Source organism: Thioalkalivibrio sp. ALD1 (assembly GCF_000381245.1).
Classification (GTDB): domain Bacteria; phylum Pseudomonadota; class Gammaproteobacteria; order Ectothiorhodospirales; family Ectothiorhodospiraceae; genus Thioalkalivibrio.
Genome location: NZ_KB906242.1, coordinates 517,077 through 567,188, shown reverse-complemented (window position 1 = coordinate 567,188; position 50,112 = coordinate 517,077). Strand labels below are relative to the sequence as shown.

Genomic DNA, 50,112 nt, shown 5'->3' with positions numbered 1-50,112 from the left:
TTGTGCAGAATGACTGCACGGCAGTCACCGCGCCTTGTTCCCACGCAAAAGCGACTCGAGCGCGGACGCGCGATTAAATCAGCGTCTCCCTAGTCTGGCGGGGCGACAGGTGCAATGGGCGCGGCCTCGCCCCGCCAGTCGAACAGGGTGTGCAGAATCGGTTCGATCGCAGGGGGATACTCCGTGAGGGGGCCGGGCACCAGCAGGCCGCGGTGCGAGGCCTCCAGTACCAGTGGCTCGGGATGCCCTTCGAGGGCCAGTGATTCCACTGGAACGACCCCATCGCCCAAGCCCTCGCTGGTTTCCTCCCACCAGTCCTCGATGTGCTTGGGCAGGTTCTCGATGCCGAATTGTTCACTAAGGGCCGTGAGGCTGGCTTCCATCGCCGGGGTAGGCTCGGGCACGACGCCACCGATGATCTTCACCGGGATGGCCTCGGGCCAGGGGCGTTCATTCAGGTCTGTGAGGAACTGACTGTCGGGCCTGAGATCGATCTTGGCCGCGCCGGTCCCGTCGCGAAGCCCGGCGAATAGCGAAAAGCGCTGTTCGCGGATATCCACAAGCCACTCCCGGACCTCGAGCCAGACCCGCAGGCGCGCCCAGTCGGAGCCCTGATTGGGAGTGGCGACCAGGATTACGCCAGCGATGGGGGGACCTTCGACTCGGGGATCCCCGTCCACCGGGTGTCGCCAGCGGGTAACGAAGTCGCGGATCACCAGCCCGCCCATGCTGTGGCCGATCAGTACAACGGGCTGGTTGCGATCCAGTGTCTCCCAGTACTCGGCCAACAGGTCGGCGCTGTGGTCTACCGCCTGGTCGTTGGGATAACGAAACTCCCAGCCATTGATGCCGACGGAATCGAGCGCGGGTACCAGCGTGTCCCAGATATTTCCGGGTTCGTCGAGACCGTGCAGCATGATGATCTCCGGCTCGGCGTCGTCATCGAACACCGAGGATCGGGGGATAAAGCCGCGCAGCTCGTCGGGGAGTGCCATGATCTCGGGAAACCACTCGTGCAGGCGATCCTGTACCTCGACGCGAAGCTCGCGTTCCTGCTCGGGATGCTGCTCCGTCCAGGCCACCCAGGCGACGAACGCGAGGAGCGGCAAGCCAATGACGAGGGCGGCTGCGTACAGCCGCTTGCGCAGGAGTGTTCGGCGGCGCGGAGTGCGGTTCATGTCCGATTACGATTGAGCATGCGCAAATGAATCGCAAGTCCGGACGGACGCGGGATTCGGTGAATGGGGCCCGGGATGGGCGCGTGGTGGTGTGTATCATGTGGTGCACCCGTCGTCAGGAATTCCTTCATGCGTTATTCACCGCCCTTGCTGTTGCTGTGGCTTCCGTTTTTCCTCTCCGCCTGTGCTGGTCTGGATGTCCGTGACTTCGGACTCAACGGCGAGGGGAGTGGTGGCGACCGTGCAGAAGAGGCGATTCGCGAGGCCCTTCAGGTGAGTACGGAACGTACCGTCGAACGTACGGGGCAAGAAGACGGCTACTGGGGCAATCAGGCGATTCGGATCGGCCTGCCGCAGGAGCTGCAGCAGGCCGGGGATGCGCTGCGCCGCGCCGGGCTGGGCAGCCAGGTCGATGATCTTGAGCGGCGCATGAACCGTGCCGCAGAGGCCGCCGCGCGGGAAGCAACCCCGGTGTTCGTGAGCGCGATCCGGAAGATGCGGCCTACCGACGTTCAGGCCGTGCTGCGCGGCGATGACGATGCCGCGACCCAATATCTGCGCGGCGCGTCAGAATCCGAGCTGCGCGAGCGTTACGAGCCCGTCGTGCGCGAGCACATGGAGGGGGCCGGGGTGTATCGCGTGTACCAGCCGCTGCGCGACACGGCGCGCCGCATCCCCGGGCTCGCGGATTTCGATGTCGACCTGGACCGCTATGTGACGGATCACGCGCTGGATGGCCTGTTCACCATTCTTGCGGACGAGGAACGCCGGATCCGCGAGGACCCGGCGGCGCGTACGACGCAACTCCTGCGCGACTATTTCGGCTCCCGCTAAGTCCGACACCTGACGTTTCCGGCCGAGGCTGTGGGAGAAGCATCCCACGAGCCTGGGTGTCATGTGCTGTGCCTATCAATCCGTTAGAAACACAATACTTCCGGCGCATTTCGGGACGGGTGTAGCGTGAGATGGAACGGACAAGGCAATGACGAGTCCCTTGAAATAGAGATTTGGACCGAGTCCAGATTTCCAGGGGCGGAAGAGGCCTTGTTCACCATTTGATGGAAGGAGAACGCTATGGGTGCCAATGATCTGAATAGGGAAGGAAAATGCCCGGTAATGCACGGGGCTCAGACCCGGCTTGGCGGTCGCGGTACCACGGTCGAGCAGTGGTGGCCGAGCCAGCTGAACTTGAAGATCCTGCACCAGCACACCCCTGAGTCCAGTCCGCTGGACGAAGGCTTCGATTACCGCAAGGAATTCCAGAAGCTCGACCTGCAGGCGGTGAAACAGGATCTCTACGCCCTGATGACGGACTCGCAGGACTGGTGGCCAGCGGACTACGGTCATTATGGCGGTCTCCTGATCCGCATGGCTTGGCACAGCGCAGGGACCTATCGCACGGGCGATGGTCGTGGCGGCGCCTCCACCGGCAACCAGCGCTTTGCGCCAGTGGACAGCTGGCCGGACAACGCCAACCTCGACAAGGCCCGGCGATTGCTGTGGCCGATCAAGCAGAAGTACGGCAACCAGATTTCCTGGGCGGATCTCATCATCCTGGCGGGTAACTGCGCGCTGGAGCACATGGGCCTGAAGACCTTCGGCTTTGCGGGTGGTCGCGAGGACATTTATGCCCCGGAAGAGGATATCTACTGGGGTGCCGAGAAGGAGTGGCTGGACGACAAGCGCTACAGCGGCGACCGGGATCTGGAAAACCCGCTGGCAGCCGTGCAGATGGGCCTGATCTACGTGAATCCGGAAGGTCCGAACGGTGAACCCGATCCGGTCAAGGCCGCACGCGACATCCGCGAAACCTTTGCGCGCATGGCGATGGACGACTACGAGACCGTGGCGCTCATTGCCGGCGGACATACCTTTGGCAAGGTGCATGGCGCGGGCGATCCGTCCCACATGGGACCGGAGCCGCAGGCGGCTCCACTGGAGCAAATGGGGCTTGGCTGGAAAAGCAGCTACGGCACCGGCAAGGGCGACGACACGATCACCGGTGGCCCGGAAGGTGCGTGGACGGCGAATCCCACGCAGTGGGACAACGGCTACCTCGACATGCTGTTCGGCTACGAGTGGGAGCTGACCAAGAGCCCTGCCGGCGCCTACCAGTGGAAACCGAAGGATGTGGCCGACAAGGACCTGGTGACCAGGGCGCATGACCCGTCGACCAAGGAAACGACGATGATGCTGACGACCGATCTGTCGCTGAAGGTCGATCCGGATTACGAGAGTATCGCGCGCCACTTCCACCAGAACCCGGCCGAACTGGCAGAGGCGTTCTCGCGCGCCTGGTTCAAGCTGGTCCACCGCGATCTGGGACCGAAGGCCCGTTATCTCGGGCCCGAGGTCCCGGAAGAGGACCTGATCTGGCAGGACCCGGTGCCAGCGGTCGATCACGAATTGATCGACGAGGAGGACGTGAAGGCCCTGAAGGAAAAGATCCTCGCGACCGGCCAGAAGCCAGCCGACCTGATCAAGGTGGCCTGGGGCGCTGCATCGACCTTCCGCGATTCCGACAAGCGCGGCGGTGCCAATGGCGCGCGCATCCGGCTGGCGCCACAGAAGGACTGGGAGTCGAACGAGCCACCGACACTGGCCCGGGTCCTTGATGCACTCAAGGGGGTTCAGCAGGACTTCAACGCCGCTCAGTCCGGCAACAAGAAGGTGTCGCTGGCGGACCTTATCGTGCTGGCCGGGACGGCTGCAGTTGAGCGGGCGGCACAGCAGGCGGGACATGCGGTGGAAATCCGGTTTCGCCCAGGCCGTACCGATGCCACCGAAGAGCAAACCGACGTCGAGGCGTTCGAGGTGCTGGAGCCCGAGGCGGATGCCTTCCGCAACTACATGAAGAAGCGCTTCACCGTGCCGGCCGAGGAGATGATGCTCGATCGTGCCCAGCTGCTGAAACTGAGTGCGCCGGAGATGACGGTGCTGCTGGGGGGTATGCGCGTGCTGGACACCAATGTGGGCGGGTCACGCCACGGTGTGTTCACCGATCGTCCCGGCGTGCTCACGAATGACTTCTTCGTGAATCTGCTGGATATGGATACCGAATGGGAACGCACCTCCGAGGAGGCCGAGGAGTTCATCGGGCGTGACCGCAAGACCGGTGAACAGAAGTGGATCGGCACGCGTGTCGATCTGATCTTCGGGTCCAACTCGCAGCTGCGTGCGATTGCCGAGGTCTATGCCCAGGAGGGCGCACAGCAGAAGTTCGTGAACGACTTCGTCCGGGCCTGGGACAAGGTCATGAACGCGGACCGCTTCGACCTCAACTAGAGCAACAGGATTGACGTACGCGCTCGAGTTGGCAAGCCCCGGGGTAATCCTGCTCCGGGGCAGTTTTCGTCCCCGCCGAAACGGGTCAGCGCGATACGGGTCGAGGTGATTCATGTGTCGAACTGACCCGCTTTTGGAGGCGATTCGGGGACACGCGAGCCGGTGAGATTGTGCCAATAGGGGATGATGACGCGCAATGCGGGTTGTTCGGGAGGGTTGGCATGAGGTCTGCATCATCCCGGTCGTGACCGTCCGCGCAAGGTGGCGGATGGTCAGCAAGCAAACCGATCTTATGAACAGGAGGCGCAAGATGGGACACAACACAGCCACGGCCTGTTCGATCACCCTGGCCCTGGGACTCGCGTTCGGTGGTGCCTCCACGGTAGTCGCCGATGACAAGGACGTTTTCGAGAAGGAATGGACGGATGACCCCGAATTGTCCGCCGAGGACGTTAGCGAAAGCGATCTGGAAAGCTTTCTGGCCGCTGCGGATGCCTCTCAGGACATCCGCTCCGAATATGCGGACGATATCGCCGAGGCGGAGGGCGAGGACGCCCAGGAGCTGCGCGACGAGGCGAATGACGAAATGGTGTCCGCGATCGAGGACGAAGGCCTGACGGTCGAGGAGTACCGCAGCATCGCCTATCTGATCGATAACGACAGCGATCTCGGGGAGCAGTTCGCCGAAGTGGCCAAGGACTCGTAGTTCGCAGGAGCTTCGGCTCGTGTTCTACGCCTGCAACCCCGCTGACTTACTCGGTCGGCGGGGTTTTTCCGTTGGGGCGGAAGGAGGCAGGTGGCCGCAGGTCCTGGTCCGCCGTACTGGCTAGCAGCAGGGCAGGGACCTCATCGGACCTCAACGGACGAGCAAAGTAGAAACCCTGCATGAGGTCAAAATCGAGGTCGTGACCGAGTTCGACCTGCTTCTGGGTCTCGACGCCCTCGGCGACCATCTTCAACCCGAGCGAGCTGGCCAGCAGCACGATCCCACGTGCGAGATCCTCGGCCGAGGGGTCGTGGTCGAGTCTGGAAACAAGCTGACGGTCGAGCTTGAGTGTGTCGATCGGGAAACGGTTGAGATAGGCCAGCGATGAATATCCCGTGCCGAAGTCGTCGATGGCAAGTTGCACCCCCAGATGATTCAGGGCCTCGAGGGCGGGTTCGGCGTCTTCCAGCGCGAGCACGGTCTCGGTAAGTTCGATGGTCAGCAGTTCGGGCGGCAGGTGGTGTCGCTTGAGTGCGGATGCAACGTCGTATGCCAACTCGGGGCGAATCAGGTCCCGAGCGGACAGGTTGATTGCGGTATACCAGGGCTCCTGGCCCTGCGCCTCGGCCAGGGTCTTCCAGTCCTCGGTTTGCCTGCAGGCCTCGGCGATCACCAACTTGCCGATATCGTGTATCAGGGACGAGCCCTCGGCTACATCGAGAAAGTCCACCGGCGTGAGTTCCCCGTGCACCGGATGTTGCCAGCGGATCAGTGCTTCGACGCCTACGAAGCGGCGCTGGCGGCTTGAATAGATTGGCTGGTAGCGGAGAAAGAATTCGTTGTGCCTGAGGCCTCGTCGAATATCGAACTCCTGACGCATGCGCCGCAGTTCCTCGGTGACGGGGGTCAACGCGGGAATGACGAGCCAGGCCATCAATTGCCCGATGCCGACGAAAAAGGCGGTGCGCGTGAGCCAGCGTTCGGTCTCCTGTGCGGTGCCCGCCGCAACATCTACGTAGGTCAGCGGGCCGGCCAGTATGCCGGCTGTTAGTGCGACGATCAGCGCGGCCCCAGGTCCGAAACGTGCAGCGGCGATTAATATGGGTACGTAATAGAGGTGTGGTACGAGGTTGTCGGCCCCACCGGCCAGATAGGTCACCGACCAGGAGACCAGCAGTCCCAGGATGACGATCAGCGTAGCGGAGAGGAATGACATCCCGACCCAGGAGCGGAGTGTGGACCGTGCCAGGTAGTCGGAATACCTTGTCCCGCCTGTCGGGAAGAGTGTCGAATCGGGCCTGGACATCGCGCCTTCCTTGAGGGTCCGCCCCGGCTCATCCATGGCGCATTGCCTGCCCCGGTGGCTTCGGGAAGTCGAAAAACTATGTTGACTAACGTAACGCTCGGACGTGCTGGGAGTTTAGTACTTCGCCGCATGACCTGCTGGCGATGTCTTTTTGTGCTGGTATCGCTGTCGGAACGGGTGGGGGTGGCCCGATGTGGTCGATGAACGAGAGCCGGAAATGATGTTCTCGGGCGTTGCGTCATACAAGCGATTGCCTGCACCGGTACTGTGACGCGTTTGGCTATTCCGGCACGAAGCGGATCTCCCCATACCAGGCCTCGATAGTGCTCTCGGTGTCATCGCAGTCCGTCATGATGGCGATGGCGTCGATGCTGTCGACCGCGCGATCATGCAACCGTTGGAAATCCTCGCGAACATTGCGCCGCTGGGAGAACCATTGCCCGGTTTCGGCGGGCGGGCCGGAACGCACCGCGAGCATGCGGGCCTGGCTGGCGTAGGCATTCGGCCAGTCGGCACCTTCCGGTTTTTCGCTGGCCCAGACGTAGTTGATCGCGCGTGTGCGCCACCGTAGCAGTCCACCGTCCTTCACCACGTACACGCGCGCCGGATAGTCGTCACCGGCACGCGTGGTTTCGTCAATGCCGGTGAACGTCTTGTCCACGCGCCAACTCCACTCGAGGATGGGAGTCCGCTCGAGATCGATCGTCTTTTTCAGGTAGAGACCGGACGCACTGTTGTCGCAACTCGCGTGGACGGCATGGCGCCCGTCAATTTCGACGGACTTGTATTGCGTTTCACCTTCGAAGGCCCTGGTCTCCCAGTTCAGGATGTCGGCTGGGCTGAAAATTGGTTCCGACGCAAGGGCAAGGCCAGGGAACCAGACGAGAGCGGCGGCAAACAGTAACCGTGGGCGCTGTTTGTCAGTCGATGGGCGACGGAATGGAGTGCTGTTGGCCATGGGCCACCCGGTGCGGCGTCATGAATCTACAAGGGTAGGTGACGCACCTGCCGATCGGAAGGCGTGCACGGGTATCGGTTCACATCCATCAGCCGCTAACAGGGCCTGGATATGGCTCCGCTTCGAAAATGCCCGAAGCGCATGGCTGCGGCCTCGGGCGGGAAAGGGTGTTACTCGTGAACCACGATGCGTTGGCTTGTGGGGTGGAGGTCCACGCGGGACTTGGACTCCGCGCAGGCCTCTGCGACCTGCTCCAGACCAGGCATGTCGTTCTGTCGGGCCAGGTGGCGCAGCAGTTCGCCGCCCTGGCAGTCCATTAGTGCCTCGCCGTCTTGGCGACAGCGGAATGTCGTGTCGTCGACGGACCAGTCCATGTCGTCCGGCATGTTCAGCACTACGGGTTCTTTTTTCAGAACCTGCATTTTCGCCTGTGTCGCGTGTTGTCCGTTATCCCAGTTGACTGCGGGTACGTTGTCGTAATGGTGCATGGGGTGTCCTCCTGTTGCCTTCCTTGTGGATTCGGAAGAGAAGCTTCATCCCTGAGCACTACGCCCCCACGTTAGGAAATATCCCCCGGGGGTCGTCAAATACCTGGATGCCGCCTGTTGCCCATGATCTGTGCATTGAACGCGGCGCGCCGAGACCCTATAAGAAAGCAATATGCACAGTTAGAGGTGCGAACGATGAAACTGTCCTCAAGCCGGGACATCAGGCCCGTTTCATTTCGACACTGGGTCCTGGTCGCAGCGCTCACACTGCTGGCTGGCTGCGCGACCACCTTTCCGGAGCCGGATCCAGGAAAGCCGTTTGCCGATGGGCTGACCGCGGAGGAGCTCTTTGCCCGGACGATGGCGGCGCATGGCGGGGATCTTCGCGCGTATGCCGGTGACCTGAACCAGTCCACGGACGGGGAGTGGGGCCGGATGGTGCAGCGCGTACAACCACTGGTGGCGGATGGCGGCTACCGTGGGCAGGGCGAGGAGCGCTATCGCCCCGCGGATCAGCTCTACGCGGTCCATTACACGGGGCCTGAGGGTACCAAGACCGTGGTGCGGCAGGGTCGTGATATTCGCTTGTACTACGACGGCGAGCGCAGCGACGACGAGGACCGGATTCGCGCGACCGCGATGACGACCGATGCCGGCAAGCTGTTCCACTACGGGCCGACCTTTGTAAAACACCGCGCTGAGTCCATCACGCGGTTGGAGGATCGCCGCGAGGATGGTGTCGAGTACCGCCGCTTGTTGGCGACCATACAGCCGGGGTTTGGCAAGGCGGATGAGGATCAGGTAGTGATGTGGATCCATCCTGAAACGGACCTTCTGTACCGGGTGCACATCACCCTCACGGGATTCGAGCCGACGCGGAATGCGCATGTCGACACCACTTTCCTGGAGTACGAGGAGGTCGGCCCGTACACGCTCCCGTCGCGTTTCGAGGAACGCGTGCTCGGGCCGATTCGCCTGTTTGTACACGAATGGTGGGTCACCGGCCGTGATCGCGATCGCGGGTGGACCGACGACGATGTGCGGGGACCCGAATTCGCCGGGGCGGCTGCACACCCCGCAGGGGAGTAGGCGCTAGCCTGTTGGTAATTACTGGAGCAGCCGCAGGAAGTTTTGTGGGAGTGCGTTGGCCTGGGTCAGCACGGCGATGCCGGCCTGCTGCAGGATCTGGGCGCGCACCAGCCGTGTAACCTCCGCCGCATAATCGGCATCACGTATGCGGCTGCGGGCCGCCGCAAGGTTGTCACTGGTCGTGCCGAGATTGTTGATGGTCGACTCGAAGCGGTTCTGGATGGCCCCGAACTGGCTGCGCCTTGCGTTGACCGCATCCAGCGCAGCATCCAGGCGCGAAAGGGCGTCGCTCGCCCCCTGGCGCGAGGACAGGTCGATGCTGTCCAGACTCCCCGCGGGCGCGGTCGTCGCCGGCAGCCGGAGGGTAGTGAGCGCGGCTTCGCCGGAGAGGGTCAGGGACTCGCGGGCGATCAGGTTCAGTCGGCCGTCGTCGGTCAGGACCGCCCGTGCGGTGGATCCCAGGGCGCGATCAATCGCCGTTGCCAGTTCCTGTGGGCTTCGATAGGTCCCTGAGGGAACGTGGACTGGGTCACGTGCGCCAACGGTGATGGAGAAGTCCTGGTCCACAGTCAAAGACCCGTTAGCGAAAGCGGTGTCCAGCCTTTCCGAATAGGCGCTGGATACGGCACCGATAAAGCGGGTGCGCATGCTGTCGCCCAGGTCTATGGACAGGGTTTGTCCGGCATTGGCCCCAATCTGAAACTGCGCGGTGCCCATAGAGCCGTCCAGAAGGCGCCGACCGTTGAAGGTCGTCTGGGTGGCGATCCGGTCATTCTCGGCCAGGAGTCGGCGCGCTTCGCGGTCAATGGCGCTGCGGTCGGAAACCGACAGAGTGGCGTTGGCGGCCTGTACCGACAACTGGCGTACGCGTTGCAGATTCGCGGTCATGGAGCCGAGCGCGCCTTCGGCGGTCTGGGCCAGGGAGATGCCGTCCTGCGCATTGCGCATGGCCTGATTCAGGCCGCGTATCTGGGTCGTGAAGCGTTCGGAAATGGCGAGCCCGGCCGCGTCGTCACGGGCGGAGTTGATGCGCAGCCCCGAAGACAGGCGCTGGAAGGCCGTTTGCAGGGCCGCCTGAGACTGACGCAGGTGGCGCTGGGCATTGAGCGACAGGAGATTGGTGGAAACACTCAACACCTGGGCCATGTTGTGGAGTCTCGCTCGCCGCAAGGGCGATCCGGCAACGGGCCGGATTCCGCAGCCGAACTCTCCCGGCTACAGCAGGTTAACGGCCTGTGTTGAACGAACTTGAATCCAGGCAAGCGCTGGTCCATCCGCGGGGGCGCGGCGCAAACGTGCACATTGGCCCGTGTTTCCTTAGGCTGCGTCGATTGGACTGCATTGGGAGAGGGCCATGGCGGATACACAACCCGGTCGCCGACATTCACCCTTCTGGCGGACGCTGCTCGCGATCCTGCTTGGGGTCGGCCTGGGGATCGTCTGGCTTTATGTGACGGTCTTGCTGGGTCTCGGCGGTGGAATCGATTTTATGCCCGTGGCACTGGCGCGGGCCTTTGAATGGTTAACGCCTGTGTTGCTGTTGGGCGGTGTCATCGTGCTGGCGCTGGGGTGGTCACGGCGTCTGGCTGCGGCGCTATTCGGAGTGGCGGGGTTGTTGTTGCTGGTGGCGCTGGCCTTCGAGGGAGCTCGCGTGATGATGCAGGATCCCGAAGCGCTGAGCTACGAACACCAGATGGCGCAGACTGCCCGCGAGGGGGCCCGACAGGTGATCGAATGCGACAACGGCGAGATGCTCCTGGTGCGCGAGGACCGCGTGACGTCCGAGGAGATCGCGGTGCTTCAGATTCAGCGTATTCGTGCTGATGGGCGTCTGGACACGGAATTGCTGGCGAGCACCGGGGTCGGGTATACGCCCACTATCAGCGAGGGTATGCGGCCCTACCTGGATGGCTCGGTCGAGTGTAATGAAGGCGGTTTTTCGAGCGCCGGGGAGGTCCTCGGGCACCTCGAGGCATTCATTCAGGAGCACGAGCCGAGGCACTCCAGTGCCGTGGTGCCGGTGGCGCCGGAGTAGCGGTACCGGCATTGGGCTGGTGCACCTGGCAGGTCCAGTAGATGCCGTGAAACTCCAGCATGGCGGCCTCTCCCTTGGTCCAGAAGACGATCTGCTCGTCGGGGTTGGCATAGCGTGCCCCGGAGGCGACTTCGGTCGCCTGCAGCACGGCCCTGGAGCGCCCAAAACGCAACGCGGCCTCGCTGCCGCTGAACGTCGCCGTCAGGTTGGGACCGCGGTCACAGGTGTAGGGCACATCACGTGCCTGTTCGGCGGTTGGGGGCAGGGTGCCGCAGGCGGTCAATGCCAGTGTCGCGCCAATGACAATCCAGGTTCGCACGCGCCGGTTCTCCCGCGGTTCGACGTCGCTTTCCATCATACGCACAGGTGGATGCTCCGCGCGAAGCAAACACTCGGGTTCCGGGTTCGCGACGCCAATATGCGTACAATCAGGGTTTCCCCACACGACAGGTGATTGCGTTTTGTTTCCTCGGTGGTTTCTGATCGCTTACCTGCTGTTTGTCTGCGTCCTGGTGCCGGTCTACGCGGTCCACTACGGGTGGCTCAATTTCCTCTGGCTGTCCAACTTTGCGCTGATTGCCGGGTGTGTCGCGGCCTGGTTCGAGAGTCGGCGGCTGGCCAGCATGCTGGCCGTGGGGGTGGTGCTGCTGGAGATGGGCTGGGTAATCGACTTCCTGCTGGGTCTTGTGCTGTTGGGCAACCCGCCCTTTGACTTCGTGGCCTACATGTTCGAGCCGGACTATCCGCTTTATCTGCGGCTGCTTTCGCTGTACCACTTGCCACTGCCGTTCGTACTGTTGTGGATGGTCTGGCGCCTGGGATATGACCCGCTGGCGGGGCGGTTGTGGATCGTGGTTGGCTGGGGCGTATTGGTGTTGTCGTACCTGCTGTCGACCCCCGAGGCGAACGTCAACTGGGCGCTGGGCCCCTGGGCTCGTCCCCAGGACGTCGTGCACCCGCTGGTATGGCTCGGCGTTCTGATGGCCGCCTGCGCACTGGTCTGGTGGGTGAGCCATCGTGTCCTGTGGTGGGGCGCGAAGCGCTTCGGCCGCGTCGTTGAGGATGCCCGTTGAGGGTGGGTGGGCATGATCTGACGCTTCACGCGTCGGACCCCATCAGTTCACACTCTTCCGCGAGATCCGGCTGGGGAATTGGGCGAACATGATGCTTTTCTGGGTAGCCCTGGTGCCGTTTGTGGTTCTCTTTGTCTGGCTGGTGCCATTGCGGCGGCCGGCCTACGAGGCGGCCCCACTGGCCTATCTGGCGACGTTGATTATTGCCTTGTGGGTCTGGCAGATGCCGGGCGAGGTACTCGGCGCGAGCCTGCTGGATGCCGGTGTGGTGTTCATCGAGGTCATGCTGATCGTGGCGGTGGCGCTGCTCGTGCTGAACGTGATGATCGCTACGGGTCACATGGATGCGATCCAGTCGGTCATCGCAAGCGTGTCGCGCGACCAGCGGGTGCTGGCGATGCTTCTGGGATGGGGCCTGGTCGGCTTCGTCGAGGGGATTGCCGGGTTCGGGACCCCGGCCGTGCTGGCGGCGCCGCTACTCGTCTATTTTGGGATGAAGCCCCTCAAGGCGGTGGCGATTGCCCTGATCGGGAACAGTACGGCCGTGCCGTTTGGCGCGGCCGGTACCCCGGTCGTGATCGGCTTCGCAGGGCTGGGTCTGGATGACGCGGTCGTGCAGGAAGCAGTCGTGCGCACGGCGGTCATTCTGGCGGTGCTGGCAGTGTTCATCACGACCTTCATGATCTGGGTCGCCACCCTGGGGGAGGAGAAGGGGCGCTTTCGCGAATTCGTCCCGTTTGCGGTGTTCTCCGCTCTTGCATTCGGTATCCCGTACGTACTGGTGGCGTGGTTGATCGGGCCGGAACTGCCCTCGATCGTGGGCGGCGTTGTGGCGATGGTCGTCATCGCGCTGGCCGCGCACAAAGGGTTTCTGCTGCCGGAAGGACAACGCCGTACCGAGTCCGAGTCCGCCCCGGTCAAACGCGTGCTCGCTGCTTTTGTGCCATTCGCCGTAATGTCGGTGGCCCTGATCGCCTCGCGCACGGTGATGCCCTTGCGAGAGGCACTGCAATCCGTTCGCTGGTCGCTGGGCGAGTTTCGGGGGGTGGAGCTGGGGCAGAGCCTGGCGCCTTTGTACACGCCGTATTTCTATTTTGCCCTGGCGCTGGTGACCGCCCTGATCCTGTTTCGCGTCGGGCGGGTCACACTGGGGGAGGCCGTGGTGTCCACCGGGCGCAAGCTGCGGGCGGCCGCGATCGTATTGATGTTCATCATCGGACTGACTCAGATCCTGCTGATGTCGGAGCTCAACGGGGCGGACCTGCCCTCGATGCCGCAGGTGCTGGGGCAAGGGCTGGCCGAGTGGCTGGGCGGTACGTTTGTGCTCTTCAGTGGATTCCTGGGAGCGCTGGGGTCGTTCATGACCGGTAGCGCGACGGTCTCCAACCTTCTCTTTGCGCGTCTTCAGGCCGATACGGCGCAGGTAGTCGCGTTGTCGTTGCCTTCGATCCTCGCCCTGCAGTTGATCGGGGCCGGGGTGGGCAACATGATCTCGTTGCACAACATCGCCATGGCGGCTGCGGCCTGCGGACTGAAGGCACGTGAAGGACAGGTGGTGCGGGAGACGATTGTCCCGGTCGTTGTGGTGTGTCTCGGGGCCGGCCTGTTGGCGTTCGTCTGGTAGACCCGGCCCCGAGCATCATTCGCCGGATTGTGGCTAGGGAGACGCTGATGTAATCGCACGTCCGCGCTCGAGTCGCTTTTGCGTGCGAACAAGGCGCGGTGACTGCCGTGCAGTCATTCTGCACAAGGGAACCGCAACGCCGTTCCCGCGCCCGTTTTTGATCAACAACGGGCGGCCGATCCCCTGCTTTCAATGGCTTGTGGGGTTGGTGCCCCCTGTTCCCCGATCCTGCGTTGCGCCGCTTGCGGGTAGAACCACTACCCGCTGCACGACGCGCCTTGTCTCGGAAAACAGGGGGCACCAACGCGGACGTGCGATTACATCAGCGTCTCCCTAGAAGTTGTAGCCAAGCCCCACGGTGTAGGCAAAGGCGCCATCGCGGAAGGCCTCTTCCGCGTCGCTCGAACGCCGGAAGAACCACTGATACTCCACCCGGCCCAGTACGTAGGTGTTTTCCAGAACGTAGTACTTCAGTCCACCCTCCAGACCGGCAAAGCCGCTGTCACGAACGCCATCGCCATAGATCACGCCCAGGCTGCCCCCACCGAACGGGCGCAGCCGGCCGTCCCGCGTTTGCAGGTTGGCGTATCCGCGGGTTGATCCGTTCCAGAAGTCATCGCGCAGCCTCTCGCCTTCGATGTTGGCGTAGTTGACGCTCTGGCGAATCCCCAGAATGAAGTGATCGCGCAGATACCATCCCATCTCGCCGGAGATGCCGAAGCTCGTATTGTCGAACTTGCGGTCACTGCTGCCGGTGCCGGACAGCGAGAATTCGCGGTCGCCCTGGGAAGGACCGAAATTGGCTGCGGACCCTTGCTGTGCCTGTGCGGCCAGGGGAAGGGCTCCGGCCAGACAAAGTGTCAGCGCCAGTAGTTTTTTCATGATGCAGGGCCTCGTTGTAGGACCCCGGTCCAGGACGGATCGGGGTCATGTTCCAGGGTTGGTGCCGGCGATGCCGACCCCAACCCCTGAGGCCAGATTGCACGTGCGGGAGAGGGCGGTTCTGTACGGTGGCGTACACAGAACGTGCCTATTGTTTACCGCAAACCGAAGAAGCTCAGTATGACCAGCACAATCACAATGAAGCCCACGATCCAGATGATGTTGTTCAGCATGAGATAAGGCCTGATTCCGGGAATGGAGATCCGGAAGCTACATCGGGAGGGGGCGAGTGTCTGTGCGTGGGCGCACAGACCACGTCCGGAGGGCCTGCCTATACTCGAAATAAGGTCGGCAATGCCGCCGATCACCACTATGGGAGAACCAAGCATGAACTGGGATATCGTCAAAGGTAACTGGAAGCAGTTCAAGGGCAAGGTCAAGGCACGTTGGGGAAAGCTGACTGACGACGAGCTTGAAACGGTGGCAGGTAAGCGCGAAGAACTGGCAGGGCATATTCAGGAACGGTACGGCGTCACAAAAGATGAGGCGGAACAACAGATCAAGGAGTTCGAAAAGAAGCTGGATCGGGAGAAGCACTGAACAGCCAGGGAGCGCCAGCGCCGGGCGCGCCTCCTTCAATAATGCTGCGTGGTAGCGGGCTCATCGAGGAGACGGCTGTACTCGCGGGCAATCACCCGATAGCACTCGCAGCTGCGTGCCTCAAGTCCCGGGCGATCCAAGATGATGAGACGCCCGCGGTGGTAGGTGATCAGGCCGGCCTTTTGCAGTCTGCCCGCGGCCTCGGTGACGCCTTCGCGCCGAACACCCAGCATGTTCGCGATGAGTTCATGAGTCATGGTGAGCTCTCGACGCGGGGCCCGGTCATCACTTAGCAACAGCCATCGGCAGAGCTGCCGCTCCACCGAATGGTGGCGGTTACAGGCGGAGGTCTGCGCCATTTGTGTAAACAGCGCCTGTGTGTAGTGCAGCATCAGGCGCTGCAGTTCGCCCCCTTGCGAAAAGACCTCTTTTACGATGGTGCTGCGAATGCGGTAGGCATGGCCTGGCATGCGCACTGTGGCCCGGGTAGGAGTCGTATAGCCGCCCATCAGCAGCGAAATTCCGACCAGTCCCTCACGGCCTGCCACCGCGATCTCGCCACACTTGCCGTCTTCCATCACGCACATGAGAGCGACAATGGCCTCGGTGGGGAAGTAGACGTAATGGGTTTCCTCGGCGGATTCGTACAGGCTGGCCCCTTGCGGCAACAGCGCCGACTTCAGATGAGGGCGCAGGTAGTCGTATTCGCTGTCGGGCAGGGCCGCGAGCAGTCCATTGTCGAGGGGCGATAGCCCGATCGGTCGGGGTAGGGGCACCGGCAGGTCCGTTTGTTTTCCGGGGGAAGTGGAAAGTCCGAAAGATTCGGATAATGAATGACTTCAGCATAGCCGCTCGAGCAATGCCGAACCCCCGGGGTGGCGACTGAAATCTTCCAGACGCGGGCACTATTTTGCTGTTAAGCCGATTGGCTCAGCCGCGCCCGATCGTGGCGACCGGCGGGCCCGATGCAGTGTGAAAACTAATCCCGAGGGAGAAAGCCCCCTCGGGACTGGACGCAGGGTCCTGTCTAGTCGCGCTCGTACTCGGGCGCCTCCTTGAGCGTGTCTTCATCCATGTCAATGTAGAGCTTGACCTCGTCGTTCTCGGTCGACCGATCGATACGGTCCCAGGCGATGGCCACGTCCTTCTCTCCCATGCCGAGGACGCCTCCCGTACCGATCACAACGGCGACGATCCGGCCGTCCTGGTCGATGACCAGGTCGTTGATCTCGCCGATTTCTTCATCGCTGTCTCGACTATGAACCTTCTTGTCCATCAGGTCGGAGGCATGCAGTCCCTGCGCGGGCATCCGGTCGATATGGGGCGCATCGTTGCGATCGTTGGCAGCCTGTTCCTCCATCGCATTGCCGTCATTGGTGTCCATCTCGTGCTCGGCCGCCATCGCGTTGCCGATGCCAAAGGCGAGCACGGGAATCATCGCAGTGGCAAGTTTCAGTGATGTGAATCGGTTCATGGCTTGACTCCTCAGAAGTATCCGGCCTCAGGCCGGGGGTTTTGATGTCACGCCGACCGCAAGGGCATGCAGGCCCCACGATTCAGGCGTATCGCTGATACTGGGAGGGGCGACAACAGGCGTCTGTACGCTGAACCACAAACACGGTGCGAGGATCCTTGTGTATCGGCGCGGAGATCGCCGGGGTTCGTGTGTCGCGAGCCTTTTCTATACTGCTGCGCTCTGTACACATTTTTTTCGGAATGCAGTGCTAGTCTCAGGATAAAGACCGGCACTCTATTGCCCGGCGATCCAAGGGGCGCCGATGACGCTTGTCCAGATCAGTGGCCTTCGCAGCCAATGGCCTCGGCTGGGTCTGGGTGCGCTGTTGTTGCTGTTATCTTCGGGGCCTGACTTCGCGGCACCGGATCCACAGGACGCAGCGTCTCTAAACCAGCATTGCCTCGTGCAGGACGCGCAGATGATCCGACGGGGTTCTGGATCACCAGAGCGGAAAGAACGAGCGCTTGCGGATTGGCTTCCACCCGACGAGGCGACCGGGGTATCCCGCCGCCAGTCCGGTACCAAGAACATGGGGCTCGGCGGATCGAACAAGAAGGCTTGGAACCGGCCTCAAGGCGTGGTCTACAAGGGGAGCGGTGATCCGGACGACAAGTGGTGGTACCGCATTGCGATGATCGCGGTGGGTACGTTGCTGCTGGTCAGCCTGCTTCTGGCTCACTACATGCGTCTGAACCGTCGCTTGCGCCACGAGGCCACCCTGCGCCAGGAAGTGGAGGCGGTGCTGCGAAAACAGCAGGACGAGCTCGTGCGGCTGGCCAATACGGATCCGTTGACCGGCGTCTGGAATCGTTTGAAGTTCGAGAGTGAGGCGAGCCACGAGATCGCACGTGCCGAGCGTTACGACCTGCCGCTGTCACTCATTTTTCTGGATCTGGACTATTTCAAGAACGTCAACGATCGCTACGGGCACGCGACGGGCGATGCCACCCTGCGCGAGATGTGCGAACGCATCAGGGGCAGCCTTCGGGAGTCGGACCTGCTATGCCGCTGGGGTGGCGAGGAGTTCCTGGTTCTGGCGCCACACGCGGATCTGGACCGGGCGGTATTGCTGGCGGAGAAGCTGCGACAGGCCGTTGAGGCTAGGCCTGGCATGCACGGTCAGCCGATGTCGATTAGTCTCGGCGTTGTGTCGCGAGAAAGCGGGGATTCCCTGGAAGACCTTGTTCGCAAGGCCGATGTGGCCCTATACCGAGCGAAATCCCGCGGTCGAAATCGTGTGGAGACCTATCGTCCCGGAGAGCCCCCTGAAGCCGTGCCCTGAATCAGGTGGCGGCAAGCGGCTCGATGCGCAGTTCCACCCGCCGGTTCAGGGCCTGCCCCTGTAACGTATCGTTGTCGGCAATTGGGCGATCCGGGCCGTAGCCGATGGCAATGATGCGAGTTTCCGCCACACCCTGGTCGTGCAGGTGACGCCCGACCGAGAGGGCTCGTTGCTCCGACAGGTGCTGATTGAATTCGCGTGCGCCGGTGGAATCCGTATGTCCGGCGATCGTGATTAGACTGGCGTCGTACTCGTCCAGTACCCGCCCCAGAATACCGAGGATCGGAGCCATGTCCGGGTGGATCTCCGCACTGTTGGTCTCGAAGGCCTGGCTGCCCGGAAACGTCAGGGTGATGGCGCGGTCCGCGCGGTCAAGGTCGACATCCCGACCCGCCAGTTCCTGGCGCAAGCGGGCGGTCAGGACATCCATGTAGAAACCGACGCGGTCCAGGGCCACGGACTCATGACCGTCGTCGAGCAGTTTCTGGCGGCGTTCCACAATGGCCTGATCGTCGGATGCAAGGTAGACCACGTTACGGCTGTATCCGTCCGAATTGTCCCCGGTGCTGCCATTGTGCGCTTCCGCCGCTCGTTCAGGGAGCGGTTCGGCCGCGGGCTCGCTGGCCGTCGTACCGGTTTCGCGGGCCGGCATCAAGCCGCAGCCGGTCAGCAGCACCACAGCCATGGTGGCGAGGATGTTGCGGTGGAGGTTCTCGCTCACTTCGATTCCCCGGATTGCTGGCACCAATTGCGAAATGCATCCGCCGTGAGGGGTCGGCTGAAACGATACCCCTGTCCAAATCCGACACCCTGCTGGCGCAGCCACTCGACCTGATGACCGGACTCGATGCCCTCCGCGACGATATTCAGCTTGAGCGAGCGGGCCATTACGATGATATGACTAATGATGTTGCTGGTCACCGCTTCATGGCCGATCGCATCGGCGAAGGTCTTGTCGATCTTGAGTGTATCCAGTTCGAAGCTTTCTAGATACGAGAGGCTGGAGTACCCGGTGCCAAAGTCGTCAATGGCGATGCGATGGCCGCGAGTGCGCAGTGCCTTGATCCGCTGGCGTACGTCGTCCGTATTAAGCAGGGACCGTTCCGTGATCTCCAGCTTGATGGCGCAGGCGGGGACCCTGGCGTTCTCCAGTTCGCGCTCAAGCGCCTCGCTGAAGCGGGTGGAGGCCAGGTCCTGCCCGGTGATGTTCAGGTTGACCGGGCAATCCGGGCGGTCGCGAAGCTGGGGCCCCAGTTCGCGGAGAACGCAGCGCAGGATAGCGAGTGTGAGATCCGTTCCCTGCTCGGTTTCCTCCGCCAGTGATACGAACACATCCGGACCAATGGTTTCATGGTTCTCGCGGCGCCAGCGGGCAAGGGCTTCGGCGCCCTGACAAGCGCCAGTCTCCAGATCGACAATGGGTTGAAACACCACCTGCAGCTGGTCGTGGGCGATGGCCTCGCGAAGTTCCGAGGCCAGGCTGAGCTGGTGGCGGAAGTACCGCAGGATCAGAAAAAGCCACAAGCCCACCAGTGTCAGTCCCAGAGAACCGACTCCGGCTAGTGTCGGCAGATACCGCTGCCAGAACTGGGCCATCGGCTGCACGGCGATGATATCGATTGGGAAGAGTGTTCCCAATGACGTTCGGCTCACGACTCGCTGCTCAGCGCGATCCACGGTCAGGCCGGGTTCAAAGGCGTGGTAGTTCGGGAGGACTGCCCCGGAGGGGTGCGCAACCATGGGCATGGATTCGACCCAAAGTCCGACTTTCTGATCCTCCAGCAAGCCCGGGGTCAGCAGCAGGCGTGGGTCGATCGCGACGTCGTATTGGCCGTATCGCATCAGGAACAGCTCTACCCCGCCCACTTTGGTGGAGGGCCCGGGCCACCAGGCCACGACTCCGCTGTCATAAATGCGACTGGCCTGGGGTGGGGTCAATGCATCGCCCTGTACAAAGCCGGCGCCACACTCGCGCTCCACAGCGCGCCAGTACCCGACGGCACGGATGTAGGGCCGTGACATTGCGGCATTCTGGAGCTTGTTCAGGTGCTCCGTGGAGCAGGGTGTCGCTTCGATCGTGTTGAGTTTGTCCAGCAGATCGCGTGTGTCGATGATGGCACGCTCGGTCTGCTCGCCCAGGCGCTGTGACAGCTCATCCAGGCGCTGTTCTTCCGCGACCACGGACCCTTGCCATAGGTACCAGCCGAGGAGGAGGAGCGGGATCAACAGCCCCAGAACCGTAACACCGAAAACGGCAAACAGCACTTTGTCGCGCCGTGAGGCCATGGCGTGCCGCCCTCCGAGGAGCTCGAATAGCCGGGATTTCAGGAGTGTAGCACGGGGTTATTGCACCCTTGCGGGAATTACGTGGAACGTGGTGGCAGGCCCGTATTTCGGGAGACCGATGATGGACACAAGAACCGTTGACCAAACAACCTCGGGGCAATCCCTGAGCCAACACGACGGGATATCGGCTGCTTGTGATTGCTGCTCCTGCGAGGCGGAACCCTACTGGTGGGGTGTCGCTGCGGAAATGGGGATCGATCCGCAGTCGGAGAAGCCGAACCGGGCGGCAATGGCCGCCCGGCCGGGAGGTGATTACTCCACTTCTACGGAGCCCTCGGCACCACCTTCGGCACCGGCTTCTGCGCCGCCACCGTCGTCGCCTTCGGCTTCGCCGCCAGCTTCGGCCCCGGCACCTGCATCGGCACCAACGCCGCCACGGGCATCGCCGTCCTGACGGACATCACCGCTGGCGCCGGCATCGCCGCTCGCGCCGGCACCACCCTCGGCACCCGGGGCCTGGCCTTCGGCCGCTGCACCGCCGGCGGTCCCGCCGCTGGCTTCGCCGCCCATTTCGGAGCCGCCGGCGGCTCCACCGCTGGCTTCGGCACCGGTCTCGGCGGCACCTTCGGCAGCCGGCCCCAGGTTTTGCGCCTGTGCGGTGGCGAGGCCACCCAGTGCGAACATCGAGGCGAGGGCAAAGGCAATTGCAGTCTTGCGATAGCTATACATCAGTACAACCTCCTGTTTCGAATTTAGGAACGGTACTTCCGTGCCTCGCGACCGACCCGCCATCGGCTCGTGTCGGTCTGCGTATGTCAGGTTTTAGCTTTCAGATCCGGGTGGGCGAAAGGGGAGGTGGGGCAAGGTGGGACGACACTCACATGAGGAGGTGGAGGAATCGAATCTCCATCACTCTAATGGAGCGCACTCAGTCGTCAGTGCTGGATTCGCAATGACCGGTGGAGCCCGCGCGGCAGACGCGCCCGTCGGTCCATATCGCGCGGCCCAGCTGGACGCCACTGAGCTGCGCTCCCGCCAGATCGGCCCCGCTGAGGTCGGCGTGACGCAGGTCCGCACCCTCGAGTCTTGCGCCCTGCAGGCGGGCACCGCGCAGATCCGCTCCAGTTAGCAGGGCACGGGACAGATCGGCCCCCTCCAGGCGAGCCCGATCGAGGCTTGCGTAGCGCAAATCGGCCTCGGTCATTTGCGCGCGCTCCAGACGGGCCGCGCTCAGGCGAGTGTCATAGAGGCTGGCACGGGTCAGGTCGGCGCCGCGCAGTGGCGCGCCAGCCTTGTTGCAGTAGTTCCAGTTCACCGAGGGGCCGGGCGGAGCCGCACAATCCCGTGCCGGCGTGGCCTCCTGTTGAAGGGCGAACCACACCAGAAGCCCCGCAGCCAGACCCAGCGCCAGCCCAGAAACGATCCAGGGGCGAGGGCCCCGGATCCATCTCTGCCATGGAAAGGGCGTCCGATCGAGCAGATCGGCCCATAGTTGGCGATGGCTCTGGGTTTCCAGGTTTTCGGGGCAGCGACGATCGCCCCGGCGCTGCTCGCGGAAAATGGGTTCGGAGGCACGAGATCGTCGTTCCCGCAGGCGCTCGTCCTCGCGCAGCCGGGCCCGTTCCAGCCGCTCTTTTCCTCCTGGGGCATCGGCCATACGGACTTCTTCGGGGATCAGGTGGGGGCGTTCTGCAATCTGCACCCAGAATTGCCGGTCCTGGCTGATCTCGTCCTGCACGGTCAGGCGCCCGAGGATCAGGAAGCGTCCGATCTGGCGCGCGGGATACGGTCCACAGACACCTTCCGGACGGCGCAGGAACCACTGTTCGTAGCGTCCCGAGCCGGGTGATGCGGGATTGCGCGTAGCCTCGTTGGCCGTGCCCGGTGTATCGGAAGGGGACGGTGTCACCGGTCGGGTCCCCGATCATCCGAGCGTGAATCGCCTGGCTGCCAGTCCCTCAGGTGCTGGCGCAGTTCTGCCGCGCTGGGTTGGGCTGCATCCAGGATCAGATGGATACGGTTGAAATGGAGCAGTTGCGCACCGCCGGTATCGGGCGCGAGATAAAGATCCGGTTGTTCACGTCGGATCATCTCGCGGATCAGTGACTTCTGCATGATGCTGAAGGTCTTGAACAGGAGGTCGGTCAGCCCGGGCAGCGGTTGCTCGGCGCTGTTCCAGGCGCCGGACACATCCACCGCGATGACGATGTCGACCTTGTCCCGGAGCAGGTCGTAGGGCAACGGGTTGGAGGCCCCGCCGTCGATTAGCAGGCGGCCGTCATCCGATGGTACGGGTTCGAACAGGCCGGGTACCGCCATGCTCGCCGCAATGGCCGGAAAGAGCTCGCCGTCCTGGAGGGTGACGGTCTGGCTGGTCCAGTAGTCGGTCGCCACCACGGTCAACGGGATGCGCAGGTCGTCGAAGGTGCGGATGGGGGTGTGCGCAGCGAGAAAGCGCAGAAAGGTATCGGCGTCCAGCAGGGCGTTGCGTCCGAGGCGCAGGGGAATCAATTCGAACAGCTCGAGCTCCGACCGTGCCAGACGCGACAGGGCATCCATCTCCGAGCCGGCAAAGTCGTCAAAGATGTCGAGGATCTCCTCGGCGCTGAGGCCGGCGGCATACAGACCTCCAATAACTGCGCCGATACTGGTACCCGCAACGTGGTCCGGTTGCAGGCCGAGGTCGTCGAAGGCCTGCAGTATCGCGATATGCGCCAGACCGCCCGCACCTCCGGAGCCCAGAGCCAGGCCGATGGTGGGGCCGCCATCGGCGGCAGGCTCGGAATCGTCCGCGGTGGCGGGCATTGCGAGCAATGCCACCAGCACGGCCATCAGCAGGCTCGCCCCTGAGCGGGCCCACTGGATTCGGTGCAGGAGGGATTTGATCACGGCCACGCGGATGCTCCGGCAGGTACTGTCCGCAGTATAGCGGTCGGTTTTCCACGCCAGGGCTTGCTACCCTGAATCTCCAGCCCATCACCCGCATGGCCGATGAACGCGCAACCAACCCCCACTCTCGGCGTTTCGCAGTGTCTGCTGGGTGAGCCCGTGCGCTACGACGGGGGGCATCGGCGAGAAGCCTTTCTGGTTGAACGGCTGGCTGGCCATGTGGCCTGGGTTCCGGTTTGTCCGGAGGCGGTGCTTGGGATCCCGCGTGAGCCTATGCATCTGGTTCGCGAAAACGGCGTTCTCGCGCTGCGTGGAAACGCGTCGGGAACGGACTGCTCGGAACCTGTGCACTGGTTTGTCCAGCAGCGCGTCACGACGCTCGCGAATGCCGGGCTCGACGGCTACGTACTCAAGGCACGGTCGCCCAGTTGCGGGCTGCAGGTGCAGGTGGCCAACGAGACAAATCCCTCTGCGGGATTGTTCGCTGGCGAGCTGGTCGAGGCCCTGCCGGATCTACCGCTGATCGAGGAAGATGCGCTGGCCGCGCACAACACCCGCGAGGCTTTTCTCGAACGCGTGTTTGCCCATGCGCGGGTCCGCGCACTATTTGCCACGCCGTGGACCCCGGCGGATCTGGTGCGTTTTCATACGCGGGAAAAGATGCTCCTGCTCAGCCATGATCGTGCCGGCTATGACCAACTGGGGCGCTTTGTCGCGCAAGCGGCTACGCAGCCACAGGAGGACGTGGCAAGGCGTTACAGGCGGCGGTTTATGGGGGTGCTGGCCAAGCCCGCTTCGGTCGGCCAACATGTGAACGTGCTTCAGCATATGGCTGGGCACTTTCGCGATCGCCTGGATCCATCCCGCCTGACGGCGCTGCATGAGGCGATCGATGCCTGCCGGCAAGGCGAGCACCTGGTGCGAGACCTGTACGCACAGATTCGTGCCATGGCTCGGGAACTCGATATACGGTGGGTGGGCGAGCAGAGCATTCTGACCCCGTTTCCCCAGGAACTCCTGACCGAAGAGCTTCATGACTGACGTTGCCACGATCCCGATCATTGTCCGGCTGGCCCCGGAGATCCACCTGAAGTCCCCCAGTACCCGGAGGCACTTCACGCGCGTCCTGAGGCGCAACCTGAAACGTGCACTGATCGGGATTCCGCATGATCTGCGTACCCATCAGGGCCGTCTGGTCCTCTATACTCCGGAACCGGAGGCGGCGCAGTCAGTTATTCGAAAGACATTCGGGATCAGTACCTTTTCGCCGGTAGATGTAGTTCTGCATGAAGTGTCGGTCGATCGGCTTTGCGAGGTCGTGGCCGATCGATTTACCGAAACGGTGCGCGGACGCCGGTACGCGGTACGCTGCAAGCGCCACGGTCGCAAGAACATCTCGGCCAGCGATGTCGAGCGCCGAGTGGGCGCGGTGCTGGATGGACCTGGTCGTGTGGATCTCGACCACCCTGAGGTCGTCGTCCGCATCGATCTGGACCGTGACCAGGCCTGGATCTATTCGAAGCGCGAGCCGGGTGGGGGTGGATTGCCGCTGGGCGTGCAGGGACGTGCCATGGTCCTGATCTCGGGCGGGTTCGATTCCGCGGTGGCGGCCTGGTACATCATGCGCCGCGGGACGGCTGTCGATTTTGTGTTTTGCAATCTCGGTGGGGCCGTGCACGAGGAGATGGTGCTCGCGGTCTGTCGCCGCCTGGTCAGTGCCTGGGGCGCGGGCATTCGTCCGAGGATGTTCAGTGTAGACTTTTCGGGGGTGGTCGAGGACCTGCGAGCGCAAATCCCCGGCGATGCCTGGCAGATCGTGCTGAAGCGGCTGATGTATCGGGCGGCCCTTCCCATCGCCCACGAGCGCGGCGCGGAGGCGCTGGTCACGGGTGAGGCGCTTAGTCAGGTGTCTTCCCAGACGCTGTCGAATCTGCAAACGATCGATGCGGTGGCGGATCTCCCGGTGTTGCGGCCACTGATCGGCTTCGACAAGACGGAAATCATGAATCGCGCTCGCGCAATCGGCACATTCGAGTTGTGCGAAAAGGTCCCCGAGTTCTGCGCGATTGCGAACGAGCGGCCCATGGTGACCAGCAAGCGAGCACACATCGAGGGTATGGAACGTGCGCTCAGTGACGACTGCCTGAAGCGTGCCGTTTCCGAGGCACGGGTGCATGACCTCGGTGCGCCAGAGCGACCGGAGCAGGACCGCACAAGCCCGCTGCTGGTCGACCGGATTCCGGAGGCAACGGAGGTCATTGATTGCCAGCCGCCGGAGTTCTATCGGGACTGGCATGTTCCGGGTGCGGTCAATCATCCAGCGGACGAGTTCGCAACGAGCTTTGTGCATCTGCCGCGCGACCGTTCGTATGTGCTGTACTGCTTTCGCGGTACTCAGTCCGCGATACTGGCCGAACGCATGCGCGCCGCAGGCTACGATGCTCGGGCGTTCGCGGGTGATGTGGCCAGGCTTCGCCGGCTGTGGGGCCAGCAGCCCGTGACCGAGGCGGATGCCTGAGAGCGCTCGTCAGCCGTCTTTTGGAGTGACGAGGACGCGTCCGCGGACCTGGCCGGCCAGCAGCGCATCCGCGCGCTGCGAGAGCTGTGACAGACCAACCTCTTCCGCCAGGCAGCGCTCCAGTACCTCCGTTGTCAGCAGGTTGCCGATGCGCTGCCAGACCCGTTCGCGGTCGTTCGCCGGATATTGCACAGAGTCAATGCCCTGGAGCCGAATGCCACGCAGCAGGAACGGGATGACCGTGGTCGTTAGTTCGGTACCGCCCGCGAGTCCGCAGGACGCCACCACGCCGCGCGTCTGTGTCTCGGCGAGGGCGTGGGCAAGGGTGTCGCCACCCACGCTGTCGATCACCCCCGCCCAGCGTTCTGACAGCAACGGGCGGGAAGGCCGCGCGGCAAGCTCGGCTCGGGACATGATCGACCGGGCCCCCAGGGCCTCCAGGTGTCCGGCGTTGTCCGGCCGCCCGGTAACCGCCGTGACGGCATAGCCCAGGGCCGAAAGGAGTGCGGTCGCCAGGTTGCCCACACCGCCGGAGGCACCGGTGACCAGAATTGGGCCCCTCTCGGGCGTGATCGCGCCCTGTTCCAGTGCCTCGACCGCCAGCATGGCGGTGAATCCGGCCGTTCCCACAATCATCGCGCCACGGGCATCCAGGGTGGCCGGGATAGGTGTGAGCCAGTCGCCGTTGACACTGGCGTACTCTGCGTAGCCACCCCAATGGCGTTCGCCGACATGCCAGCCGGTCAACAGAATGCGATCCCCTGGCCCGTAGCGGGCATCGCGGGATTCGCTCACGGTGCCCGCCAAATCGATCCCCGGGACGTGGGGATACTCCCGCACCAGGCGACCGAGACCGTTGATGACCATGGCGTCCTTGTAGTTCAGCCCAGAGTGCTCAACGGCGACAAGTACTTCCCCTGCGGAGAGGTCGACGGTGTTCAGAGCGACTACCTCGGCGCTCGGTCGCGGATCGCCTTTCTGGAGCAGAAGCGCGTTGAAAGTGTCAGTTGAGGTCATGGTGGATTTGTAACCGACGGTTTGGCGATGTGTGGTTCCGGTATGGGGAGAGCAAGCCCGCGCGAAAGAGTTCGTCGCAGGTTGTCAGGCCCCGTTCGGCCTTGTCCATGCCGTCATCAAGGAGCCTGCGCTGGCCCTTGTCGAACAGGCGTTGCCGGAGCCCCCGATCATCGTGGTGATCAAGGATAGCCGCGGCGTCATCGTCGTCGAGGTACCAGACCTCGAAGATGCCGATTCGGCCATGGTAGCCCAGATTATTGCAGGCCGAGCAGCCGTGCGCGGCCCAGACCGATTCGGGTGCCTCGCGTCCAGCGATGCCGAGCCACTGTCGTTCCCGGTCGCTCGGCGGCCGGCGCTCCTGGCAATGTGGGCAGAGGCGTCGGACGAGGCGCTGCGCGATCACCAGCTCGAGGGTTGGAGCGATCTCGAAGTCTTCAAGGCCCATATTGCGCAAGGAGGCGACCGTACCGACTGCATCGCGGCTGTGCAGGGTGGCCATCAGGGAACGTCCGCTGTTGGCGATATTCATGGCGCCGCGGGCGGACCCACCGTCGCGGACCTCGCCGACCAGCACATAGTCCGGATCGAGTCGGAGCAGCGTCTGGGTTCCGCGTTCGAAGTCCAGACCCTGGTCGCTGTTGATCTGGATCTGATTCACGCCGGGGACGGCGTACTCGACGGGGTCCTCGAGCGTGATGATCTGCTGTGGCGTCTGGCCAATCTCGTGCAGCAGGGCATAGAGCGTCGTTGTCTTGCCGCTGCCTGTGGGGCCGGTGACCAGCAGCACGCCGCCGGCGGTTTGTGTCCATTGGCGGATCGCCTCGACTTCCGCCCCCGGCAGCCCCAGGTCGCCCAGATCCTGAAAGGCATCCGGCTCGGACAGGATACGGACGGCCAGCTTGTCGCCACTGACGCAGGGAACCGTAGTGACTCGAAGATCCAGATGCCCCGTGTCTTCGTTGCGCCATGCAAGACTGCCTTCTGCCGAGGTCAGGGTTGGCATTGGGTCCAGACCGGCGAGGGTCTTCAGCTGATTGGCCAGAAGCTCGCCCAGTCCTGGCTCGAGGGTGGTGGCATCCACCATCAGGCCATCGATGCGCAGGCGAATGCGGTAGCCGTGGGGTTCCGGGTCGAGGTGGATATCCGAGGCGCGGACGGCGACGGCGTCCTCGATCAGGGCATGGGCCTCGAGACGGCCTTCCGCGTGTTCGTCCTCGTCGAGGTACTCGCTCAGGCTTGGAACCAGGTAGGGTTTGAGTGCGCGCCCGTCGCCGGGCGCTTGGCGGAGGGATTCCGGCATTCAGCCCCCAGTGAAAGGATTGGGGAGGGCGCGATCCCGGTCGGGACCGGCAAGAGCTACCGTTGCGGGCGCTCGCGCAGCTCGCTCGCGGAGCGGGTCACCTGCGCTTCGCGGTCCAGCATGATCAGGGCCTGGGTTTCCTCGGGTTCTTCGCTCGCCAACTGGTCCCCTTCGACGCCGGGCGGAGGACTTTGAGGGCGCATTTCCATGACCTGTGCGAGGGTGGGTAGTTCGACCCTGGACATTACCTCGGCCGCGGCGTCCTGGGCCTGCGGGTTCTGCATCGTCAGCACGAAGCCGGTCGCGAGCACAAGCAGCGACAGGATAAACGGATGCTGTTGTTGAGCCGTATGTAGCGGACGCGTATCGAACATCGATGCAGCCTAGTGAGGATCCTGTTTCATCGACAATACCCGCGGGAGCGGGTTCATTCAAGAAACCCGCTCGGGTGGCGAACGTCGGCGCAGGCGACCTTGCGGCAGACGAGGAAGACCTCGCCCACGTCTTCGGTCGGGATCATGCCCGGGTAGAGCTGAAGTGGCTTTTGCCGTTTCAGGGCCAGCGGCATGAAATAACGGTTGTAGTAATGCATGGCCGTGTCCCGATGATGCAGCAGGAACCACATGCCGAGGCGGGTAAGGAGTGACGAGCGGGGCTTCATGCCGAAGACGCCGCTCTGGTCGATGGTAAGACCGTGGCGTTCCAGCAACGCGAACAGGCTGTTGGGCGTGTAGCGGCGATAGTGACCGACGATCTCGTCGAAACGGGTCCAGTACTGTGGATGGAGCGGCGTCGAGAGCAGGATGCGCGCGCCCGGTGCGGCGACACGCGTTAGTTCACGCATGGCCTGTTCGTCGTCCTCGACGTGCTCGATGATGTCGAGCGCGCAGATCAGGTCGAAGCGACCATCTTCGTAGGGCAGGTGGCCGATTACTGCGGACTCCGTATGCCCCCCTTCGGTTCGCAGTGTGCGCAGCGCGGGTTCGCTGATGTCGGCGAAGTGAGTGCCGGTTATGGGCAGTCGTGGGCGCATTCCGGGCCCGACTTCTAGCCGCTCGCAGCCTTCCCGGCTGAGTCGGCAGACGAGCGGCCACGTATTGAATTGATCGGGAGGCACCAGGCGCGAGTCTTTCCACAAGTCATTGTAGAAACGACGATTGGTGTCGAGCAGCCGATCGTGGTCGGCCGTATGCGGTGAGGCGGGATCTGGCAAGCCGATTTCCGGAGCGAGTAATGTGCAGAAAGTATAGGGATTCCATACAACCCCATGGCGGATACCCGGGGACGCATGTGGAAAGCTGTGACGAGGTCCCGGGTTTCCAGGGAAGCACTGATCAATGTATCCGCGCGCGCACGAGTCGCTTTTTTGTGCGAAAAAGAGGCAGTGATCACTGTGCAGTTATTCTGCGCAAGCGAGCCGCAACGCTGTTCCCGCGCTTGTTGTTATCAAGAACGAGCGGCCGAGCCCCTTCGGGGTTGGTGGATTGATCAGTGTTCCCTAACAGGATTTTGGCAGTAGAGGGGTGAGTGCGTCTGCCTGCATGGCCCGCCCAAAGTAATAGCCTTGGCAATAGGTGCAGCCCATGGCCGCCAGCATGTCCGCCGCGTCGGGGTGTTCGATGCCTTCGGCGGTCACCTGCAAGTCCAGCGCTTGCGCCAGACTAATGATGGAACGCACAAGATTCGTGTAGTAAGGGTCCTGTCCAAGGGGTTGCACGAAGCTCTTGTCGATTTTGAGCGTGTCGAGTCGCAGCCACTGGAGATAGCCCAGCGACGAGTATCCCGTACCGAAGTCGTCGAGCGCGATATGCACTCCGCGCTCGCGAACGGCGGCGATCCGGGCGCGGATGCTGGAGTCTCCCGCGAGGTAGACGTTTTCGGTGATTTCAAGACAGACGCAGTCGGCGGGCAAGGCGGTTTCGGACAGGGCACGGTCCAGTACCGTTAGAAAGTGGTCGCGTTTGAGTTGGACTGGCGAGACGTTCACCGAGATGCGCTGGAAGTCATGGCCGGACGCGCGCCAGTCGGCAGCCTGCTGCAAGGCGGTATTCAACACCAGGTCGCCAACGTCCAGCATCAAACCGAGTTCTTCCAGTATAGGAACAAACTGATCAGGCCCGGGTGCACCGGGGCGCTGCCAGCGCAGCAGAGCCTCGGCGCCGACAATGCGCTGGCTCGGCAGGTCCACGATGGGCTGAAACCAGGGCACCAGCTCGCCGTTTGCCACTGCGGTGCGGAGTTCCTGCTCCAATTCGGGACGGCGCGCGCTGCGCTCCGCCAGAGCGGGATCGTATACCGTAAGGCGTGCCCCACCTTCACCCTTGGAGCGTTGCAGGGCCATCTCCGCGCAGCGGGTGAGCACTTCCGCGTCGTGGGCGTCGCCGGGGAATACCGCCACACCCGCGCTCATGTGTGGGTCGAAGCCTTCGGGGACGTGTGCGGAATAGTCCCGGTACAGGGCATTCAGCACGCGCTGACATAGCCCTTCGACATCCATGGAGGAGTCAACCCCGTCAAACACCACAACGAACTCATCACCACCAATGCGCGCAGCAGTGTCGGTGTCGCGAATAACGGTGCGCAGGCTGTTGGCCAGCGCTACCAGGAATTGGTCACCCGCCTGTTTGCCGACCATGTCATTGATGTCGCGGAAACGGTCGATGTTCAGAGCCAGAACCGCCACACATTGCTCGGCCCGCCGGGCGCGCCGCAGCGCCAGGTCGAGCCGGTCGAAGAACAGGGCGCGATTGCCCAGCCCGGTGAGGCCATCAAAATAGGCCATGTGCTCGATCACTTTGCGGTCGTGCTCCCGCTTGTACACATGTCCGAGTGCCTGGGCGATCCCCTCGATGACCTCACGGCTGAGGTCCGGGTCGATATCCGGGGTGTCGGCGAAGGCCTCGATCAGGCCATAGCAATGGCCATGGACATAGATGCTGCAGATACAGCAGCGAACCGGGTCGTTGGGCGATTGGGCAGCGAGCCCAAGCTGGCTTTCGATGCCGCTGGCCGAGTCCAGTAGTACCCGACCTGCGGGTGTAGGTTCGATCGCACCATCCTGTGCGGGGAGGTTCAGCTCGGCAATCCGCCGCAGGTGTCCCTCCGGGTTGCGGTAAAGGGCATGGCCGCGCTTCCAGACGGTGTGGGCGGCGAGCTGCTGCAGCCCCTGAGCCGTGGTGTCTTCCAGACTGTCGCTGGCATTGGCCAGTCGCGTGACTTCCAGGATGGTTGCGAGCTTGATCTGTTCTCGATACAGGCGCCGGGTAGCGTCTTCGGCGATCCGCTCGGCTTCCTGCCGAGCCTGCCGCTCGCGATGCAGGCGGCGATCACGTTGTGCCGTCGCAGCCCTTGCATCCTCTTGGTGGTGCGGGTCAGCCAACGCGCGGCTCGATATGGATCTGGAAATGGCAGCGGGTGTCGCCTCGATGCTGGCACTCGGGGTGATCGACATGGACGGTTTGCCCGTAGCGATCGCCAGTGCCCAGCATAAGCCCGTGTGCCAGTGAGCAAAGTCCGCGTTCGGAACGGTAGTCCATCGACAACTCGTGGGGTCCAGTTTGCTCACAGTCAAACACAGGGACTTGAGCGCCCGGGTAGAGTTTCACGACCTCCGGGTGGATCACGTCGTTCAGGGCCTGGAGAAGCCCCATCGAATCGGGGTAGGGATCGAATACACCCGGGTAGGCCTGTTCGAAGCGCGGAAGCATCTCGCGCCCGATCCATTGCAGACAGTCGGAGGTATCGAGGCCCGTGATCTCGCAGGCGGCGCTGACAAGTCGCATCATCTCGTCATCTTCGTAATTCCCGAGCGAGGTATAGACGCCGCTGACTTCCGCCCTGCCCAGGACGTCGTCCCAGCCAGCCTCGCCGTAGTGTTCCGTCACGATATCTTCAAGGACGTTAAACACAATGCCTTTCATTCCATTGTTCCCATTCGAATCTCTAACTCGTGACCCTAAAGGATCGAACCCTGAGAAAACAGGGCGGATTCTGTGACCGCGATCAGCCGTAGTACTCCACTGCAGGGCTGTCATGCCGGCTGGGGAGTGAAACCACGCAGTTTCGTCCTCGGGCCTTGGCGTTGTAGACCGCTTCGTCGGCCGCGCGGAACAGGTCGTTGATTCCGGCGTTGCTTCCGGGCTCCCGGCTGGTGACGCCGAACGAAGCGGTCAGCGGGAGGCCGGCTGGATGCAGCTCCTGGATCCGCTGGCGCAGGTCCTCGGCACGCGTATGCGCGTCGAACAGGTCACTGCCCGGCATCAGGATCAGCAGCTCTTCGCCACCGAAACGGATAGGGACCTCGCCAGGAGTGGCCACCGTGCGCAGAAGTTCACCAATGGCCGCGAGGACCTCGTCGCCAACCAGATGTCCGTGGCGGTCGTTGATGTCCTTGAAGCGGTCGAGATCCATCAATATCAGTGCAATCGGTTGTTCCTGGCTGCCGGGCTCGTCGAAAAATCGGCTGGCGAAGTCGCTCAGGGCATTGCGATTGCTGAGCCCGGTCAGGGGATCCACCATGGCCATCTCGTAGTGCTTCTGGCGCTGGAGGCGGACCTCGTCCATCAGGCGCTTGTTGTTCAAGAGGTTGCTCAGACGAGCACGTAGCTCATCTCGTTGAACGGGTTTCGTTATAAAGTCGTTGACACCCAAGCGAAATAATTCCGCCCGTCGATGCTGATCATCCAGGCCCGACATCGCAACGATCGGCATCGCCGTCATGTCCGGGCATTGCTGTCGGATACACCCTACGAGGCCCATGCCACTGAGTTCGCCCTCCACGAGAACATCGCTCAGGACCAGGTCGAAGTGAGACGGGTCGAAGGCCGCGAGGGCTTCGGACGCATTGGTGTAGTGCACGATATCGAGTCCCATGGGCTCCAGTGCACGGCTCAGGTAGCGTGCGGCAGTGGGGCTGTCCTCGACATACAGAACCCGCCCGCTGTGGAGCGTCTCCAGCGGTTGTGCGTAGCGTTCGGCCTGCTGGAACAGATCGCCGATGTTGGTTCGGTCGTGCACGTCCGTGGCCCCCGCGGCGAAGGCGCGTTCGCGAATCCGCAGGTCGGGGTTGGACGTAAGGATGATCAGCGGGAGCCCGCGGCCATAGCGCTTCTTGCGCGCCGCGCGGCAAAATTCCAGACCATCCATGTCGGGCAGGCTCAGCGAAACACAGGCCAGCTCCGCGCGAAAGATGTCCAGGCGTGCGAGGCCCTCGGCGCCGGTGCCGGCCATGCTCGCTTCGTGTCCGGCGGCTCCCACCATGCGGCTCCACAGGGCGCGGAACACGCGTGAACGGTCCACCACCAGGATCCTCATGATCCCGGCCCTGGCTGCCGATCCATCGATGGCGTCCTGTGCCCGCGCATGCCTTGCTCCCGAGTCCGTTCCGTAACGCCAGCGTCCTTGCTGCCGCTCCGTATAATGCGCGTCGCATGCGTTTTCAACAACCGCGCGCCATTTGCGGCCTGTCAATGCGTAGCGTATGCCGTGATCCGGGCGCGTCCGGTTGCCTTGGCCTGGTATAGGGCCTGGTCGGCAGCGGCCAGGAGGGCATCCGGATCCGGTGGCACCTGGCCAGAATGCACAATACCGATGCTGGCGTCGACGTGGGCCACGTCCGTGGCTTTGGAAGCGGGAAGCTGGATGGGTTGACGGATCACCTCGCGCAGGCGCTCGCCGGCTTTGCGGGCCTGTTCGTAATCGGGACAGTGCGGCAGCACGATCACGAACTCGTCGCCGCCGAAACGAGCGACATGGTCCGCGGCCTTGCAATGGCGTTGCAGGCGTTCCGCCACGATGCGCAGAACCGCATCGCCGGCTGCATGACCCAGTCGATCGTTCACGGGTTTGAAACCATCGAGGTCCATCATCAACACGGCGAACGGCGGGCCGCCTTTCGGTTGCATATCTGTCAGCCCATCCAGTGCGCGCAGCAGCTGGGCACGGTTTGGCAGGCCGGTGAGGGCGTCGTGGTAGGCGAGATATTCAAGTTCGGCTTGTCGTGCCCGGTCGGTAATTGCCTCCTCCAGGCTGCTTTGAGCGCTTCCGATAATGAGAGCCATCAGGCCGAACGCGATGATGTGGGCCCCGATGATCCAGATCGGCAAGGCGTGGTCGGGGGACACGCCATTGATCCCGACCACACCCAGGACCAATAGCGTGACTGCAATCGCCGCACCCGTCTCGCGCAGGAACACGCTGGCCCAGAGCAATAAAGGGAGAGAGGCGTACAGCATCGCCTCCACGGGGTTGTGCTGGGTGAGCTGGTAACCAAGGATCAGGCCAGTCGGGATCAATAGCCCCATCAGGACAATGCGTGCCTCGACGCCGCGACCGTGAAAGCGGGGAACACCGTGGACCAGCAGATTGCTGACCAGAGGCACGATCGAGGCGATTCCCAGGACCACGGCCACGAACCAGTTACGGGCGATGAGATAGAAGGTGTCGCCATCAATCAGGCCCAGCAGCAGGAGCCAGCTCGCCGCCAGCAGGGAACCTGCCAGCGGGACGACCAGCAGTGCGATGAACGTGAAGCGGGCCGTGCCGCGCAGATTCAGACGGGGTGCGAGGCCGGGCCGTCCGCGTTGCAGCCACAGCGATGCCAGTCCCATCTCGGCCACGGCTATAAGCGCCCAGCCACTGCGGGCCAGCCAGCCGAGGTCACTGCCGAGCCATTGGCTGGTCAGCAGGTGCACGATGGCGAGGACTGGCAGCAGCCAGTAGCCCCAGATCAGCACCGCCGCAAGCCCGACGCCGCTGGCCAGCCAGATGGTACTGGTTTGTAGCGAGACCTGGGCCAACAGAATGCTGATAGCTACGGCGATTGCGTAGCACAGCGCGACGCCGATCCCGACCTGCAGGCGGGGCAAGCGGAGCAGCCAGTCGGGGTATGCGGGTAGAGGCCGTTCTCCGGATTTTGCTGCGGTGGGATTCCGATTCACCAGCCGGGCTCTCGTGGGGTATGTGGGGCCGCTCCCTGACCCTACGGGGCCGGAGAGGCTATAGTGCCACGGTCAGTGTGGAAACCGAAGAGGCTCCCGTTGGACCTGCGCTTCTACCGTGGATTGGATGCCTGCGCCTGTGCGCTCGCTGTACGCGAGCGGGAGGTGACGCCGGAGTCCCTGCTTCGTTGCGCGCTGGAACGGCTGGATGCGGTCAATCCGGTGCTCAATGCGGTTTGCATCGATGCCCGTCCGCGTGCTCAGGCGCGAATCGGCGAGGAGATCAAGGGACCATTCGCCGGGGTCCCGTACCTGGTCAAGGACCTTCTGCAGGACGTGCAGGGGCTTCCCACGACCTCGGGTAGTCGAGCCTGCCGTCGGTTGATTGCGCCGGTCAGTGCCGACACCGTGCGCCGGGCCGAGGAGGCGGGGCTGGTGATCCTCGGCAAGACCACCACGCCGGAATTCGGGCTCAAGGGGATTACGGAGTCCGCGCTTTGGGGGCCAACGCGGAACCCCTGGGATACCGATCGGTCGCCCGGTGGTTCCAGCGGTGGGGCGGCTGCGGCCGTAGCCGCCGGGATCGTGCCCATGGCTGGGGCCAATGACGGGGCAGGATCGATTCGCATACCGGCCTCTTACTGCGGGCTGTTCGGACTCAAGCCTTCCCGCGGGCGGGTGCCGACCACGCCACTGGCGGGCGAGGCCTGGGAGGGTGCAGTGAGCGAGGGTGTGCTTTCGCGCAGCGTGCGTGACAGTGCTCGAATGCTCGATGTTCTGTCCTCGGGACAGAGTGCTTCCGCACCTTTTCGTGTGGAGGCGCCCCCCGCGAGCTTCGAGGAGCTCGCGCAACGCGAGCCGGGTCGTCTGAGGATCGGCTGGAACGTCGATTCGCCCGTTGGTGGACGGGTCGATGGCGACAGTGTGGAAGCAGTGGAGCGCGCCGCCGGTTTGCTGGAGGGTCAGGGGCACGTTGTCGAGCGGGTGGCGGACTGGCCGGTGGACGGACAGCGCGTAGCGCGGGCCGTGCTGGCGTTGCTTTACGGGCAGGCGGCGGCTTTCGTGGCGCGAGCGCGCGAACGGGGTGCCCGCTGGGACGAATTCGAGCTGGATACGCGTACGCTGGCGCGGCTGGGGCGGGCTTTGACCGCGGGGGAATACGCCCGTGCGCGGCAGGGCTGGCATCGCGTCAGGCTGGCGCTGGCGACGCTGTTCGAGCGCTACGATCTCCTGCTCCTGCCCACCGTGGCGATGCCGCCGCCGCGGATCGGCGAGCTGGAGCCGGCTCCCCTGGTCCGCACCCTGCAGCGGCTTGCCCTGTACCTCCCGGTGGGCCGCTGGATGCTCAACAGCCGCTTTCTGGAGCGGATGACCTTCGAGAACCTCGAGCGCACCCCGTTTACCCTGGCGGCCAATCTGGCCGGTATCCCGGCGATGTCGGTACCGCTGCACTGGGATCGTGCCGGGCTGCCCGTGGGTGTGCAATTTATGGCGCCCTGGGGCGAGGAGGGGCGGCTGCTCTCGCTGGCGACCCAGCTGGAAACCGCGCAGCCGTGGTTTGACCGGGTGCCGCCAGCCCTGCCGGACACTCGCCAGGGCTGAGGGAGACGTCCTGGCACCGTGTCCGGTCAGGCGATGCTGCGGCGCCAGTCCGTGATTTCGTCGTGGAGGTGCTGGCGGGCGGAATCGTTCAGGAAGGCGGCTTCGGCCGCGTTACGGGCGAGCTTCTCCAGGTCGTCTAGGGACAGTCCCAGCGCGTTCGTAGTCGCGCGGAAGTTCTCGCCGATGTAGCCGCCGAAGTAGGCGGGATCGTCGGAGTTGATGGTGACCCGCAGCCCGGCATCGAGCAGGCGCTTGAGGTTGTGGTCCTCAAGCCGGTCGAACACGCAGAGCTTGATGTTCGACAACGGGCAGACGGTCAGCGGGATCTGCTCCTTCGCAAGCCGTTGCAGCAGGGCGGGGTCCTGTTCGGCCTGCACGCCATGGTCGATGCGATCGACTTGCAGCAGGTCCAGTGCCTGGTGGATGTATTCGGGCGGGCCCTCCTCGCCAGCGTGGGCGACGACGCGGAAGCCGGCCTCGCGCACGCGATCGAATACCGCCCGGAATTTCTCCGGCGGGTTGCCCTGTTCTGCCGAGTCCAGGCCGAACGCCGCAATGCGGTCGCGGTAGGGCAGAGCCGCTTCGAAGGTCTCCATCGCGGCCTCGGCGCTCAGGTGGCGCAGAAAGCACAGGATCAGCCGGGTGGAGATACCCAGCTCGCGTTCGCCGTCGTCCAGGGCGCGGGTGATGCCGTTGATCACCGTCGCGAACGCCACGCCGCGTTCGGTATGCGTCTGGGGATCGAAGAAGATCTCCGTGTGGCGTACGTGATCCTGCTGGCAGCGTTTCAGGTAGGCCCAGGTCAGGTCATAGAAGTCCTGCTCGGTCAGCAGGACGCAGGCCCCCGCGTAGTAGATATCCAGAAATGACTGCAGATCCTGGAACTGGTAGGCCGCGCGCACCTCGTCGATCGAGGCATAGGGCAGTTCCACGCCGTTGCGCTCGGCCAGCTGGAACAGGAGTTCCGGTTCCAGGGCACCCTCGATGTGCAGGTGCAGCTCGACCTTGGGTAGGCGGGCGATGGCGTCTTGCATGGTGGCGTCCTGAAGTCTGTACGGGGCGAGGCATGGTAACGGCTTGATCCGATAGGTGCCTGGTGGGGCCGACGGTTACGGGTCGATACGCGTCTCGCTGGCGCCGCCGTGCTCGATCCAGCCATGGATCATGCGCGGGGTCGTGGTGCCGGCCGCACAGCGGCCCTCGCGGTCGATCACGATTGCCCCTCCGTAGCCATCCAGCCGTTCGTGCAGCCGTTGCAGGCTTGCGGTCAGGGCCTCGGCGGCACCGAAGCCCAACAGTTCAATACGGTCGGCCAGGTCCTTGGCGAAGACACTGCGCAGGAAATGCTCGCCGAGGCCGGTCGCCGAGATGGCGGCGGTGTGATCGTCGGCATAGACGCCTGCCCCGGCGATCGGCGAGTCCCCGACGCGGCCGGGGCGCTGGCCATTCATGCCGCCGGTGGAGGTCGCCGCCGCCAGGTGGCCGTGCTGATCGCGGGCGACGGCGCCGATGGTCCCCGGGGCGGGCTCGTCATGGTCCAGCGTGACTGTGCCACGCCGCAGCGTTCGTCCCAGTTGCTCCCGCCGCTGCGCCGTGATCAGTCGGCGTTCGTCGATCAGGGGCAGTCCGGCCTGCCGGGCAAAGCTTGCGGCACCCTCCGCAACCAGCAGCACATGCGCGCCGTCCTCCAGGATCGCGCGGGCCAGGCGGATGGGGTTGGCGATGCCGCGAACCGCACCCACGGCCCCCACACCGAGGGTTGTACCGTCCATGATCGCGGCATCCAGCTCGACCGTGCCCTCGCGCGTCAGCGCGGCTCCGGTCCCGGCGTTGAACAGCGGGTCGTCCTCAAGTAGCGCCGCGCAGTATTCAACGGTATCGAGTGCGCGCTCGCCACGGGTCAGGTGCTCGCGGCCGGCTTCCAGTACCCGCAGTATCGCGGCGTGGTACTGCTCGGCAACCAGCGGGTCCTGCGCCTCGCGGATGCGCCCGGCCCCGCCATGGATCATCAGCGAGAAGGACTCCGAGGCCATCAGCGGTCCTGAGTCTGTCCACGGATCAACAGGATGTCGCTGTGGCTGCCCGGGACGAAGCGGCTCTGGGCAATCGCGATCTCGCCAGCCGCGTTGGCGGCCATCCGCCGTTTCAGCTGTCCCTGAAGCCCGCCGCTGTAGGGCCGGTCGACGGTCCCCCGGACGGGTTCGACGGGCGCGAACGCCAGGGTGTCCAGTGGGGCGTGGGTAAACGCGAGGCCGTACGGGCGATCGGTCGGGTGTTGATAGCGTTGCCAGATGAGATAGAGCCGTTCGTTAGAACGCGCCAGCGTGGGGAAGCCGCCCGGCCAGTCGTCCGCGTCGAGTTGGGTCGGCGGGGTGAACTCCAGGGTGTCCGCATCGGCCTGGGTGATGTGCAGTCGACGGTGGTAGGGTTGCCGGTAGTCCTCCAGGTCGTTCGCCGGGATGGCCCCGAACGCCAGATGCACGGTGCCTTCGTCATCCACGGCCAGCGAAGGGGCGTCGGCGTGACCGGGCGTTTCAAGCGCCGTCGCGGGTGCGGTAAAACCGTCGCCCAGCTCATCCGAGGTTGCGATGCGGATATCGGCATACGGGCTGTCGCCCTCCGACCAGGCGAGCAGGATCCGCCCCGAGGGAGCCCGAGCCAGACTCGGTGCGCGGGCCGGTTTGTCGGCCCCGTCGTTGATCGTCTCGGGCTCCGCGAAGCTTTCCCCGTTGTCGGACGAATAGGTGACACGCAGTGGACCCCGGTATTCGGTCCAGGCCGCGACGACTTGTCCATTCCCGGCCAGGAGCAGGTCCAGGCTGCCATTGTCCCAGCGGTGCGCGGTGATGCGCCCCTTGCCGGCTCCATCGCGGGAGTTCGAAAGGTTCTGGTGACCCTCGAAGGAGCGTCCGCCGTCCCGGGAGCGGGCATAGAAGATCTCCCCGCCGTGGTCGCCCCCGGTAAACAGGATCTCCTGCCAGAGCAGATGCACGGTGAAGTCGTCCTCGTCATCCGGTGCCGGCTCGATCGCCACGCGCGGCAGCCAGGAGAAGGTGTCCGGTTCCCCGCCGATACGGGTGGGTTCATCCAGGACGGCCTGACCGTCCCGGTTGTAGCGTTGCAGCAGGATCGCCTGCTCCACCTGGTCAACCCAAACGACGACCACCTCGCCATGATCGTTAATCGCCACCGAGGCGTCGTCCACATAGCGAAAGTCGGAGGCATTCATGCGCCAGGGGCCTCGGTAGGCCTCGCCGCGGGCCACCTCGATGGGTTCCTGCCAGACGACCCGGCTCCCGGCTCCGTCATCCGCCAGAGTGGGTGTGGGTCCAAAGGCGAGAGCCAACCCGGCGAAGAGACCAATGGCCGGCCAGGCGTGTGCGTATGTGGTTCGAGGCATGCGACCTCCTGTGGCGAAATCGGGCCCAGTCTCGTGTAACTGCGCTTTATGGGACCACCGGGTGCCCGGAAGGATTCACCTCTATCCTCCAAGCGGCGACAGCAGTTCCTGGAAGAAACGCCCGAACAGCGCTGGTTCCAGCAGGAGCATGAAGCCTACGCCCCAGGCGCCGCCCCACAGGTGGGCGCTGTGATTCACATTGTCGCGTGCCTGCCGCTGCGCCCAGAACGAATAGGCCACGTAGGCGGCCGCGAACACGATCGCCGGCATCGGAATGAAGAACACGAACAGCATCGACCAGGGCTGAAGCAGGATATAGGCGAACAAAACGGCCGAGACCGCCCCCGAGGCGCCCAGGCTGCGGTAGAAGCGGTTGTCCCGATGGCGCAGGTGGGTGGGCAGGATCGCCAGCACGATGCCGGCCAGGTAGAACGCCACAAAGCCGAGTACGCCGATTGCCGGGACGAGTACGCGCTCCATGGCCATCCCGAAGAAGAACAGGGTGATCATGTTGAACGCGAGGTGGGTCCCGTCCGCGTGGATGAACCCGTGGGTGACCAGCCGCCAGTATTCGCCGCGGGCCACCGCCGGTGGCCAGTAGATCATCCGCTCCATCACACGCGGACGCTGCCAGGCCCAGACCGAGGCGGCCACCGTGCCAGCAATAATAAATAACGTTATATAAAAGTCGTATTCCATTGAAGAGTAGTATGTTCCTCGGCCAGTTATCGCCAACTGTTTCCTTGCCTCCGGCTTGAAAAATCCGTGCTACAACCTAGTTATTGGAATAGAACACCCGAATGCAAGGTACCCGGGCTGACCGGGATCAAGGAGGTGAGCACATGGACCTGCAAAAGCTCAAGCCGTGGAACTGGTTCAAGCGAGAGGAACAGGAGCGGCCCGAGGTCCTGCCCGCGCGGCGAGAGGACACCAACCTCGATCCTCTGGTGCGGATGCACCAGGAGATGGACCGTATGTTCGAGCAGTTCTTCGGTCGTGCCCCCGGTGGTGCGCTCGCAGGGAGTCCCGGTCCCCTGTGGCTGAAGCCCAGCGTGGACATTGCCGAGGGTCGCAAGGCCTATCGGATATCGGTGGAGGTGCCCGGGATTTCGCAGGAGGAGATTGATCTCGCGATCGATGGTGATGATCTGATCGTCTCGGGCGAGAAACGACAGGAACACGAGGAGGACGAGGAGGGCTACTATCGGGTCGAGCGCAGTTATGGCCAGTTTCGTCGCGTCCTGAGCCTGCCCGGCGACGCCGACACAGACGGCATATCCGCGCGTTTCAGGAACGGCGTGCTGGATATCCATGTGCCCCGCCGCAAGGATGGCGAGCGCCCCGGGGTGCGGCGCATCGAGATTGGCCGTTAGTCAGGGAGAGCCGATTGGCATGTGCGCACCGGTACCGTGCAGTCTAGGCTGAAGAAGAATTAGGCGGCAGGGAGGCCATGGATGACGCGTCGTATCGTGATCTGCGCGGACGGGACCTGGAACCGTCCGGAGGAGGATGTCGAGTCCGACGTCCCGACGAACGTATTGCGCCTGGCCCGGGCTGTGGCGCCCGTGGACGCCGCCGGCGACACCCAGCAGGTGTTCTATGACTGGGGTGTGGGCTCATACCACGCCCGGGTCAGCGGTGGCGTGATCGGGCGGGGCATCCACAAGAACATCACCGATGCCTATCGCTACATCGTGCAGAACTATGCGTCGGGCACAGAGCTCTTCCTGTTTGGATTCAGCCGAGGTGCGTATACCGTGCGCAGCCTGTGCGGTCTGATCAACAACTGCGGAATTCTCAGGCGCCCGGACGCGCGCCTCATCGAGGAGGCATTTCGGCTCTACAAGCGGACCGGGGTGACGCACAAACCCGAGGGCGAGCGCTCGCGCGCGTTTCGTGAGGCGCACAGCCATCCCTCGCGGGAGATCCGCTTCGTTGGTGCATGGGATACCGTCGGGGCCCTGGGCATCCCGTTTTCGGTGCTCGGGCTGTTCGACCGCACCGACGAGTTCTACGACACCAAGCTGGGGCCAAATGTCCGGGTTGCCCGCCATGCCCTGGCGATCGACGAACGTCGCGCGGATTTTGAACCTACCCTGTGGGAGCCACGCGAGGGGCTAGATCTGGACCAGCAGTGGTTCGCCGGGGTTCACGCTGATATCGGGGGCGGCTATCCACCCGATGACCAGGGGCTGCAGGTCGCGGATATCGCCCTGAGCTGGATGCTGGACGAGGCCGCCAGTGCGGGGCTGGAGTTCGAGCCGCACCTGACTGCAGGCCTGCAGCCTGACCCACGCGCCGTCATTCACCAGTCCCGGCGGCATATCTATCGTCTGCGCCGCACACTGATCCGGGATCTCGATCCCGAGGATTCGCCGACCCGGCTGCACCCCTCGGTCGATGGGCGCTACAAGCATTTCCGCGATTACCGTCCGCGGAACCTCAAGGCCTATCTGGACAAGCAATCGCGCGGCATCTGACGCCAACGGTCCCGGCTCGTGTCATCATGGAAGCCCTGGCGTGAAGGGGCGATGGACGAATCATCGTCGGTGTGGCTGGCCGCCGGGCTCAGGTCAGAACAGTAGCGAACCTATGTTGGGAGGGGGAATGGCGAGTTCGCGTGATGCGACCCAGGAACGGTGGATCGATCGTTTTCGTGTTCTGGAGACGCTGGGCGAGAGCACACGTGATGGGTTGTACGTCGCGCATGATGGGGTGCTGGATCGGCGTGTGATGGTGCGTACGCTAACCCACCATGCCCTGGGTGATACCGAAGCTCGCGATGAGCTGATGCGCTCGGCCCGAGCGGTGAGCCGGTTCAGGCACCCCCATTGCGCCGCGATCTTCGAAGCGGGGCCGTATGAAGCCGGCCTCTATCTGGTGTTCGAGTACATCGAAGGCGAGACGCTGGATGTGTTTCTGGAAGGAGCCCGTCTCCCGCTGGACCGCGCCCTGACGCTGATGCGCGAGATTGTCGATGCGCTCGCGGCGGCGCACGATCAGGGAATTGTTCATGGCAGCCTGCAGCCGGCCAATATTACGGTTGGAAAGGACGGCCATGCGCGGGTAACGGGTCTTGGTCTCGCCTTGCCTCGAGGCGGAGAACAAACCGCTGGGCATCAGACCCACACGCGGCATTACCTGGCCCCGGAGCAGCTTCGAGGTGGGGTCCCCTCGTGTGCAGCGGACGTGTTCTCGCTGGGCGCACTGTTTTTCGAGCTGTTGGCAGGCCAGCGGGCCTTTTCAGGGGACTCCGAAAAGGAGATTGCGGACGCAATCGAAACGGGTGTGTCCGAACCTCCTTCAAGGGTTGCGGGGGAGGGTGACGAACGCCTGGATGCCATTGTCTTGAGGGCCTTGCAGCCCGACCCACACGACCGATACGCGACAGCCCACAGCCTGCGTGAAGCGTTTCTGGCCGTCGCCGAGGGTCGAGAGAACGAGGAGGGCGATGCGGGTGACTTCATTCTGCGCCGGATCCGTCGCAAGCCCGATTTCCCCGGAGTGTCCGCCCATATTCGCGAGATTACTCAGTGTTCGGATGACAGCCAGCGGCGCTCGGTCGCCGAGTTGTCGAATGCCGTGTTGAAGGACTACGCCACGACCCAGAAGCTCCTGCGACTGGCGAATTCGCCGTTCTACAGCAACTTTGGCGGCAATATCCGCACGGTCTCCCGGGCCGTGGTGCTGCTCGGGTTCGAACAGGTGCGCACGGCTGCGCTGGGCCTGGTGCTACTGGAAAATCTCAAGGGCGGGAGCCAGTCCACTCGCCTGATGCAGGCGTTGGTACAGACGTTGTTCAGCGCCATGCTGGCGCGCAACCTGGCCCGCCAGCTTGGTGGCGTCGAGAGCGAACAGGCCTTCGTCTGTGCGCTCTTCCACGACATTGGGCGGATGCTCGCTCTGTACTACCTCCCCGAGGAGGCGGACGAGATCCAGATACGGCAGACCCAGGGCGTATCGGAGGAGACGGCGGCCCGCCAGGTCCTCGGCATTTCCTATGAGGCACTGGGCCGGTCCGTACTCGAGGACTGGAATTTTCCCCGCGAGATCGTTCAGGCGGTGGAGCGAGCGCCCGAGGGCGCGTTGCCGCCCGTTCATGATGCCGACCGACGCTTGCACCGAATTGTCACACTTGCCTCGGAGATGGCGGGCCGCATCATTCACCATGAACCGTCCGAACAGGAACTGGCGCTGGCCGAGCTGCGACGCCGTTACAAGGCCTCGCTGGATGTCGAGGCCGCGGGTATGCGCCGGGCGATTCATGAGGGCCGGGACCACCTGGATCAGTTTCTGAGTGTGGTCAAGCTGCCTCGCGAAGGACAGGAACACTTGCGTCAACTGCGCCACAATCTCGGGGTTCGTGAGTCCGGAAGCGGACACGACACCCCGGACGAAGCGGTCCTGCTCGATGTCACCGATGATCCGTCAGCCGAGGGTCCGGACTCCGTGCCCGCACCGCCGACCGAGCAGGCTGCGGCGCTGATGGAATCGCTTACGGACATGCTCGACGCGATGGTTGACGGGTTTGAGCTGCACCCGCTGGTGCAGACAACCCTGGAGAACATCTACCAGGTGCTGGGTTTGCGGCGGGCAATGCTGATGCTGGCGGACCGTGAGCGCCGCACGCTGGTGGCACACACGGCGTTTGGGCACGAAGCCGAGTCGCTGTCCGGGCGTCTGCGCCTGTCCCTGACGGGGTCGGGAAACGTGCTGTCCCTTGCGATGACCCAGCGCAAGGACATGGTGATCAGCGACAGTTCGGATCCGGCAATCAGCCGCTATATCCCGCGCGAGTTCCGCGATGCGCTGGATGCGCGCAGCTTTCTGCTACTCCCTCTCGGGGTGCGCGAGCGCTGTGTGGGACTGCTCTATCTGGAGTTGCCATCAGAAAGTACGGAGCTGGATCCGCTGGTCCTGCGTGCACTGAAATCGGTTCGGAACCAGCTGGCACTGGCAATCTGCGAAGCGCGCTCCTGACGCGTGTCCGGCCCGAATCAAGGCTGGTCGTCACCGGCGAGTACGCCGATGCGGTAGTCGGGGAGCATGTCGTGGGCACGGCGGCTGTGGGGACGGCCGACCCCCTTGGTATCCCACCCGTGCGAGGCATCCGTTCCGCAGTCGTCCTCAATCGGTGTCGGATGACGCGGCAGGTACTCGGTGAAGTCATAGACCACGCCATGGATCGCCATCCAGCAGTCGTCTTCGGTGGCGTGGCGGGCCAGTTCTTCGTGTGTGATGCCCTTGTCACCCTCCACGACCGGTGGCGTGGTGTCCGGGCCCAGCAGATGCACGGCCAGGAGGGTCAGCAGGCTCGCGATGAACGCGACTAGGAGCGTATAAACAGTCTGGCCGGTTTTTGTCATGGCGTGCTCACAGTAAATGGAAGGCCTCGGAGTGGATACGTGAGTTCGGTACGCCTTCGGCATGCAGTAGTCCGCGCACGTAACGGTCGACGACCTCCGGGCCGCAGATCCAGAATTCGGCGGATGTGAAATCCGCACAGTGCTGCCGCAGGAAATCGGCGCTGAGCAGGCCGTCCCGTTCGCGCAGGTGCAACGTCAGGTCCAGATCCTCGATCGTGTCGGCGAGACGCTCGAGTTCGTCATGGTAGGCCGCCGCCTCCCGCCGATCGGCCAACTGGAAGAGATGCACGGGAGGGGCAGCCGAGCGTCCTTCGTGCGCCAGATCGCGCACCACGGACACAAAGGGGGTGATGCCCACTCCCGCGCCCAGCCAGACTGCCGGGCGCTTGCGATCATGACCTTGCAGGAAGGTCCCGTACGGGCCCTCTACCTGGACCGTGCTGCCCGTGGCGATCCCCTGCAACGCACGCGACCCGTCCCCCAGCGCCTTGATCCCGATGCGCAGGTGTTCCTCGCCGGGTGCGGAGGCAAGGGTGAATGGGTGTTCCTCGCCCTGGCCGTTGGCCAGTCCCGGGTCGAGCGGTGTCAGATAGACAAACTGCGCCGGCTGGTAATCCAGTGGCTTTCCTTCGGGGCGCAGACACAACTCGACCATGGTCGGGGTCAGTCGGTCCAGACCTTCCACCCGATAGGTATGCCGCCCGATTCGCGGCGAGATCAGCTTGCGCCAGAGGTAGGCGGAGAGGGCCAGTAGGCCAAGCACCCACCAGGGCCAGGTGGCTTGAGCCAGCGGCCAGGCATGGACAATCCCCAGCAGCAGTGCGAGCCCGGAGAACACATGCAGGCGTTTCCAGCGGGCGTAGCCGGGTTCACCGAAGAACTTGAAGGTCGGGGCCAGCACGATGACGAGGACGACCAGCGCGAGCCATCCGGCGACGATGGGCCAGTGGTCAGGGCCCGGGAACAGGCGCTGAACGGCCGACGTCACGGAATGCCCCAGTCCGCTTGCCGCGACGAACCAGACATGCACGATGGCGAGGAGCAGGGATGCGGCTCCCAGGGCGTGGTGGCGTGTCCAGAGGATGTTGAGGCCTCCAAACAGCCGGTCGCCGCGCGGAAGCCGGATGCTCAGAATTCCAGCCAGCAGCATACAGGTGAGCGCCAGCACACCGGAGGCCTGGGTCAGCCAGCGGATGACCTCGTCGCGTTCCCAGATGATGGGCGCGAAATGGCCGCCGGCCCAGAGCGGGACGACCAGTGCCAGCAGCAGTAGAAGATCGCCCCGGTGGAGTTGGTTCACGGCAGCGCCCTTGAGGATGTCCGTTGCTCGAGTATGGAAATGGGCCGCGCACTTCGCAAACTAGAGTCAAAGCTTGCGCCGGTACCAGTGGATTACGATCCAGTCATACAGCGCGTGGGTGATGATGACCACCAGCAGGTTACCCGTCAGGTAATAGAGCAGCCCCAGATAAAGGCCGATGGCCGTGGCAAAGACGAAATACAGGCGGGTGATCGCGTGGGCCAGGCCGAAGACGACAGCCGCGATCACGATTGCCAGGCCGGCGGGCATTCGGGTGTCCAGCCAGGTCTGCAGGACACCACGCACGAGGAGCTCTTCGCCGAGCCCGGCCAGAAGCGAGATCAACAGTATCGCTCCGGGCCAAGCGTTTCCGAACAACCTGCCGATGAACTCGCGTACCTGACTGGACAGGGTGTCGTAGGCGGTCCCGCCGAAATGCGCGACCAGTCCGAGCATTGCCAGCATCGGAAGGACCGCTATCAAGCCGATCAACACATGATCCGGATCCCAGTGGAGATGTTCGCCCAGCGGGATCCCCGCGAGCGCGGCCAGAAGGAGAGCGAGAGGAATCAGGGCAGCCTGGAACATCAGGCCGACCAAGAGGGGATGGCTGCGCAGGTTCATGGGCGCAGGGTACCGCAGGTACGGGGTCGAGACGCTGCTATCTGAAGTCCATCAATGCCCGGACATGGCTGCGCACGCTGCGCGAAAGCGCGGCAAGGTCATACCCGCCTTCCAAAACCGAAACCAGCTGGCCCGCCGCGGATTGATTGGCGATTGCTAGCAGTTGGCGTGTAACCCATTCGAAGTCACTTTCGACCAGATTGAGCCCGGCGAGCGGGTCCTCCCGATGCGCGTCAAAGCCGGCGGACACCAGGATCAGCTCCGGCCGGAATCGCTCCAGGGCGGGCAGCCAGTCGAGTTCGATCGCAGTGCGGAAGGCGCGGCCGTCGGTGCCCGCCGCGAGCGGCGTATGGATGAGGTGCTCGCGACGGGACAGGGGACGGTCCGGATAGAACGGATGCTGGAAGCTGGAGCAGAAAAGCACTCGGGGATCGTCGCGGAAGATGTCCTCGGTCCCGTTGCCGTGATGGACGTCGAAGTCGGCGATTGCGACACGGTCAAGGCCGTGTACATCCAGCGCCCAGCGTGCAGCGACGGCCACGTTGTTGAACAGGCAAAAACCCATCGCCCGATCCCGCTCCGCGTGGTGGCCGGGGGGGCGAATCGCACAAAAGGCATGGGCGGCCTTGTCGTCCAGGACCCGGCGAACGCCCTCGATCGCCGCGCCGGCCGCATGATACGCCGCGAGGATCGAGTGCTGGTTGATGCGGGTGTCGGGGTCCACTGCGACACGAACGCCGGGCCCGGGTTGTGCGGCTTGAATCGCGTCTACGTGGGCGCGGGTGTGGGCACGCGTCAGGTCCTCGTTCGTCGCCGGTAGCGGGTCCTCGACGCGTTCAAGTCCATCGAGGTTTTGCAGCGCGGCATCAATGGCGGCCAACCGCTGAGGGCATTCAGGGTGTCCGGAGCCGGGATCGTGAAGCCGGCCGGAGGGATGGGTGATGTACAGGGTTCGCGCCATGGGCTTCGACCTTTGCTGGCTGGCTGCGAAGTCCGAGGGGAGTCATCGCAATTGGCTGTCCTTGGAGGCGCGCCGGTTGTAGGGGCTGAAGGCCGCGTCCGCCTCGTCATGCGCTTCCTGGCAGGGGACGCACAGGCGTACGCCGGGCAGGGCGCGGCGGCGGGCCTCGGGGATCGTGGCCCCGCATTCCTCGCACGCCTCGAGGCTCTCGCCCTCGGGGAGCTGGCTGCGCACACGCGCCAGCGCGTCCTCGACGGTGTCGTCGATCTGCTCCTGTTCCGCACCGTCTTTGGACCAGCCACCCGCCATCACACCCCTGCGTCAAAACCTGTGGGTGTTAGATACCCGGGTCCTGGCAGGGAGTTCCCGAGGTGCTAGTCGCCGTGGCCGAATTCGCGGACGACGTAGTCGATGTCCTTGTCGCCCCGGCCGGACAGGTTGGCGAGGATTGTGACGCCGGGGTTCTCGCGGCCGTATTTCATCGCCCAGGCAACGGCATGGGCACTCTCCAGCGCCGGGATGATGCCTTCGGCACGCGACAGGCGATAGAAGGCCTCCAGGGTCTCGTTGTCGCTGATCGCATGGTAGGCCACGCGTTCGATGGTCTTCAGGTAGGAATGTTCCGGGCCGACACCGGGGTAGTCGAGGCCCGAGGCGATGGAGTGGACCGGGGCCGGGTTGCCTTCCTCGTCGGCCAGCAGCATGCACTTGAAGCCGTGGATCATGCCGGGCTTGCCGTAGGTCATGGTGGCGGAGTGTTCGCCCAGCTTCGTGCCGCGTCCGAGTGGCTCGACCCCGTTCAGCTGGACGCCGGCGTCCTCGATGAAGCCGGCAAACATCCCCATCGCGTTGGAGCCGCCGCCGACGCAGGCCACGACGTGATCGGGCAGTTCGCCGCCGGTCATCTCCATGACTTGCTCGCGCGCCTCGATGCCGACCACCGACTGGAAGTTGCGCACCATCAGCGGGAACGGGTGCGGGCCCACCACGGAGCCGATCGCGAACAGGGCCTCGTCCGCCTGCGACAGGTAGGACTGGAAGGCCGAGTCCACCGCCTCCTTGAGTGAACGGCCGCCGAAGGACACCGGCACGACCTGCGCGCCCATCAGCTTCATGCGGGTGACGTTGGGCGCTTCCTTGGCGATGTCGATCTCGCCCATGTGGATCTCGCATTCCATGCCGAAGTACGCGGCCGCAGTGGCCAGCGCGACCCCGTGCTGGCCGGCGCCGGTCTCCGCGATCAACTTGCGCTTGCCCATGTGCTTGGCCAGCAGGGCCTCGCCCATACAGTGGTTCAGCTTGTGCGCCCCGGAATGGTTCAAGTCCTCGCGCTTCAGATAGATATGCGCGCCGGCCTCGCGGCTCAGGTTGTGCGCGTAGTACACCGGGGTGGGGCGGCCCTGGTAGTGCTTGCGGATGTAGCGCAGCTCGTTCAGGAAGTCGGCCGAGCGGGCGAGCGTCAGGTAGGCGCGGTTGATCTCGGCAAAATGGGGTTCCAGTTCGGGGGGCAGGAACGCACCCCCGAACTCGCCGAAATAACCTTCCTGGTTCGGAAAATCCTTCAGGTACGGCATCGCCCGCCCTCGTGCATGTTCGAAAGGGCGAATGATCCTGTGCCGGGCGCCCTTTGCCAAGCCCGTTCGAGAACTACGGGCCTCGGGAGGGAGAGAGGCGGTCGCAGACCTGGGCGGTGAGCTCCAGGGAGCGGCAGCGGGCGTCGTGATCGAAGGTCGTGGTGGTCAGGATCAGCTCGTCGACCTGCGTGGCCTCGAGGAAGCGGCGCATTTCCCGCTCGATGGTGTGGGGTGCCCCGATCGCGGAGCAGGCCATGGTCTGCTCGACAATCGCCCGTTCGGCGCGGTCGAGTTGTTCGCGGTAGTGCGGGATCG

At 63.8% G+C, this 50,112-nt stretch carries 48 protein-coding genes (1 of these 48 cut by a window edge); 15 read left to right on the top strand and 33 right to left on the bottom strand.

All coding sequences use genetic code 11. From position 1 onward, the window contains the following. Positions 1-89 precede the first annotated feature (89 nt). Positions 90-1,178 (bottom strand): lecithin--cholesterol acyltransferase, encoded by a 1,089-nt coding sequence (locus F623_RS0107280; RefSeq protein ID WP_018868695.1) that lies wholly within the window; start codon positions 1,176-1,178, stop codon positions 90-92. Between the two features lie 129 nt (positions 1,179-1,307). On the opposite strand from F623_RS0107280, the gene F623_RS0107275 reads away from it, so the two are divergent. From F623_RS0107275 to F623_RS0107265, 3 genes are all read left to right on the top strand, one after another. Further along, positions 1,308-2,012, top strand: coding sequence for a DUF4197 domain-containing protein (locus tag F623_RS0107275; protein ID WP_018861537.1), 705 nt, complete (start codon positions 1,308-1,310; stop codon positions 2,010-2,012). A 240-nt stretch (positions 2,013-2,252) separates the two neighbouring features. Continuing rightward, on the top strand, positions 2,253-4,463 hold the full coding sequence (gene katG / locus F623_RS0107270; RefSeq protein ID WP_081616577.1) for a catalase/peroxidase HPI: 2,211 nt from the start codon (positions 2,253-2,255) through the stop codon (positions 4,461-4,463). A gap of 310 nt (positions 4,464-4,773) precedes the next feature. Further along, positions 4,774-5,169 (top strand): DUF4168 domain-containing protein, encoded by a 396-nt coding sequence (locus F623_RS0107265; protein WP_018861535.1) that lies wholly within the window; start codon positions 4,774-4,776, stop codon positions 5,167-5,169. A 46-nt stretch (positions 5,170-5,215) separates the two neighbouring features. Here the strand turns inward: F623_RS0107265 and F623_RS12870 are convergent, their stop codons facing one another. The 3 genes from F623_RS12870 to F623_RS0107250 form a co-directional block, all read right to left on the bottom strand. Beyond that, positions 5,216-6,475 (bottom strand): bifunctional diguanylate cyclase/phosphodiesterase, encoded by a 1,260-nt coding sequence (locus tag F623_RS12870; protein WP_231367713.1) that lies wholly within the window; start codon positions 6,473-6,475, stop codon positions 5,216-5,218. A gap of 280 nt (positions 6,476-6,755) precedes the next feature. Beyond that, on the bottom strand, positions 6,756-7,433 hold the full coding sequence (locus F623_RS0107255) for a DUF3047 domain-containing protein (protein WP_018861533.1): 678 nt from the start codon (positions 7,431-7,433) through the stop codon (positions 6,756-6,758). A 170-nt stretch (positions 7,434-7,603) separates the two neighbouring features. Continuing rightward, the gene (locus F623_RS0107250) at positions 7,604-7,921 is read right to left on the bottom strand and encodes a hypothetical protein (RefSeq protein WP_018861532.1); all 318 of its coding nucleotides are present in this window, start codon (positions 7,919-7,921) and stop codon (positions 7,604-7,606) included. Positions 7,922-8,251: 330 nt separating this feature from the next. Between F623_RS0107250 and F623_RS0107245 the strand changes: the two genes are divergently transcribed. Beyond that, positions 8,252-9,010 carry a hypothetical protein gene (locus tag F623_RS0107245; RefSeq protein WP_026279399.1) on the top strand — a complete coding sequence of 253 codons (759 nt, stop codon included), beginning with the start codon at positions 8,252-8,254 and terminating at the stop codon, positions 9,008-9,010. A gap of 18 nt (positions 9,011-9,028) precedes the next feature. Here F623_RS0107245 and F623_RS0107240 read toward each other — a convergent pair whose 3' ends face one another. After that, positions 9,029-10,156 (bottom strand): flagellin, encoded by a 1,128-nt coding sequence (locus F623_RS0107240; protein ID WP_018861530.1) that lies wholly within the window; start codon positions 10,154-10,156, stop codon positions 9,029-9,031. 208 nt (positions 10,157-10,364) lie between these two features. On the opposite strand from F623_RS0107240, the gene F623_RS0107235 reads away from it, so the two are divergent. Continuing rightward, positions 10,365-11,045: a hypothetical protein gene (locus F623_RS0107235; RefSeq protein ID WP_018861529.1), complete on the top strand. Its 681-nt coding sequence runs from the start codon at positions 10,365-10,367 to the stop codon at positions 11,043-11,045. On the opposite strand, the gene F623_RS0107230 is transcribed toward F623_RS0107235, so the two are convergent. Next, entirely contained in the window at positions 10,987-11,364 is a 378-nt protein-coding gene (locus F623_RS0107230; protein WP_026278666.1) for an MliC family protein, read from the bottom strand. The genes F623_RS0107235 and F623_RS0107230 overlap by 59 nt on opposite strands. A gap of 142 nt (positions 11,365-11,506) precedes the next feature. On the opposite strand from F623_RS0107230, the gene F623_RS0107225 reads away from it, so the two are divergent. Together F623_RS0107225 and F623_RS0107220 are read left to right on the top strand one after the other, a co-directional pair. Beyond that, entirely contained in the window at positions 11,507-12,118 is a 612-nt protein-coding gene (locus F623_RS0107225; protein ID WP_018861527.1) for a hypothetical protein, read from the top strand. 88 nt (positions 12,119-12,206) lie between these two features. After that, entirely contained in the window at positions 12,207-13,742 is a 1,536-nt protein-coding gene (locus F623_RS0107220; protein WP_018868693.1) for an L-lactate permease, read from the top strand. A gap of 333 nt (positions 13,743-14,075) precedes the next feature. Here F623_RS0107220 and F623_RS0107215 read toward each other — a convergent pair whose 3' ends face one another. After that, positions 14,076-14,624 carry a hypothetical protein gene (locus tag F623_RS0107215; RefSeq protein ID WP_018861525.1) on the bottom strand — a complete coding sequence of 183 codons (549 nt, stop codon included), beginning with the start codon at positions 14,622-14,624 and terminating at the stop codon, positions 14,076-14,078. Positions 14,625-15,011: 387 nt separating this feature from the next. Here F623_RS0107215 and F623_RS0107205 point away from each other — a divergent pair, with 387 nt between their 5' ends. Continuing rightward, the gene (locus F623_RS0107205) at positions 15,012-15,224 is read left to right on the top strand and encodes a CsbD family protein (protein ID WP_018861523.1); all 213 of its coding nucleotides are present in this window, start codon (positions 15,012-15,014) and stop codon (positions 15,222-15,224) included. Positions 15,225-15,259: 35 nt separating this feature from the next. On the opposite strand, the gene F623_RS0107200 is transcribed toward F623_RS0107205, so the two are convergent. Then, positions 15,260-16,000 (bottom strand): Crp/Fnr family transcriptional regulator, encoded by a 741-nt coding sequence (locus tag F623_RS0107200; RefSeq protein ID WP_018868692.1) that lies wholly within the window; start codon positions 15,998-16,000, stop codon positions 15,260-15,262. 251 nt (positions 16,001-16,251) lie between these two features. Further along, complete coding sequence (locus tag F623_RS0107195) at positions 16,252-16,698, bottom strand: PRC-barrel domain-containing protein (RefSeq protein WP_018861521.1); 447 nt, start codon at positions 16,696-16,698, stop codon at positions 16,252-16,254. A 673-nt stretch (positions 16,699-17,371) separates the two neighbouring features. Between F623_RS0107195 and F623_RS0107190 the strand changes: the two genes are divergently transcribed. After that, positions 17,372-18,022 (top strand): GGDEF domain-containing protein, encoded by a 651-nt coding sequence (locus F623_RS0107190; protein ID WP_369772001.1) that lies wholly within the window; start codon positions 17,372-17,374, stop codon positions 18,020-18,022. A 1-nt stretch (position 18,023) separates the two neighbouring features. Here F623_RS0107190 and F623_RS0107185 read toward each other — a convergent pair whose 3' ends face one another. From F623_RS0107185 to F623_RS0107165, 5 genes are all read right to left on the bottom strand, one after another. Continuing rightward, on the bottom strand, positions 18,024-18,743 hold the full coding sequence (locus tag F623_RS0107185; RefSeq protein ID WP_018861519.1) for an OmpA family protein: 720 nt from the start codon (positions 18,741-18,743) through the stop codon (positions 18,024-18,026). Then, positions 18,740-20,308, bottom strand: coding sequence for an EAL domain-containing protein (locus tag F623_RS0107180; protein ID WP_018861518.1), 1,569 nt, complete (start codon positions 20,306-20,308; stop codon positions 18,740-18,742). The genes F623_RS0107185 and F623_RS0107180 overlap by 4 nt, the downstream gene beginning before the upstream one ends. A gap of 312 nt (positions 20,309-20,620) precedes the next feature. After that, positions 20,621-21,037: a hypothetical protein gene (locus F623_RS0107175; RefSeq protein WP_018868691.1), complete on the bottom strand. Its 417-nt coding sequence runs from the start codon at positions 21,035-21,037 to the stop codon at positions 20,621-20,623. 199 nt (positions 21,038-21,236) lie between these two features. Then, a complete protein-coding gene (locus tag F623_RS0107170) occupies positions 21,237-22,217 on the bottom strand; it encodes a pentapeptide repeat-containing protein (RefSeq protein ID WP_018868690.1) in 981 nt (326 codons plus the stop codon). Beyond that, positions 22,214-23,203, bottom strand: coding sequence for a patatin-like phospholipase family protein (locus tag F623_RS0107165; RefSeq protein ID WP_018861515.1), 990 nt, complete (start codon positions 23,201-23,203; stop codon positions 22,214-22,216). The genes F623_RS0107170 and F623_RS0107165 overlap by 4 nt, the downstream gene beginning before the upstream one ends. A gap of 96 nt (positions 23,204-23,299) precedes the next feature. Between F623_RS0107165 and F623_RS0107160 the strand changes: the two genes are divergently transcribed. Together F623_RS0107160 and thiI are read left to right on the top strand one after the other, a co-directional pair. Then, complete coding sequence (locus F623_RS0107160) at positions 23,300-24,238, top strand: DUF523 and DUF1722 domain-containing protein (protein ID WP_026279398.1); 939 nt, start codon at positions 23,300-23,302, stop codon at positions 24,236-24,238. After that, a complete protein-coding gene (gene thiI / locus F623_RS0107155) occupies positions 24,231-25,715 on the top strand; it encodes a tRNA uracil 4-sulfurtransferase ThiI (RefSeq protein ID WP_018861513.1) in 1,485 nt (494 codons plus the stop codon). The genes F623_RS0107160 and thiI overlap by 8 nt, the downstream gene beginning before the upstream one ends. 9 nt (positions 25,716-25,724) lie before the next feature. Here the strand turns inward: thiI and F623_RS0107150 are convergent, their stop codons facing one another. From F623_RS0107150 to F623_RS0107115, 8 genes are all read right to left on the bottom strand, one after another. Further along, positions 25,725-26,732 (bottom strand): MDR family oxidoreductase, encoded by a 1,008-nt coding sequence (locus tag F623_RS0107150; RefSeq protein WP_026278663.1) that lies wholly within the window; start codon positions 26,730-26,732, stop codon positions 25,725-25,727. Further along, positions 26,719-28,032, bottom strand: coding sequence for a GspE/PulE family protein (locus tag F623_RS0107145; RefSeq protein ID WP_018861511.1), 1,314 nt, complete (start codon positions 28,030-28,032; stop codon positions 26,719-26,721). Before F623_RS0107145 ends, F623_RS0107150 begins: the two co-directional genes overlap by 14 nt. Positions 28,033-28,088: 56 nt before the next feature. Further along, positions 28,089-28,406, bottom strand: a complete 318-nt coding sequence (locus F623_RS0107140; protein WP_018861510.1) for a hypothetical protein — start codon at positions 28,404-28,406, stop codon at positions 28,089-28,091. 53 nt (positions 28,407-28,459) lie between these two features. Further along, positions 28,460-29,245, bottom strand: a complete 786-nt coding sequence (locus F623_RS12865) for a bifunctional 2-polyprenyl-6-hydroxyphenol methylase/3-demethylubiquinol 3-O-methyltransferase UbiG (RefSeq protein WP_051074681.1) — start codon at positions 29,243-29,245, stop codon at positions 28,460-28,462. 285 nt (positions 29,246-29,530) lie between these two features. Continuing rightward, entirely contained in the window at positions 29,531-31,411 is a 1,881-nt protein-coding gene (locus tag F623_RS0107130) for a bifunctional diguanylate cyclase/phosphodiesterase (RefSeq protein WP_018868688.1), read from the bottom strand. Beyond that, positions 31,404-31,952, bottom strand: a complete 549-nt coding sequence (locus F623_RS0107125; RefSeq protein WP_018861507.1) for a heme NO-binding domain-containing protein — start codon at positions 31,950-31,952, stop codon at positions 31,404-31,406. Before F623_RS0107125 ends, F623_RS0107130 begins: the two co-directional genes overlap by 8 nt. A gap of 82 nt (positions 31,953-32,034) precedes the next feature. Then, positions 32,035-33,345 carry a diguanylate cyclase gene (locus F623_RS0107120; protein WP_018861506.1) on the bottom strand — a complete coding sequence of 437 codons (1,311 nt, stop codon included), beginning with the start codon at positions 33,343-33,345 and terminating at the stop codon, positions 32,035-32,037. 152 nt (positions 33,346-33,497) lie between these two features. After that, entirely contained in the window at positions 33,498-34,898 is a 1,401-nt protein-coding gene (locus F623_RS0107115; RefSeq protein ID WP_018861505.1) for a diguanylate cyclase, read from the bottom strand. A gap of 171 nt (positions 34,899-35,069) precedes the next feature. On the opposite strand from F623_RS0107115, the gene F623_RS0107110 reads away from it, so the two are divergent. Then, entirely contained in the window at positions 35,070-36,572 is a 1,503-nt protein-coding gene (locus F623_RS0107110; protein ID WP_018861504.1) for an amidase, read from the top strand. A gap of 26 nt (positions 36,573-36,598) precedes the next feature. Here F623_RS0107110 and F623_RS0107105 read toward each other — a convergent pair whose 3' ends face one another. From F623_RS0107105 to F623_RS0107090, 4 genes are all read right to left on the bottom strand, one after another. Continuing rightward, on the bottom strand, positions 36,599-37,606 hold the full coding sequence (locus F623_RS0107105; protein ID WP_018868687.1) for an adenosine deaminase: 1,008 nt from the start codon (positions 37,604-37,606) through the stop codon (positions 36,599-36,601). A gap of 75 nt (positions 37,607-37,681) precedes the next feature. Beyond that, on the bottom strand, positions 37,682-38,605 hold the full coding sequence (locus F623_RS0107100; RefSeq protein WP_018868686.1) for an isoaspartyl peptidase/L-asparaginase family protein: 924 nt from the start codon (positions 38,603-38,605) through the stop codon (positions 37,682-37,684). Next, a complete protein-coding gene (locus tag F623_RS0107095; RefSeq protein ID WP_018861501.1) occupies positions 38,605-39,972 on the bottom strand; it encodes a hypothetical protein in 1,368 nt (455 codons plus the stop codon). The genes F623_RS0107100 and F623_RS0107095 overlap by 1 nt, the downstream gene beginning before the upstream one ends. Positions 39,973-40,053: 81 nt before the next feature. Beyond that, entirely contained in the window at positions 40,054-40,671 is a 618-nt protein-coding gene (locus tag F623_RS0107090) for a rhomboid family intramembrane serine protease (protein ID WP_018861500.1), read from the bottom strand. Positions 40,672-40,814: 143 nt separating this feature from the next. Between F623_RS0107090 and F623_RS0107085 the strand changes: the two genes are divergently transcribed. The 3 genes from F623_RS0107085 to F623_RS0107075 all read left to right on the top strand — a co-directional run bounded on the left by F623_RS0107085 (position 40,815) and on the right by F623_RS0107075 (position 44,952). Continuing rightward, the gene (locus F623_RS0107085) at positions 40,815-41,345 is read left to right on the top strand and encodes an Hsp20/alpha crystallin family protein (protein ID WP_018861499.1); all 531 of its coding nucleotides are present in this window, start codon (positions 40,815-40,817) and stop codon (positions 41,343-41,345) included. Positions 41,346-41,426: 81 nt separating this feature from the next. Beyond that, the gene (locus tag F623_RS0107080) at positions 41,427-42,452 is read left to right on the top strand and encodes a DUF2235 domain-containing protein (RefSeq protein WP_018861498.1); all 1,026 of its coding nucleotides are present in this window, start codon (positions 41,427-41,429) and stop codon (positions 42,450-42,452) included. Positions 42,453-42,579: 127 nt separating this feature from the next. Then, entirely contained in the window at positions 42,580-44,952 is a 2,373-nt protein-coding gene (locus tag F623_RS0107075) for an HDOD domain-containing protein (protein ID WP_018868685.1), read from the top strand. 17 nt (positions 44,953-44,969) lie between these two features. Here F623_RS0107075 and F623_RS0107070 read toward each other — a convergent pair whose 3' ends face one another. The 7 genes from F623_RS0107070 to F623_RS0107040 form a co-directional block, all read right to left on the bottom strand. Beyond that, the gene (locus F623_RS0107070) at positions 44,970-45,338 is read right to left on the bottom strand and encodes a cytochrome b5-like heme/steroid binding domain-containing protein (RefSeq protein ID WP_018868684.1); all 369 of its coding nucleotides are present in this window, start codon (positions 45,336-45,338) and stop codon (positions 44,970-44,972) included. Between the two features lie 7 nt (positions 45,339-45,345). Beyond that, entirely contained in the window at positions 45,346-46,638 is a 1,293-nt protein-coding gene (locus F623_RS0107065; RefSeq protein ID WP_018868683.1) for a ferric reductase-like transmembrane domain-containing protein, read from the bottom strand. Positions 46,639-46,704: 66 nt separating this feature from the next. Then, the gene (locus tag F623_RS0107060; protein WP_018868682.1) at positions 46,705-47,262 is read right to left on the bottom strand and encodes a CPBP family intramembrane glutamic endopeptidase; all 558 of its coding nucleotides are present in this window, start codon (positions 47,260-47,262) and stop codon (positions 46,705-46,707) included. A 37-nt stretch (positions 47,263-47,299) separates the two neighbouring features. Continuing rightward, entirely contained in the window at positions 47,300-48,223 is a 924-nt protein-coding gene (locus tag F623_RS0107055; RefSeq protein ID WP_026279397.1) for a histone deacetylase family protein, read from the bottom strand. 42 nt (positions 48,224-48,265) lie between these two features. Next, complete coding sequence (locus tag F623_RS0107050) at positions 48,266-48,532, bottom strand: DksA/TraR family C4-type zinc finger protein (protein WP_018861492.1); 267 nt, start codon at positions 48,530-48,532, stop codon at positions 48,266-48,268. 65 nt (positions 48,533-48,597) lie between these two features. Further along, positions 48,598-49,797 (bottom strand): tryptophan synthase subunit beta, encoded by a 1,200-nt coding sequence (gene trpB, locus F623_RS0107045; RefSeq protein ID WP_018868680.1) that lies wholly within the window; start codon positions 49,795-49,797, stop codon positions 48,598-48,600. A gap of 73 nt (positions 49,798-49,870) precedes the next feature. Next, positions 49,871-50,112, bottom strand: the 3' portion of a protein-coding gene (locus tag F623_RS0107040; protein WP_026279396.1) for an LLM class flavin-dependent oxidoreductase. The gene runs 766 nt beyond the window's last position; the window shows 242 of its 1,008 coding nt (coding positions 767-1,008); the start codon falls outside the window, past its right edge — the gene reads right to left on this strand; the stop codon is at positions 49,871-49,873.

Bases quoted from the DNA above. Each gene is read 5' to 3' on its own strand.
- F623_RS0107280 (WP_018868695.1), bottom strand. From the start codon at position 1,178: ATGAACCGCACTCCGCGCCGCCGAACACTCCTGCGCAAGCGGCTGTAC.
- F623_RS0107275 (WP_018861537.1), top strand. From the start codon at position 1,308: ATGCGTTATTCACCGCCCTTGCTGTTGCTGTGGCTTCCGTTTTTCCTC.
- katG (WP_081616577.1), top strand. From the start codon at position 2,253: ATGGGTGCCAATGATCTGAATAGGGAAGGAAAATGCCCGGTAATGCAC.
- F623_RS0107265 (WP_018861535.1), top strand. From the start codon at position 4,774: ATGGGACACAACACAGCCACGGCCTGTTCGATCACCCTGGCCCTGGGA.
- F623_RS12870 (WP_231367713.1), bottom strand. From the start codon at position 6,475: ATGTCCAGGCCCGATTCGACACTCTTCCCGACAGGCGGGACAAGGTAT.
- F623_RS0107255 (WP_018861533.1), bottom strand. From the start codon at position 7,433: ATGGCCAACAGCACTCCATTCCGTCGCCCATCGACTGACAAACAGCGC.
- F623_RS0107250 (WP_018861532.1), bottom strand. From the start codon at position 7,921: ATGCACCATTACGACAACGTACCCGCAGTCAACTGGGATAACGGACAA.
- F623_RS0107240 (WP_018861530.1), bottom strand. From the start codon at position 10,156: ATGGCCCAGGTGTTGAGTGTTTCCACCAATCTCCTGTCGCTCAATGCC.
- F623_RS0107235 (WP_018861529.1), top strand. From the start codon at position 10,365: ATGGCGGATACACAACCCGGTCGCCGACATTCACCCTTCTGGCGGACG.
- F623_RS0107220 (WP_018868693.1), top strand. From the start codon at position 12,207: ATGATGCTTTTCTGGGTAGCCCTGGTGCCGTTTGTGGTTCTCTTTGTC.
- F623_RS0107215 (WP_018861525.1), bottom strand. From the start codon at position 14,624: ATGAAAAAACTACTGGCGCTGACACTTTGTCTGGCCGGAGCCCTTCCC.
- F623_RS0107205 (WP_018861523.1), top strand. From the start codon at position 15,012: ATGAACTGGGATATCGTCAAAGGTAACTGGAAGCAGTTCAAGGGCAAG.
- F623_RS0107195 (WP_018861521.1), bottom strand. From the start codon at position 16,698: ATGAACCGATTCACATCACTGAAACTTGCCACTGCGATGATTCCCGTG.
- F623_RS0107190 (WP_369772001.1), top strand. From the start codon at position 17,372: ATGATCGCGGTGGGTACGTTGCTGCTGGTCAGCCTGCTTCTGGCTCAC.
- F623_RS0107180 (WP_018861518.1), bottom strand. From the start codon at position 20,308: ATGGCCTCACGGCGCGACAAAGTGCTGTTTGCCGTTTTCGGTGTTACG.
- F623_RS0107175 (WP_018868691.1), bottom strand. From the start codon at position 21,037: ATGTATAGCTATCGCAAGACTGCAATTGCCTTTGCCCTCGCCTCGATG.
- F623_RS0107160 (WP_026279398.1), top strand. From the start codon at position 23,300: ATGAACGCGCAACCAACCCCCACTCTCGGCGTTTCGCAGTGTCTGCTG.
- thiI (WP_018861513.1), top strand. From the start codon at position 24,231: ATGACTGACGTTGCCACGATCCCGATCATTGTCCGGCTGGCCCCGGAG.
- F623_RS0107150 (WP_026278663.1), bottom strand. From the start codon at position 26,732: ATGACCTCAACTGACACTTTCAACGCGCTTCTGCTCCAGAAAGGCGAT.
- F623_RS0107145 (WP_018861511.1), bottom strand. From the start codon at position 28,032: ATGCCGGAATCCCTCCGCCAAGCGCCCGGCGACGGGCGCGCACTCAAA.
- F623_RS0107140 (WP_018861510.1), bottom strand. From the start codon at position 28,406: ATGTTCGATACGCGTCCGCTACATACGGCTCAACAACAGCATCCGTTT.
- F623_RS0107125 (WP_018861507.1), bottom strand. From the start codon at position 31,952: ATGAAAGGCATTGTGTTTAACGTCCTTGAAGATATCGTGACGGAACAC.
- F623_RS0107120 (WP_018861506.1), bottom strand. From the start codon at position 33,345: ATGAGGATCCTGGTGGTGGACCGTTCACGCGTGTTCCGCGCCCTGTGG.
- F623_RS0107105 (WP_018868687.1), bottom strand. From the start codon at position 37,606: ATGCAAGACGCCATCGCCCGCCTACCCAAGGTCGAGCTGCACCTGCAC.
- F623_RS0107100 (WP_018868686.1), bottom strand. From the start codon at position 38,605: ATGGCCTCGGAGTCCTTCTCGCTGATGATCCATGGCGGGGCCGGGCGC.
- F623_RS0107095 (WP_018861501.1), bottom strand. From the start codon at position 39,972: ATGCCTCGAACCACATACGCACACGCCTGGCCGGCCATTGGTCTCTTC.
- F623_RS0107090 (WP_018861500.1), bottom strand. From the start codon at position 40,671: ATGGAATACGACTTTTATATAACGTTATTTATTATTGCTGGCACGGTG.
- F623_RS0107085 (WP_018861499.1), top strand. From the start codon at position 40,815: ATGGACCTGCAAAAGCTCAAGCCGTGGAACTGGTTCAAGCGAGAGGAA.
- F623_RS0107080 (WP_018861498.1), top strand. From the start codon at position 41,427: ATGACGCGTCGTATCGTGATCTGCGCGGACGGGACCTGGAACCGTCCG.
- F623_RS0107075 (WP_018868685.1), top strand. From the start codon at position 42,580: ATGGCGAGTTCGCGTGATGCGACCCAGGAACGGTGGATCGATCGTTTT.
- F623_RS0107070 (WP_018868684.1), bottom strand. From the start codon at position 45,338: ATGACAAAAACCGGCCAGACTGTTTATACGCTCCTAGTCGCGTTCATC.
- F623_RS0107060 (WP_018868682.1), bottom strand. From the start codon at position 47,262: ATGAACCTGCGCAGCCATCCCCTCTTGGTCGGCCTGATGTTCCAGGCT.
- F623_RS0107055 (WP_026279397.1), bottom strand. From the start codon at position 48,223: ATGGCGCGAACCCTGTACATCACCCATCCCTCCGGCCGGCTTCACGAT.
- F623_RS0107050 (WP_018861492.1), bottom strand. From the start codon at position 48,532: ATGGCGGGTGGCTGGTCCAAAGACGGTGCGGAACAGGAGCAGATCGAC.
- trpB (WP_018868680.1), bottom strand. From the start codon at position 49,797: ATGCCGTACCTGAAGGATTTTCCGAACCAGGAAGGTTATTTCGGCGAG.